This window comes from Streptomyces sp. NPDC048584, from assembly GCF_043199595.1.
GTDB lineage: Bacteria > Actinomycetota > Actinomycetes > Streptomycetales > Streptomycetaceae > Streptomyces > Streptomyces edwardsiae.
Map to the genome: position 1 here is coordinate 1 of NZ_JBICWF010000006.1, position 56,885 is coordinate 56,885.

The window sequence follows — 56,885 nt, forward strand, 5'->3', positions numbered from 1 at the left end:
CCACGAACAACCCCATGCCTGGTCACGGTGTGGTGCGGTTGATTGTTTCATAGTGTTTCGGTGGTCATAGCGTAGGGGAAACGCCCGGTTACATTTCGAACCCGGAAGCTAAGCCTTACAGCGCCGATGGTACTGCAGGGGGGACCCTGTGGGAGAGTAGGACGCCGCCGAACAATCTTTGGAAGGACCCCTGGTCCCAGCGTTCAGCTGGGACCAGGGGTCCTTTTTTATTTATGCTTGCAGTGCCGAAGACAGGAGTCACCGATGTCCACCAACTCTCCCGACGACCGACCGGAGCGCGACCAGCGCCGACGGGACAGTGGTGACCGTGGCGGTCGGAGCGGGGATCGCGGCGGTTTCCGCCGCGACAACGACCGCGGTGGCTTCCGTCGTGATGACCGCCGTGACGACCGGCGAGGCGATGACCGCGGTGAGCGTGGTGGCTTCCGCCGTGACGACAACCGCGGTGGCGGGTACGTGCGTCGGGACGACCGTGACCGTGGGCCACGTCGTGACGACCGTGGTGACCGCCCCTCGTTCCGCCGTGACGACCGTGGTGACCGTAGGGACGACCGTCCCTCCTTCCGTCGCGATGACCGCAGCGACCGTGGCGACCGTCCGGCCTTCCGCCGCGACGACCGCAAGGACGATCGACGGGACGACAACCGCGGTGGCGGGTACGTGCGTCGGGACGACCGTGACCGTGGGCCGCGTCGTGACGACCGTGGTGACCGCCCCTCGTTCCGCCGTGACGACCGTGGCGACCGCAGTGACCGTCCTTCCTTCCGCCGTGACGACCGCAGTGACCGCGGTGACCGTCCCGCCTTCCGTCGTGACGACCGCGGTGAGCGGAGGGACGACCGTAGGGACGACCGCCCGGCCTTCCGCCGTGACGACCGCAGTGACCGCGGTGACCGTCCTCCCTCCTTCCGTCGTGACGACCGCGGTGAGCGGAGGGACGACCGCAGGGACGACCGCCCGGCCTTCCGCCGTGACGACCGCAGCGACCGCGGTGACCGTCCCTCCTTCCGTCGTGACGACCGCGGCGACCGCAGGGACGACCGTGGTGACCGCGGTGGGTTCCGGCGTGACGACAATCGTGGTGAGCGTGGCGGTTTCGGCCGGCGTGACGACAGCCGCGGTGGCGACCGTGGTGGCTTCCGCGGCCGGGACGACCGTGGGCCCCGCCGGGACGACCGGGGCGGACGTCCCGGCGGTTTCCGCGGGCGCGACGACCGGCACGGTGGCGGGCGCTTCCGTGAGGAGCGGGACCGGGACCGTGAGCCGATCAAGCGGCTGCCGATCCCGGAGGACGTCACCGGCGAAGAGATCGACAAGGACGTACGGCAGGAACTGCAGAGCCTGCCCAAGACGCTCGCCGAGGACGTCGCCAAGAACCTGGTGATGGTCGCGCGGCTGATCGACGAGGACCCCGAGGGCGCCTACGGCTACTCCAGGGTGGCCCTGCGGCTGGCCTCGCGTGTCGCCGCCGTACGGGAGGCCGCCGGGTTCGCCGCGTACGCGAACCAGAAGTACGCCGAGGCGCTCGCCGAGTTCCGGGCCGCGCGGCGAATGACCGGGACCGTGGAGCTCTGGCCCCTCATGGCCGACTGCGAGCGTGGACTCGGCAGGCCGGAGAAGGCGCTGGACATGGCCGGCGCCCCCGAGGTGCAGAAGCTGGACAAGGCGGGGCAGGTCGAGATGCGGCTCGTCGCCGCCGGTGCCCGGCGCGACCTGGGCCAGCTGGACGCGGCGATCGTGACGCTGCAGAGCTCCGAGCTGGCCTCCCACTCCGTCCAGCCGTGGACCGCGCGCCTGCGCTACGCCTACGCCGACGCGCTGCACGCGGCCGGCCGCGGCGATGAAGCGAGGGAGTGGTTCGCCAAGGCCGTCGAGGCCGACCGGGACGGCAGCACGGACGCTTCCGACCGGCTGGCCGAGCTGGACGGAGTCGAGTTCATGGACGCCCTCGTCGAGGACGAGACCGATGAGGCCGTCGAGGCCGTCGAGGCCGTCGAGGCCGAAGACACCACGGCGCCCGAGGACGACAAGGACTGACGTCCGCAGCAAGGAACGGAATGAAGGGGCGGGTCTCTCCGGAGGCCCGCCCCTTCGTCACAGGTCCAGCGCGCGCAGCACCAGTCCCGACGCCGGCTTCGGGCCGAACGACGTCGACTTGCGCGGCATCGTGACCCCCTGTCGGGCCAGGTCGCGGACGACGTCCTCACGCACCGGATGCATCAGGACCGCCGTGCCGCCGTCGCGTTCCGCCTTCTCGACCGTGGCGGCGGTGTCGTGGATGTAAGCGATGTGGGCGGGGGAGTCGGGCACGCGCCACACCCGGTCGAGGAGGGTGGCGTGCAGGACCGTCGCGTCCAGGGTGCGCCACGCCGCCGGGCGGTCCGACGGGACCGTACGGGCGAGCAGGTCCGGGTCGGGGCGGTCGACGAGATGGAAGGCGCCGTCCCCGGCGAGCAGGAAGGCGTTGCCCGCCGAGGCCGCCCCGCCCAGGACGTCCATCGCCCCGGCGAGCGGCGCGTCGACGCGCCGGACGCGGAACAGGCCGCCGAGCGCGGCCACGGCGTCCGCGACCGGAAGGCTGTGCAGCAGCCGGTGGATGGCGCGCACGCGCAGCGGATAGCGGGCCGTGTCGACCAGCAGGACCAGGCCGTGGTCCCAGGGACTCGGGGAGGGGTGCTCCGCGCGGAGCCGACGGTACGTCGCCCAGCGGTGGTGGCCGTCGGCGATGAGGGCCTGATGACCGGCGAGTTCGCCCTGGACCGCGGCCAGGTCGGCGGGGTCGGTGACGGACCACAGGCGATGCTGGAAACCGTCCTCCGTGGTGGTCGCCAGCAGCGGCCGCCGCCCTGCCGTGCGTTCGATCAGGGCCGCGGTGGAGGCCACCCGACCGTCGCCCTCGTCACCGCGGTAGGTGAGCAGCAGCGGTTCGAGGTTCGCGGACGTGGCCCGCATCAGCTCCGCGCGGTCGGCGACGATGTGCGGCATGACGTCCTCGTGCGGCAGGACGAGTCGCTCGCCGGGGTCGGAGACACGCAGTGCGCCGATGATGCCGCGCTGCACCATGCCGTCGCCGTCGCGCTGTTCGTAGACGTACAGACAGGGTTCGGGGTCGGCGGTCAGAACTCCCTCGGCGCGCCAGCGGCGCAGGGTGTCGGCGGCCTGGGCGTTGCGCGCCTCGGGCGTGTCGGCCTCGGGCAGGATCAGCCGGACGATGTTGTGCGGGTCGGCGGACTGGAGGTGGTGCAGGCCGTCGGGGCGGACGACGACGTCGTACGGCGGGGATGTCACGGAGGCGAGGCCGCCGACCCGGTCGGGGTCGTAGCGAAGGCCGCGGAACGGGGTGAGTTCCAGGCCCCGGGGCGCCTTTGCCGTCGAGTGACCTGCAGTGTTCATCCCGGCATCGTACGGCTGTCGGTGGCATGGGGGATGATCGGGGGAAAGCCGTCGAACGAGGAGCGATGCGGAATGAGCCGGAGCGTCAGGACGAGGCCCGAGGGCAGTGGGCAGGCCCTGAGCGAGGCGTACGACACGGCGCTGCTCGACCTCGACGGTGTGGTGTACGCGGGCGGGAGCGCGATCGTCCACGCGGTCGAGTCGCTCGCCACGGCCTGCGCGGACGGGATGCGCCTCGCCTATGTGACCAACAACGCCCTGCGCACCCCGGACACCGTCGCGGCGCATCTGACCGAGCTGGGGATACCCACGGACGCCGGCGATGTCATCACCTCCGCGCAGGCGGTCGCGCGGCTCGTCGCCGGGCAGGTGCCGCAGGGCGCCCGGGTGCTGGTGATCGGCGGCGAGGGCCTGCGGGTGGCGCTGCGCGAACGCGGACTGGATCCGGTGGAGTCGGCGGACGACGACCCGGTCGCGGTCGTCCAGGGGTACGGCGGGCCCGACATGGCGTGGGGACGGTTCGCGGAGGCGTCGTACGCCGTGGCGCGCGGGCTGCCGTGGTTCGCGTCCAACACCGATCTGACGATTCCCAGCGGCCGGGGCATCGCCCCGGGCAACGGCGCGGCGGTGGAGGTCGTACGGATCGCCACCGGCGCCGAGCCGCAGGTCGCGGGCAAGCCGCTGCCGCCGATGCACCGGGAGACGATCCTGCGCACGGGCGCGGAGCGGCCGTTGGTGGTGGGGGACCGGCTGGACACGGACATCGAGGGCGCGTTCAACGGCGAGGTGGACTCGCTGCTGGTGCTCACCGGAGTGGCGGACGGCGCCCAGCTGCTGGCCGCGCCGCCGCGGCACCGGCCGACGTACGTGGACGCCGATCTGCGCGGGATGCTCACCGGCCAGCCGGAGGTCGCCCCAGCGGACGACGGGTTCCGCTGCGGTGGCTGGACGGCCCGGGCCGGTGCCGGGCAGCTGGAGCTGGACGGCGAGGGCGGTGCGCTGGACGGGCTGCGTGCGCTGTGCGCGGCGGCGTGGACGGCGGCCGGGGACGGTGTGTGCGCGCTGGACGGCGGGAAGGCGCTGGCCCGGCTGGGGCTGTGAACCCGGAAACGCCCCTCGCCACCCGAGGGCTCGGGATCGTGATCGATGAGGAGGGTAGGCTAACCTAACCGCGTGTTGGTCGAGAGTCCCCCAGAACAGCGCGCGGAGACCGCCGCCGCGCCCCCGAGCCGCCGGGCGGTACGCGCCCTCGGGCTGCTCGCCTCCCTCGTGCTCCTGGCGCTCGTCGCGCTGGCGAGCATCGCGATCGGGGCGAAGGAGCTGTCCCTGGAGCAGGTCTGGCACGGCCTGTTCGAGGACTCCGGCACCTACGGCGACGTCGTCGTGGCCGACAGACTGTCACGCACCGTCCTCGGTGTGCTCGCGGGCGCCGCGCTCGGACTTGCGGGATCGGTTCTGCAGGCACTGACCCGCAACCCGCTGGCCGATCCCGGACTGCTCGGCATCAACGCGGGCGCGTCCGCCGCCGTCGTCACCGCCATCACCTTCTTCGGCGTCACCTCACTGTCCGGCTATGTGTGGTTCGCCTTCTTCGGGGCGGCCGCCGTCGGTGCGCTGGTGTGGTTCCTCGGCGGCAGCCGCGGCGCGACACCGGTCCGGCTGGCGCTCGCCGGTACGGCCATCAGCGCGGCGCTGTTCGGCTACCTCCAGGCCATCATGATCCTCGACGACGCGGCGCTCGGCCGGATGCGCTTCTGGACGGTGGGCTCCCTGGCCTCCGGCAGCAACTCGACCATCGTCCAGGTCCTGCCGTTCATCGTCGCCGGTTCCCTGCTCGCGCTGGCGCTCGCCCGGCCGCTCAACGCCATGGCCATGGGCGACGACACCGCCAAGGCGCTCGGCGCCGACCTCAACCGCACCCGGGCGCTGTCCATGCTCGCCGCGACCGTGCTGTGCGGGGCCGCGACCGCCGCCTGCGGGCCGATCGTCTTCGTCGGCCTGATGGTGCCGCACGTCGTGCGCTCCTTCACCGGGCCCGACCAGCGCTGGATCCTGCCGTACGCGGCCGTCCTGTCGCCCGTGCTGCTGCTCGGCGCCGACGTCCTCGGACGGATCGTGGCCCGCCCCGCCGAACTCCAGGTGGGCATCGTCACCGCGATCATCGGCGGCCCCGTCTTCATCCTTCTCGTACGACGCCGGAGGACGGCCCAGCTGTGAAGACCAACCGCGCGGTGCGCAGTCCCGGCGGCCTCTCGGTCCGGTTCGACGTGCGTGCCCTCACCGTCGTCGTCGTACTGCTGCTCACCGCGCTCACCGCGAGCGTGGTGCTGATCGGTACCGGAGACTTCCCGATCCCGGCCGCCGACGTGCTGAGAACCCTCGTCGGCGAGGGCAACGCGGGCCAGGAGTTCATCGTCACCGAACTGCGGCTGCCCCGGGTCCTGGTCGGACTGCTCGTCGGCGCCTCCCTCGGACTCGGCGGCGCGCTGTTCCAGTCCATCTCCCGCAACCCGCTCGGCAGCCCCGACGTGCTCGGCCTCGGACAGGGGGCGACGGCCGGCGCCCTCACCGTGATCGTGCTGTTCTCCGGCACCGCCGGCCAGGTCGCCCTCGGCGCGCTGGCCGGCGGGCTGGTGACCGGGTTCGCCATCTACGCGCTCGCCTGGAAGCGGGGTGTGCACGGCTACCGGCTCGTCCTGGTCGGCATCGGTGTCTCCGCGATCGTCACGGCCGTCAACGGCTATCTGCTCACCAAGTCCGACATCGTCGACGCCGCCCGCGCGGTCGTCTGGATGACCGGCTCCCTCGACGGCCGGGACTGGGACCAGGTCTGGCCGCTGCTCGCCCTGTGCGCCGTCCTCGTACCGCTGGTGCTGGCCAATGGGCGCGGGCTCAGGATGCTGGAGATGGGCGACGACGTGTCGTACGCCCTCGGCGTGCGCGTGGAGCGCGTACGGCTGCTGCTGATGCTGTCGGCCGTGCTGCTCACCGCGGCCGCGACCGCCGCCGCCGGACCCGTCAGCTTCGTCGCGCTCACCGCGCCCCAGCTCGCCCGCCGGCTGACCCGCGCGCCCGGCCCCAACATGGCCGCGTCGCTGTGCATGGGCGCGGCCCTCCTGGTCACCGCCGACTGGGTGTCGCAGCGGGCGTTCGGCGCCGAGCAGCTGCCCGTCGGTGTGGTCACCGGTGTGCTCGGCGGCGTCTATCTGCTGTGGCTGCTGGTCACCGAACGCCGGGCGGGCCGGATATGAGCGGCACCGGCAGCACACTGAACCACCGAAGGAGCACCGTGAACCGACTGTCCGCCGAGAACGTCACCCTGGCCTACGACCAGCGGGTCATCGCCGAACAGCTGTCGGTGGAGATACCGGACAACTCCTTCACCGTGATCGTCGGCCCCAACGCCTGCGGCAAGTCGACCCTGCTGCGGGCACTGTCACGGATGCTCAAGCCGGACGCGGGACGCGTCCTGCTGGACGGGCAGGTCATCCAGTCGATGCCGGCCAAGAAGGTCGCCCGCACCCTTGGCCTGCTGCCCCAGTCGTCGATCGCGCCCGACGGCATCACCGTCGGCGACCTCGTCGGCCGCGGCCGCTACCCGCACCAGGGACTGCTGCGCCAGTGGTCCGCCGAGGACGAGCGCGTCGTCCAGGAGTCCATGGCCCGTACCGGCATCGCCGAACTCGCGGAACGCTATGTCGACGAGCTCTCCGGCGGTCAGCGCCAGCGCGTGTGGATCGCCATGGCGCTGGCCCAGCAGACCCCGCTGCTGCTGCTCGACGAACCGACCACCTTCCTCGACATCCAGCACCAGATCGACGTACTGGACCTCTGCGCGGACCTGCACGAGGAGCACGGGCGGACCCTCGTCGCCGTCCTCCACGACCTCAACCACGCCGCCCGTTACGCCACCCACCTCATCGCCCTGCGCGAGGGCAAGGTCATCGCCCAGGGCGCGCCGAAGGACATTGTCACCGCCGGGCTGGTCGAGGAGGTCTTCCGGCTGCGCTGCCAGGTCATCGACGACCCCGAGACCGGCACCCCGCTGGTGGTGCCGGCGGCCCGCGGGGCACGGGCGAAGGGCGCTGCGGAGAAGGCCGGAGCCATGAAGTGAGCGCTACAGCAGCTTTCTGAGATGGAACAGGTCCCGCAGGCCCGCCTCGAGCCGCACCCGGCCCGAACCCCACGCCTTCGCGAAGTGCAGTTCGCCGTCGACCAGGGCCAGCAGGGTTTCGCCCGTCATCGCGAGCCGTATCTGCGCCTTCTCGCGCGGCGGGCCGGGGAACGTGTCGCGCACCTCGATGCGGCCGCCGGTCATCCGGCCGGCGAACGTCACGTCCTGGTCGGTGATGTGACAGCTGACCGAGCGGTCCATGGCCGCGGCCGCGCGGACATCCCCCTCGGCGCCCCGCATGCTGTCCGAAAGCTTGTCGAGTGCGGCACGGCACTCCTCGATCGTGGCCATCGCGGACGACGGTACCGCAGCCGTTCGCGATAGCGTCGGGGCATGAACGACGCAGTGCCGGAGGCGGAGCCCGGACAGGCACCGCCCCAGGACGACGGCGGCCCCGCCGCCCCCGCGCCCCTGAACGTGCCGCGCACCCCCACCGGCCACCCCGCGATCGACGCCCAGGTGCGGCGGCTGGCCGATGCCGACCACCTCGCCACCGACGGCCATGTCGAGGTGTACGAAAATGTGCACCGGGGGTTGCGCGACGCGCTCACCGCGCTCGACACCCGCCCGGGATCCCCGTCGACCCACGGACACAGGAGCTGAACCGAACGTGGCAGGAGTCGCACGCCGCCGTCTCGACGCGGAGCTGGTCCGCCGTAAACTCGCGCGCTCGCGCGAGCACGCCGGCCAGCTGATCGCCGCCGGCCGGGTCAGCGTCGGAAAGACGGTCGCGACCAAGCCCGCCACCCAGGTGGAGACCGCCGCCGCGATCGTCGTCACCGAGGACGCCGGCGACCCGGACTACGTCTCGCGCGGCGGCCACAAACTGGCCGGTGCCCTCGACGCCTTCATGCCTCGAGGCCTCGTCGTCGAGGGGCGGAGGGCCCTGGACGCCGGCGCCTCCACCGGCGGTTTCACCGACGTACTGCTGCGCGCCGGGGCCGCACACGTGGTCGCCGTGGACGTCGGATACGGACAACTCGCCTGGTCTCTGCGCAACGATGAACGCGTCACCGTCAAGGACCGTACGAACGTACGCGAGTTGACGCTCGAGATCATCGATGGGGAGCCTGTGGATCTTGTCGTGGGGGATCTGTCCTTCATCCCGCTCGGACTGGTACTGCCCGCCCTGAAGCGGTGCGCGAAACCGGACGCCGACCTGGTGATGATGGTGAAACCGCAGTTCGAGGTGGGCAAGGAACGGCTGGGCAGCGGCGGAGTCGTCCGCAGCCCGCACCTGCGCGCCGAGGCCGTGCGGGGAGTGGCCGCGAAGGCCTGGGAGCTGGGACTCGGAGCGGAGGGCGTGACGGCCAGTCCGCTGCCCGGACCCTCCGGGAACGTCGAATACTTTCTGTGGCTGCGGGCCGGTGCTCCGGAACTGGATCCCGCGGATGCCGACCGTGCTGTGGCGGAGGGGCCGCGTTGACGCAGAACCGAGCTCGTACTGTTTTCCTGCTGGCCCACACCGGCCGGCCCGCTGCCATCCGCAGCGCCGAACTCGTGGTCAGAGGACTGCTGCGGGCCGGGCTGGGGGTGCGGGTCCTGGAGGACGAGGCCCGCGACCTGCCGCTCCCCGCGGACGTGGAGACCGTCAAGGAGGCCACCCCGCAGTGCCTGGACGACTGTGAACTGCTGATCGTGCTGGGCGGTGACGGCACGCTGCTGCGCGGCGCCGAGTTCGCCCGCGCCTCCGGGGTGCCCATGCTGGGCGTCAACCTCGGCAGCGTCGGATTCCTCGCCGAGGCCGAGCGCGACGACCTCGACAAGGTCGTCGACCGGGTGGTGAGCCGGGCGTACGAGGTCGAGGAACGGATGACCGTCGATGTCGTCGTGCACCGCAACGGCGACATCGTGCACACCGACTGGGCGCTGAACGAGGCGGCCGTGCAGAAGGTGTCCGCCGAGCGGATGCTGGAGGTCGTGCTCGAGATCGACGGGCGGCCGGTCACCGGGTTCGGCTGCGACGGCATCGTCTGCGCCACCCCGACCGGGTCGACGGCGTACGCGTTCTCCGCCGGCGGGCCCGTGGTGTGGCCCGAGGTCGAGGCGCTGCTGCTGGTGCCGATCTCGGCGCACGCGCTGTTCGCCAAGCCCCTGGTGACGTCGCCGGACTCGGTGCTGGCGGTGGAGATGCTGCCGCACGTCCCTCCGGGGGTGCTGTGGTGTGACGGGCGGCGGACCGTGGAGCTTCCGGTGGGGGCGCGGGTGGAGGTGCGGAGGGGGGCTGTGCCGGTGCGGTTGGCAAGGCTGCACCATGCTTCCTTCACCGACCGGTTGGTCGCGAAATTCGCTCTGCCCGTGTCCGGGTGGCGTGGGGCGCCGCATTAGCCATCTCGATGGGGTGGTTCCGGCGCGCCGGCGGCTGCGGGTCGGTTGTGGTTGTTCGCGCCCACGCGGCGGAGCCGCGTATCGACCCAGCCCGCGCCCCTCAGGTATCTCCACTCGCCCCGTCACAGGGGCGGGGCGGTCGCACTTCCCGGGCTGGACCTCGTAAGGTCTAGTTCGTGTTGGAGGAGATGCGGATACGGTCGCTCGGAGTGATCGACGATGCTGTCGTCGAGCTGTCGCCCGGCTTCACCGCCGTCACCGGTGAGACGGGTGCGGGCAAGACCATGGTGGTCACCAGCCTGGGCCTGCTGCTCGGTGGACGCGCGGATGCGGCCCTGGTGCGGATCGGCGCGCGCAGCGCGGTGGTCGAGGGACGGATCGCGGTGCCCGCGGGCGCCGCGGCCGTCGTACGGGCCGAGGAGGCCGGGGCCGAGCTGGACGACGGGACGCTGCTGGTCAGCCGGACCGTGTCGGCCGAGGGGCGCTCGCGCGCGCACCTGGGCGGGCGGAGTGTGCCCGTGGGGCTGCTCGCGGAGCTCGCCGACGACCTCGTGGCCGTGCACGGGCAGACCGACCAGCAGGGGCTGCTGAAGCTGTCCCGGCAGCGGCAGGCGCTCGACCGGTACGCCGGGTACGCGGTCGCCGTGCCGCTCGGCAAGTACGCCGAGGCGTACAAGCGGCTGCGGGCCGTGGTCACGGAGCTGGAGCAGATCACCACGCGCGCCCGTGAGCGGGCCCAGGAGGCCGACCTGCTGCGTTTCGGGCTCGAGGAGATCGCCGCCGTGGAGCCCCGCGCGGGCGAGGACGTGGAGCTGGCGGAGGAGGCGGAGCGGCTCGGGCACGCCGAGGCGCTGGCGTCCGCCGCCGCGGTCGCGCACGCCGCGCTCGCGGGCAACCCGGAGGACCCCGAGTCCGTCGACGCGAGCACACTCGTCGCGGGCGCCCAGCGGGCCCTGGAGGCCGTACGGGCGCACGATCCGGCGCTGGCCGCGCTGACCGACCGGATCGGGGAGGTCGGCATCCTGCTGCGTGACGTGGCCGGGGAGCTGGCGGGGTACGCCGACGACCTGGACGCCGATCCGCTGCGGCTGGCGGCGGTCGAGGAGCGCCGCGCCGCGCTCACCGCCCTGACCCGGAAGTACGGCGAGGACATCGCGTCCGTGCTGACATGGGCCGAGCAGGGCGCCGCCCGGCTGACCGAACTGGACGGCGACGACGAGCGGACCGGCGAGCTCACCGCCGAACGGGACGCGCTCCGCGCGGAACTGGGCGTCCTGGCGCAGGAGCTGACGGACGCGCGGACGGAGGCGGCCGACCGGTTCGCTTCGGCGGTCACCGCCGAACTGGCCTCGCTCGCGATGCCGCACGCGCGTGTGTCGTTCGACATCCGGCAGACCGAGGACCCGGAGGGCGTCGAGGTGGGCGGGCGCACGGTCGCCTACGGCCCGTCGGGCGTGGACGAGGTGGAGCTGCTGCTCGCCCCGCATCCCGGCGCGCCGCCCCGCCCCATCGCCAAGGGGGCGTCCGGCGGTGAGCTGTCCCGCGTGATGCTGGCCGTGGAGGTCGTGTTCGCCGGGACCGACCCCGTGCCGACGTACCTCTTCGACGAGGTCGACGCCGGGGTCGGCGGCAAGGCGGCGGTGGAGATCGGGCGGCGGCTCGCGAAGCTGGCGAAGACGGCGCAGGTCGTGGTCGTCACGCATCTGCCGCAGGTGGCCGCGTTCGCCGACCGGCAGCTGCTGGTGGAGAAGACCAGCGACGGATCGGTCACCCGCTCCGGCGTGAAGGTCCTGGAGGGCGAGGAGCGCATCCGGGAGCTCTCCCGCATGCTCGCCGGGCAGGAGGACTCGCAGACGGCCCGGGCGCACGCCGAGGAACTCCTGGCGACCGCCCGGGCAGACGGGTAGCGCGGGGCCGCCCGGGGGCTTCTGTCACTCGTGTGGGTGACATGGTGTCCTGGGCGGACCCGCGCGCGTGACCTCGGCGTTCCCGGAACGGCCGTACGGCCTGGCATCCTTGACGGAGTACAGGAAGGAACGGGCCCGATCCTCCGGTACGTTCTTCGTGACCGCACGAACCCAACCAGGAGCCCGGCCGCGTGACCCCCGTGAGCAGCCACTCACCGCTGCGCACCGTGCAGGTGCTGGGCGGTGGCAACGCCGCCAGCAGCGCCCATGTGCGCTCGCTGGCCGCGGGGCTCGTCGCGAGGGGCGTGCGGGTCACGGTGTGCGCCCCCGCCGAGGCCGATCACACCTACGACTTCAGTGGTGTCGGCGCCGACCATGTGCCGGTGCCGCGCAGCAGCGACCCGGGCTCGGTGGCCGCGCTGCGGGCCGCCTGCAGCGGCGCCGACCTGGTCCACGCGCACGGACTGCACGCCTCCTTCCGTACGGCGATGGCCCTGAGCGGACGACGTACACCCCTCGTGGTCACCTGGCACGACCGGGCACACGCCGACGGCCCGCGCGGCCACTTCCTGCGCGTGCTGGAGCGGCGGGTCGTCAGGGCGGCCACCGTGGTGCTCGGCACGACCTCCGCCCTCGTCGACCGGGCGCGCCGCACCGGAGCCCGGGACGCGCGGCTCGCCGCCGTCTCCCTCCCCGGCCCCCGCACCGCCCCGGTGACGGACGACCCCGATCTGCTGCGGCCCAAGATCCGGGCCGAACTCGGCGCCATCGGACGCCCGTTGCTCATCGCCGTCGGCTCCCTCGAACGCCACCGCGGCTACGACGTCCTGCTGGACGCCGCCCACGCGTGGCAGCGCCTCGACCCGCTGCCGCTGGTGGTGCTCGCCGGGGAGGGGCCGCTGCGCGACGAGCTCCGGCGCAGGATCGACCTCGAGGAGCTGCCGGTCCGGCTCCTCGGACCGCGCGAGGACATCGGCGAACTGCTGGCCGCCGCCGACATCGCGCTGCTGCCCGGCAGATGGGAGGCACGCTCGGCGCTCGCCCAGGAGGCCCTCCACGCACGTGTGCCGCTCGTCGCGACCGCCGCGGGCGGCATCCCCGAGCTCGTCGGCGACGCCGCCGAACTCGTCCCGTACGGCAACGCGCGGGCACTCGCCGACGCCGTCGTACGGCTGCTGGAGGATCCCGGCCGGCGGGAGTCGCTCAAGGAGCGGGGCGCGCGGCAGGCGGCCACCTGGCCCACCGAGGACGAGACGGTCACCCAAGTGCTCAGCGTCTACGACGAGCTGACACGGCCCCGGCCGATGATCTGACACCGGCCGGCGCGGTCACGGCACATGCCGCCGGGCGCGTAGCGCCAGGCTCAACGCCAGCACGGTGTGCGGGTCGTCGAGGTCCATGGCGAGCAACTCGCCGATGCGGGCCAGCCTGTTGTACAGCGTCTGCCGGTTCAGATGCAGTTCGCGGGCCGTCTCCGCCTTGCGTCCCGCGTGCGCCAGATAGGTCTCCAGGGTGGGCAGCAGCGGAGCTTTGGAACGGCCGTCGTGGTCCAGCACCGGGCCGATCGCGCGGTCCACGAAGGCCGCCAGATCCGGGTGGTCGCGCAGCCGCCACAGCAGCAGGTCGATGTCCAGCCGGCGGGCGTCGTACCAGGGCCGGTCCGGTAGCCCCTGTGCCGCCGTCGCCGTCTCCGCCGCGTGCCGCAGCCCGGTGGACGCCGCCGCCCAGTCACCGGCGGGACCGACCACCACGACGGGGGCCCGGCCTCCCGGACGCAGCATGCCCGCGCGTTCCACGCCCGCCCGCAGTGCCGCCGCCACCCGGTCCGCGACCGCCGGCCGTTCGGCCTCCGCGCGGAGCCCCAGCAGCAGCGGCACCCGGCCCTCCACCGGACGCACGCCCAGCAGGACGGGCACCCCCAGCGCGGCCAGTTCCTCGCCCACCGCGCGGGCCAGCACCGCCCATCCGCCGCCCTGCGGGGACAGCGCGTCACCGAGCCGCATCACCACCGGCAGCAGCGGACCGGACCCCGGTCCGAAGCCCAGCACGCGCGCCTGCGCGGGCGCGTCCGCGGCGCCGATCCGGCCCTCGGCCAGGTCCGTGAGGAAGTCCCCGCGCCCCCGCGCCGCGAGCTCCTCCTCCTGACGTGCCTGCATCAGCACCACCGCGAGCAGTCCCGCCGCGCGCTCGGCCGCCATACGGTGCACCGGCTCCGGCGGATTCCGCACCGGCAGCAGCACCAGCCGCGCCCGTACGCCACCGCTGCCCGGACCGCCGCCGGGCACGTCCACCAGCGCCGAACCGGCCGGCGGATCCTCCTGACGCCGGTCGCGCAGCCCCTCCCACACCTGGAGCGGGTCCGCGCCCTCGGGGCCGTCACCGGCCGCGTACAGCAGCCGGCCGTCGGTCGTCTCCAGGAACACCGGGTTGCCGGTGAAATCGGCGAGGATCTCCAGCACCCTGGGGACCCCGCCGCCGCCGAGCAGCGCCTCGGTGCACCGGCGGTGCACCTCCTCCGCGCGCCGCAGCAGCGCGTAGTGCCCGTTGACGATCTCGGTGTGGATCTCCTCGGTGACCGTCACGAACGGCACCTCGCGGTGCAGCTGGACCAGCGGCAGGCCGGCCGTGCGGGCCGCGTCGACGAGGGCGGCGGGCAGCCGGGTGAACCGTGCGCCCAGCTCCACCACCAGGGCGGCGATGCCGCGCTCGGCCAGTGTGCGTACGAACGCGCGCTGGTCGGCCGGGCGGGTACCGAGGCCGTACCCGGTGGTGAGCAGGAGCTCGCCGCCCTTGAGCAGCGAGGCGATGTTGGGCACCTCACCGGCGTGCACCCAGCGCACCGTGCGGTTCAGCCGGTCCGCGCCGGCGAGGACCTCGGGAAGGCCGCCGCGCAGGCCCGGGAGCTCCAGGGCACGCTGCACGGTGATACCCGTGGGAGGGGGTGCGCCGGTGTTCATACAGCGGACGGTACCTCGGGGTGGGGCGGGGGTGATCACGCTGCCTCCCCAGGCCCTCTGGGCACCGGGGAGGCACGACTGCCCGCGGATGTCGCGTCAGCCCCCGTAGGCGCCGCTCGCTGTCAGGCGTAGGGCCGTGTCGATGAGCGGGACGTGGCTGAAGGCCTGGGGGAAGTTGCCCACCTGGCGCTGCAGGCGCGGGTCCCACTCCTCCGCCAGCAGACCGAGGTCGTTGCGCAGGGAGAGCAGCTTCTCGAAGAGCCTGCGCGCCTCGTCCACCCGGCCGATCATCGCGAGATCGTCCGCCATCCAGAACGAGCAGGCCAGGAACGCGCCCTCGTCGCCCGGCAGACCGTCGACGCCCTCGTGCCGCCCCTCCGTCGGGTAGCGCAGGATGAACCCGTCCGACGTGGACAGCTCGCGCTGGATCGCCTCGATGGTGCCGATCACCCGCTTGTCGTCCGGCGGCAGGAAGCCCATCTGCGGGATCAGCAGCAGGGAGGCGTCCAGCTCCTTCGAGCCGTAGGACTGGGTGAACGTGTTGCGCTCCTTGTCGTAGCCCTTCTCGCACACGTCCCGGTGGATGTCGTCGCGCAGCTGCTTCCACCGCTCCACCGGGCCGTCGGCGTCGCCGGACTCGATCAGCTTGATGGTGCGGTCGACGGCCACCCATGCCATCACCTTGGAGTGCACGAAGTGCCGGCGCGGGCCGCGCACCTCCCAGATGCCCTCGTCCGGCTCCTGCCAGTGCTGCTCCAGGTACTGGATCAGCTTCAGCTGGAGCAGCGAGGCGTAGTCGTTCCGGGCCAGGCCCGTCATATGGGCCAGGTGCAGGGCCTCGGTGACCTCGCCGTACACATCCAGCTGGAGCTGGTGCGCCGCGCCGTTGCCCACCCGGACCGGGGCCGAGTTCTCGTAGCCCGGCAGCCAGTCCAGCTCGGCCTCGCCGAGCTCGCGCTCACCGGCGATGCCGTACATGATCTGCAGGTTCTCGGGGTCGCCCGCCACCGCGCGGAGCAGCCACTCGCGCCAGGCGCGGGCCTCCTCGCGGTAGCCGGTGCGCAGCAGCGAGGACAGGGTGATGGCCGCGTCCCGCAGCCAGGTGTAGCGGTAGTCCCAGTTGCGGACGCCGCCGATGTCCTCGGGCAGGGAGGTGGTGGGCGCGGCGACGATGCCGCCGGTCGGGGCGTACGTCAGCGCCTTCAGCGTGATCAGCGAGCGGACCACGGCTTCGCGGTAGGGGCCGTGGTACGTGCAGTGCTCCACCCACTCGCGCCAGAAGTCCTCGGTCGCCTCCAGCGACTGCTCGGGCTCCGGCAGCGCGGGCGGCTGCTTGTGCGAGGGCTCCCAGGAGATGGTGAACGCGATCCGGTCGCCCGGCGCGACGGTGAAGTCCGCGTAGGTCGTCAGGTCCTCGCCGTAGGTCTGCGCGGGGGTGTCGAACCACACGGAGTCCGGGCCCGCGACGGCGACCGTGCGGCCCTCATGGCGGTGCACCCACGGGACGATACGGCCGTAGGAGAAGCGCATGCGCAGCGACGAGCGCATCGGCACCCGGCCGGAGACGCCCTCCACGATGCGGATCAGCTGCGGGGCGCCGTCACGCGGGGGCATGAAGTCCGTCACCCGGACCGTGCCGCGCGGGGTGTCCCACTCCGACTCCAGGATCAGCGAGTCGCCGCGGTAGGCACGCCGGGTCGCCGCGGGCGGCTCGGTGTCCTTCGCGTGCGCGGGACCCAGCCGCCAGAAGCCGTGCTCCTCGGTGCCCAGCAGGCCGGCGAAGATGGCATGGGAGTCGAAACGGGGCAGGCACAACCAGTCCACGGTGCCGTCCCGGCAGACCAGCGCGGCGGTCTGCATGTCTCCGATGAGTGCGTAGTCTTCGATGCGCCCGGCCACGTGCAACTCCAGTCGAACGGCCACGTCACCCCTCAAGGGGGTTGTCGCTAGTGCGGTCAAGGGGTTTGAAATGCGTCGTTGAGCTGTGAAGCAAAGCAGTCGCTCAGCCTTGCATGCAAAGCACTGGCTCAGCCTTGAATACAAAACGCCAATCTATGCTCAACGAACTGACGAGCTCACGTTGTTCCGGAAGTCACGGGCTGGGGTGGTGCCGTTCGGCCGGCCGGGCTCGGCAGCAAGCGTCCGAGCAGGATACGACGCACGAAGTTGATCTGTGTGCCGCTCCCGCCATCCCGGTTGAGCCGAACGGGTGACCAAGGGGTGACGGTCCCGTGCCCGGTGCTCGCCCGTGGCGGCGCGTGCGCGGAGCGTGGCCGGACGCCACAGCGCCGCGGCGCTGTTACGCTGGTAGCCCGTGGACCGGTGGGCGAGAAAACCCCGGAACCGCACCCACAAGCCGCGACCACGGGAGCCCCCTCTTGGCCATGCCGCCGAAATCTACGACGACCAAGCACATCTTCGTCACCGGGGGTGTCGCCTCCTCGCTCGGCAAGGGGCTCACCGCCTCCAGCCTGGGCATGCTGCTCAAGGCCCGGGGTCTGCGTGTCGTGATGCAGAAGCTCGACCCCTACCTCAACGTCGACCCGGGGACGATGAACCCCTTCCAGCACGGTGAGGTGTTCGTCACCAACGACGGCGCCGAGACCGACCTGGACATCGGTCACTACGAGCGCTTCCTCGACCGTGACCTCGACGGCTCCGCCAACGTCACCACGGGTCAGGTGTACTCGACGGTGATCGCCAAGGAGCGGCGCGGCGAGTACCTGGGCGACACCGTCCAGGTCATCCCGCACATCACCAACGAGATCAAGCACCGTATCCGCCGTATGGCGACCGACGAGGTCGACGTGGTGATCACGGAGGTCGGCGGCACGGTCGGCGACATCGAGTCGCTGCCGTTCCTCGAGACCGTCCGCCAGGTCCGGCACGAGGTCGGCCGGGACAACGTGTTCGTGGTGCACATCTCGCTCCTGCCGTACATCGGCCCCTCGGGCGAGCTGAAGACCAAGCCCACCCAGCACTCCGTCGCCGCCCTGCGCAACATCGGTATCCAGCCGGACGCGATCGTGCTGCGCTGCGACCGCGAGGTCCCCACCGCGATCAAGCGGAAGATCTCCCTGATGTGCGACGTCGACGAGGCCGCCGTCGTCGCCTGTCCCGACGCCCGCTCGATCTACGACATCCCGAAGACCGTGCACGGCGAGGGCCTGGACGCCTATGTGGTCCGCAAGCTGGACCTGCCGTTCCGGGACGTGGACTGGACGACCTGGGACGACCTGCTCGACCGCGTCCACAACCCCGACCACGAGATCACCCTCGCCCTGGTCGGCAAGTACATCGACCTGCCCGACGCCTATCTCTCGGTCATTGAGGCGCTGCGCGCCGGCGGTTTCGCCAACAAGGCCCGAGTGAAGATCAAGTGGGTCACCTCCGACGACTGCAAGACCCCGGCCGACGCCCAGGCGCAGCTCGGCGACGTCGACGGGATCTGCATCCCGGGCGGCTTCGGCGACCGCGGGGTGCTCGGCAAGGTCGGCGCGATCAAGTACGCCCGGGAGAACCGCATCCCGCTCCTCGGCCTGTGCCTGGGGCTGCAGTGCATCGTGGTCGAGGCCGCGCGCAGCCTCGCCGGCATCTCGGACGCGAACTCCACCGAGTTCGACCCGGGTACCGCGCACCCGGTGATCTCCACCATGGCCGAGCAGCTGGACATCGTCGCCGGTGAGGGCGACATGGGCGGCACGATGCGGCTCGGCATGTACCCGGCCAAGCTGGCCGAGGGCTCCATCGTGCGCGAGGTGTACGACGGCAAGGAGTACGTGGAGGAGCGGCACCGGCACCGCTACGAGGTGAACAACGCCTACCGGGCGGAGCTGGAGAAGAAGGCGGGCATCGTCTTCTCCGGCACCTCGCCGGACGGCAAGCTCGTCGAGTACGTCGAGTACCCGCGCGAGGTCCACCCGTACCTGGTCGCGACCCAGGCGCACCCGGAGCTGCGCTCGCGTCCGACCCGTCCGCACCCGCTCTTCGCCGGCCTGGTGAAGGCATCGGTCGAGCGGAAGATCTCGAAGTAACACACCCGGTTGTACGGTTGCCGGGGTGCGAACCTTCAAAAGGTGCGCACCCCGGCCATTTTTCTGTACACGTTCACGCACGGCACGCGCACCTTGGCGGTACGCCGGGAAGGACAGCCATGACGATCAAGGACACCCCGGAGGAGTGGGAGATCCGCGGGACCGAGACCCCGTTCACCGGCAACAAGACCTCCGTGCGCACCGACGACGTGGTGATGCCGGGCGGGACCGTGGTCCGCCGCGACTACCAGGTGCACCCCGGCTCCGTGGCCGTCCTGGCGCTCGACGACGCCGACCGGGTGCTGGTGCTGCGTCAGTACCGCCACCCCGTGCGCCAGAAGCTGTGGGAGATCCCGGCCGGCCTGCTCGACGTCCCCGGCGAGAACCCGCTGCACGCCGCCCAGCGTGAGCTGTACGAGGAGGCGCACGTCAAGGCGGAGGACTGGCGGGTGCTGACCGACGTGTACACCACGCCCGGCGGCTGCGACGAGGCCGTACGGATCTTCCTCGCCCGGGGGCTGTCCGAGGCCGAGGGCGACCGCTTCGAGGTGGAGGACGAGGAGGCGGACATGGAGCTGGGCCGGGTCTCCGTCGAGGAGCTGGCGCGCGGTGTGCTGGCCGGTGAGCTGCACAACAACTGTCTGGTGGTGGGTGTGCTCTCGCTGGTCGCCGCGCGGTCGGGTGACGGCTTGGACGCGCTGCGTCCGGCGCTTTCGCCGTGGCCGGCGCGGCCCTTCGAGGCGTGAGGCCGGCGGGGGTGTCCTTGGTCGCCCCCGCCGCCCCTTCCCTCCCCCACTCTCGGCTTCGCTCGAGCGGGAGGTGCCCCCATCGTCCCCCGGGGGCGCTGCCCTCGGACCCCCGCTCCGCAAACTCCCCCAGAGGGGCTGATAGGGCGGGCTGACGGTCCTACGATCCGTTGATCCGATCGGGGGGAGTCCCGTCCCGGTGCCGCGCTCCTCACGGAACGTCGCAGAGCGTGAACTAGGCTCGGGAAAACGCCCGGTCCGGAGTCCCGGCGGGCTCTGTGCGCGCGGTGGGACGGGAGTGAGGCCCGTGACGGATCAGGCGGTGGACCCGGGCGGTGTACGGCTCCTTCGGGACGCCCCCGACGAGGGTCGATTCCTGGGCCGTAAGAGGGAGTTGAAGGAGTTGCGCGCCGATATCGAGCGCGCGGGACTGGACACCCTCTCCGGCCGCAAGGCGCCCCGCGCGCGGGTGCTCCTCATCGCCGGCCGGCCCGGCTCCGGCCGGACCTCCCTCGCCGGCGCACTCGTGCACCAGGTCGCCGGCCACTACCCCGACGGGGTGCTGCGCGTACGGCTGAGCGAACCCGACGGCACACGCGTACCCGTCGGGCGTGCCGCGCGGGAGCTGCTCGACGCGCTGGAGACGCCGGCCCCGGCCGGGGCCGGCGAGGACGAACTCTGCGAGGCGCTGCGCACCGCGCTGACCGGCCGCCGGGTCCTGCTCCTGCTGGACGACGCGGCCGACGCCGAGCAGGTCGACGCGCTGCTGCCGGACAACCCGGACTGCCTGGCCGTCGCCGTCTCCTCCGGGCCGCTGACCGGCATCGCCGACGTCCGCCCCTGCACCCTCGGCGGACTCGACACCAAGTCCGCGGTGGAGGTGCTGTCCCGGTTCGCCGGATCGGTGCGCGTCACCGTCGACCCCCGGGCCGCCGAGCGGCTCGCCGAGCAGTGTCAGGGCCAGCCCGCCGCCCTGGTGCTCGCCGGAGGCTGGCTCGCCGCCCGGCCCCAGGCCGCCGTCGCTGACCTCGCCAAGCAGCTCCACACGGACCCCGGCCGGGGCACCGTCGTCAGCAGGGTCCTGAGGCTCGTGCACGCCTCGCTGCCCGCGTCCGCCGCCCGCACCCTGCGGCTCCTGAGCCTCGCCCCGGCCGGTCTGGTCGACCCGCACACCGCCGCCGCCCTCGCCGGCTGCTCGGTGGAGTCCGCCCGCGCCACCCTGGACGGCTTCGTCGCCCACGGGCTGCTGCACCCGGCCGGCTCGGCGCCGTCGCAGTACGAGGTGCCCTGCTGCCTGCACCCCCTGCTCGCCGCCCTCGCCGAGGAGCACGAGCGGCCCGCCGAGCTGCAGCTGGCCCGCGCCCGGATGCTCGAGCGGACCGTACGGCTGCTCCAGTCGTGCCGGGCCATCACCGAGACCGACAGCGCCAAGGCACGCGAGAAACTCCTCGAGATGCCGCGCTCCCTGCGCTTCCCCAGCCCCCGCGCCGCCGCCGACTGGCTGCGCCTGCGCCGGCCCGCCCTGCTGGCCTCCGCGCGGCTCGCCGTCGCCGACGGGGAGCTGGACACCCTTGCCCGGCGCCTGATGTCCCAGCTGGTGCGGGCCATGGTCGCGCACTTCGGCACCCAGGCCGCCGCGAGCGACCTGTACGACGTCCACGGCCTGGTCCTCGACGTCGCCGAGCGCCGGAACCTGCCCCGCGAGCGGGCGGCGGCCCTGCTGAACCTCGGCGACCTCGACGCCCGTACCGGCCGCACCGGCGACGCCCTGGCCCGCTACCGGGCCGCGCTGGACGCCGGACGCGAGGCGAACGACCCGTACGCCACCGGCCGCGCGATGGAATCCGTGGGCGGCGCCCATCTGGAGCTCGGGGACTACGACCGGGCCGCCGACTGGTTCGGCCGCGCCCTGGCCGAGCGGCTGGCCCGGGGCGAAAGCGAGGAGGCCGCCCGGCTCTACGGCCGTATCGGTGCCGCACACACCTACGCGGGCCGCTACGGCGAGGCGCTGCGCGACTGGCGCGCGGCCGTCGCCGGACACCGCAGATACGGGGACGTCGCCGCACACGCGCGGGCGCTCAGCGAACTGGCCCGGGTGCAGGAGTACGCGGGCCGGCCCGACGAGTCGCTGCGCACCTGCCGGGAGGCCGTGGAGTGGGCGCGCCGGGCCGAGGACACCCGGCTGCAGGCCGCGCTGCACCTGCGGCTCGCCGACTCCTTCGAGCGCGGTGGCGACCCCGCGTCGGCCGCGCTGCACCGCGACACGGCGGAGCGGATGCTGGCCGAGGAGGACCAGGACGAGGAATCCGCACGGGAACCTGGTGCTAACACCTGCGAAATCCGCAGCACATCCGCTGAAGATTGATGCAATGGAAGGCTAGACAGAAAGAACACCTTCATTAGACTGGCTCTGCCGCACCATCTCCTGCGGTCTCTCCCGGTGTGCCCGTGCGTGCCCGGGTATGTGCAGTGATATCCCCATACCCTCTGAGCCAAGGACCGTGATCGTCGTGAAGGTCGGCATCCCCCGCGAAGTCAAGAACAACGAGTTCCGGGTGGCCATCACCCCCGCCGGAGTGCACGAGCTGGTGCGCCACGGCCACCAGGTCGTCATCGAGCGCGGCGCCGGCGTCGGCTCCTCGATCCCGGACGGCGAGTACATCGCCGCCGGCGGACAGATCCTGGACACCGCCGACGAGGTCTGGGCCGCCGCCGATCTGCTGCTAAAGGTCAAGGAGCCCGTCGCGGAGGAGTACCACCGCCTGCGCAAGGACCAGACCCTCTTCACCTACCTGCACCTGGCCGCGTCCAAGGAGTGCACCGACGCCCTCCTGGAGTCCGGCACCACCGCGATCGCCTACGAGACGGTCGAGCTGCCCAGCCGCGCGCTGCCGCTGCTCGCGCCGATGTCCGAGGTCGCGGGCCGGCTGTCCACCCAGGTCGGCGCCTACCACCTGCTGCGCGCCAACGGCGGCCGCGGTGTGCTGCCGGGCGGTGTCCCCGGTGTGCTGGCCGGCAAGGCCGTCGTCATCGGCGGCGGCGTCTCCGGCTGGAACGCCGCGCAGATCGCCATCGGTATGGGCTTCCACGTGACGCTGCTCGACAAGGACGTCAACAAGCTCCGCGAGGCGGACCGGATCTTCGGCACGAAGATCCAGACCGTCGTCTCCAACACCTTCGAGCTGGAGAAGGCCTGCCTGGAGGCCGACCTCGTGATCGGCGCGGTCCTCGTCCCCGGCGCCAAGGCCCCGAAGCTGGTCAGCAACGAGCTGGTCTCGCGGATGAAGGGCGGAAGTGTCCTTGTCGACATCGCGATCGACCAGGGCGGCTGCTTCGAGGACTCCCACCCGACCACGCACGCCGAGCCGACCTTCAAGGTCCACGAGTCGGTCTTCTACTGCGTCGCCAACATGCCCGGCGCGGTGCCCAACACCTCCACCTACGCGCTGACCAACGCCACGCTGCCGTACATCGTGGAACTCGCCGACCGAGGGTGGGCGGAGGCGCTGCGCCGCGACCCCGCGCTCGCCAAGGGCCTCAACACGCACGAGGGCAAGGTGGTTTACCGGCAGGTCGCCGAGGCACACGGACTGGAGCACGTCGAGCTGTCCACACTGCTCGGCTGAGCCGCCAGGACGGTAAGTCGACCAAGTCGCCCGTCGCCAAAGGCGATACGTCAACACGGGCCGTCAACCCCACGCATCCGGCCGGACCTTGCCGCAAGGTCCGGCCGGATGTGTGTATGGTCACTTCCTGATTGCCGGACAACTCGCCCAGAACGTAACCCTTCCACCGATTCGCGCACCCGTGGAGCCTGCCGTGCGACGGCCGTACGCCCTTGACAGAGGGATGTTTCATTGCCGACACATCGGGCCGGGTCCGGCGGATTGTGTTGCTGCGGACGGCCGACACGCCATAGAGTCGCCGAACGTCGGCATGGTGCCACGCTGACCTGTCTAGAAGTTTCCTGGTCACCAAGGAGGTAAGACGACTTGTGAATGAGTCGACATTTACTCCCGGGGGTGGTCAGCCAGGAATGCCCGCACCGGGCCAGGGGTCCGCGGGATTCGCTGCTGTCGGCTCCGTCGCGGTGCGCACCTTCGCAGCCCACCGGGGTCACCAGACAGCAGGGGTGACTCACCCAGCACACCAGAGCATGGATGGCCATCACGTGAACGCCATGGCCGGCGACGGAAGTGGCGCGCCCCACAACCATTTCGCCGACTACGACGAACTGCCCGAGGGGCATTTCTACGACCCCGACGCCGAGTACGAGCCCGATCCCGAGTACGCGGCCACGCTCGCGCCCGACGCGGCACGGCAGCGCCGTGAGCGCATCGGCCCGACCGGGCGCCCGCTGCCGTACTTCCCGATCCCGGGCCCGCTGACCGATCACGGCCCCGCGAAGATCATCGCGATGTGCAACCAGAAGGGCGGCGTCGGCAAGACCACGTCGACCATCAACCTGGGTGCCGCGCTCGCGGAGTACGGACGCCGGGTGCTGCTCGTCGACTTCGACCCGCAGGGCGCGCTGTCGGTCGGTCTCGGCGTCAACCCGATGGAACTCGACCTCACCGTCTACAACCTGCTCATGGAGCGGGGCATGGCGGCCGACGAGGTGCTGCTGAAGACCGCGGTCCCCAACATGGACCTGCTGCCCAGCAACATCGACCTGTCGGCGGCCGAGGTGCAGCTGGTGAGCGAGGTCGCGCGCGAGTCCACGCTGCAGCGTGCGCTGAAGCCGCTGATGGACGACTACGACTACATCGTGATCGACTGCCAGCCCTCGCTCGGCCTGCTCACGGTCAACGCGCTGACCGCCGCGCACAAGGTGATCGTGCCGCTGGAGTGCGAGTTCTTCGCCCTGCGCGGTGTGGCGCTGCTGACCGAGACGATCGAGAAGGTCCAGGAGCGGCTCAACCCCGACCTGGAGCTCGACGGGATCCTCGCCACGATGTACGACTCGCGCACGGTGCACAGCCGTGAGGTGCTCGCGCGTGTCGTCGAGGCGTTCGACGACCACGTCTACCACACGGTCATCGGGCGTACGGTCCGCTTCCCGGAGACCACGGTCGCCGGTGAGCCGATCACCACGTACGCGTCCAACTCCGTCGGTGCCGCCGCCTACCGCCAGCTCGCCAGGGAGGTGCTCGCCCGGTGTCACGCCGAGTGAGTCTGCCGGGGGCCGACGAACTCTTCCGTACGACAGGGGGGATGGCGCTCCAGGCGTCGACCCCCCGGCGCCAGGCCAACGGCGACGCCCGTGTCCCCGCACCCGCGGGGGAGGGCGACGCGGCGGCCGCCGCCGAGGACGCGCCGCAGTCGGTGCCCGCACAGGGCGGCGACGGCGGGGGCGCGGAGCACGTCGCGGCGGACGCGGACCCGGACGGGGCCGGGGAGTCCCGCAGCCGCGACGCCGCGGGCTCCGGGCGGCGTCCGCCGGCGGCGCAGGACGGTGCGGCGGCTCAGCGCGGGAAGCGGGGACGGGCGGCGTCGCGCCGGCCGAGCGGCCGGGAGCGGCACGACGAGAAGATCACCGTGTACGTGTCCGCCGAGGAGCTGATGGACCTCGAGCACGCGCGCCTGGTGCTGCGCGGCGAGCACGGGCTGGCGGTGGACCGCGGCCGGATCGTCCGCGAGGCCGTCGCGGTGGTCCTCGCCGACCTGGAGAGCCGGGGCGACGCCAGCATCCTCGTACGACGTCTGAGGGGCCGGTAGCGGTAGCCTGCGGAGGCCATGACCTCGAACGACGCACCCGCTCCCGGCGCCCGGCCGCCCCGCCGCCGCACGCTGGGCCGGGGCGCGGGAGCGCCGCCCCCCGGCACGCCCGAGGAGGGCGTGGGCCCCGCACCGGGAGCGCCGCCGGAGAGCGGTGCCGCTGAGCCGGTTGTGCCGGACGCGTCCGGGCACGCCCCACCCGAGGACACACCGGCCACCGAACCTCCCGCGCGGGTCTCCTCGCCGGTCGGGGCGGTCGGGGCGGTCGGGACGGCCGGGGCGGAGGGGGCCGAGGACGGCGACGGGCGGTTCAAGGTTCGGCTGGCCAACTTCGAGGGGCCGTTCGATCTGCTGTTGCAGCTGATCTCGAAGCACAAGCTGGACGTCACCGAGGTCGCGCTGTCGCGGGTGACCGATGAGTTCATGGCGTACATCCGGGCCCTGGGGCCGGACTGGGACCTGGACGAGACGACCGAGTTCCTGGTCGTGGCCGCCACCCTGCTCGACCTCAAGGCTGCCAGGCTGCTGCCCGCCGCCGAGGTGGAGGACGAGGCCGACCTCGCCCTCCTGGAGGCCCGCGACCTGCTCTTCGCACGGCTGCTGCAGTACCGCGCGTACAAACAGATCGCCGACATCCTCGGCCGGCGCCTCGACCACGAGGGCCGCCGCTACCCCCGTACCGTCGGACTCGAACCGCACCACGCCGAGCTGCTGCCCGAGGTCGTCATCAGCATCGGCGCCGAGGGCTTCGCCAGGCTCGCCGCCAAGGCCATGCAGCCCAGACCCGAGCCGCAGGTGTACGTCGACCACATCCACGCACCGCTGGTCAGTGTGCGGGAACAGGCCGGGATCGTGGTCGCACGCCTCAGGGAACTCGGCGAGGCGAGCTTCCGGGCCCTCGTCGAGGACACGGACGACACACTGACCGTCGTGGCCCGGTTCCTCGCCCTGCTGGAGCTGTACCGCGAGAAGGCCGTCGCCCTGGACCAGGAGACCGCGCTCGGCGACCTCACCGTGCGCTGGACCGGCGGGGAGGGAGACTCCACGCCGGCGGTCACCGACGAGTTCGACCGGCCGCCCGAGCAGCCCGAGGAGGAGAGGAAACCGTGAGCGAGGAGACGACCGGAACTCCCGCCGGGCCCCGCGGCGTCGCCGACCTCGACCTCAGGCCCGCCCTGGAGGCGGTCCTGATGGTCGTGGACGAGCCCGCGACCGAGGAGCACCTGGCGAAGATCCTGGAACGCCCGAGGCGCCAGGTCGCGGACGCGCTGCGGGCGCTCGCCGACGAGTACACCGTCCAGGGCCGCGGCTTCGAGCTGCGCCTCGTCGCGGGCGGCTGGCGCTTCTACACCCGCCCCGAGTACGCCGCCGCCGTCGAGGGCTTCGTCCTGGACGGCCAGCAGGCCCGGCTCACCCAGGCCGCCCTGGAGACCCTCGCGGTCGTCGCGTACCGGCAGCCGGTCAGCCGCGGCAGGGTCTCCGCGGTGCGCGGAGTCAACTGCGACGGTGTGATGCGCACCCTCCTGCAGCGCGGTCTGATCGGGGAGGCGGGCACGGAACCCGAAACAGGTGCGATCCTGTACACGACGACGAACTACTTCCTGGAGCGGATGGGCCTGCGCGGTCTGGACGAGCTCCCGGAGCTCGCGCCCTTCCTCCCGGAGGCGGAGGCGATCGAGGCCGAGACGCTGGAAGCGGTCCCGTCGTTCGATCCGGACGCCCCGGATTCCGAGGACGAAGACGACAAGACGGAAATTTGATGCGAAGCAGCAGCGGCAGGAACAGCAGCGGAAACAACGGCGGGAGCCGTGGTGGCAACAGCGGCGGCCGCGGCGGGAGCGGCGGTGGCCCCCGCGGCACCGGTGGCAACCGCGACAACCAGCAGGGCGGCCGTCCGAAGAGGCCGCGCCCCGAGGAACGACGCTACGACGTGGGCCCCACGGGCACGCAGGAAGGCCCGAAGTCCGGCCGGGGCGGCTCCGCGCGCGGGGGCGCCAAGGGCGGCCCCAAGCAGTCCCAGCAGGGCGGGCGCGGCCGTACGGCCCCGGCCAGGTCCCGTGAGTACGAGACCAGGACCGAGGAGCGCAACCGCGACCGGTACGCGGACAAGAAGGACGTCAAGCTCCCGAAGACCTTCCCCGGCGCCGAGCAGGAGGGCGAGCGGCTGCAGAAGGTGCTGGCCCGCGCGGGCTACGGCTCCCGGCGCGCCTGCGAGGAGCTGATCGAGCAGGCGCGGGTCGAGGTCAACGGCGAGATCGTCCTCGAGCAGGGCAAGCGGGTCGACCCGGAGAAGGACGAGGTCAAGGTCGACGGTCTGACCGTCGCCACGCAGTCGTACCAGTTCTTCTCGCTGAACAAGCCCGCCGGTGTCGTCTCCACCATGGAGGACCCGGAGGGCCGGCAGTGCCTCGGTGACTACGTCACCAACCGTGAGACCCGTCTCTTCCATGTCGGCCGGCTCGACACCGAGACGGAGGGCGTCATCCTGCTCACCAACCACGGCGAGCTGGCGCACCGGCTGACCCACCCCCGGTACGGCGTGAAGAAGACGTACCTGGCGGCCATTGTGGGCCCGATCCCGCGTGATCTGGGCAAGCGGCTCAAGGACGGCATCCAGCTGGAGGACGGTTACGCGCGTGCGGACCACTTCCGGGTCGTGGAGCAGACCGGCAAGAACTACCTCGTCGAGGTGACCCTGCACGAGGGCCGCAAGCACATCGTGCGCCGCATGCTCGCCGAGGCCGGGTTCCCGGTCGAGAAGCTGGTGCGTACCGCCTTCGGGCCGATCACCCTGGGCGACCAGAAGTCGGGCTGGCTGCGCCGGCTGTCGAACACCGAGGTCGGGATGCTGATGCAGGAGGTCGACCTGTAAAGAGCCTCCCGGGGCTTGTGCGCCTGACCCGCACCCCCTTTAATAGTCACAGCGACTATTAAAGGGGGTGCGGGTCATGGACGGCTACGACAAGTACGCCTTCGAACCATTCGCCGTCACCGTCGACCTCGCCGTGTTCACCCTCCGCGCGGGCGCGCTGCACGTCCTGCTCGTCGAGCGCGGGCAGGAGCCCTACGCCGGACGGTGGGCGCTGCCCGGCGGCTTCGTCCGGCCGGACGAGTCCGCCGAGAGCGCCGCGCGGCGCGAACTGGGCGAGGAGACCGGGCTGACGGACGTGTCCGGGCTGCATCTGGAGCAGCTGCGGACCTACAGCGAACCCGACCGCGACCCCCGTATGCGGGTCGTGTCGGTCGCGTTCGCCGCGCTGCTGCCCGACGCCCCCGAGGCGCACGGCGGCGGCGACGCGGCGCAGGCCCGCTGGACGCCGTACGACCGCGCGCGGGAGCTCGCCTTCGACCACGGCCGGATCCTGGCCGACGCGCGGGAACGTGTCGGCGCCAAGCTCGAGTACACCTGCCTCGCCACCGCCTTCTGTCCGCCCGAGTTCACCCTCGGCGAGCTGCAACAGGTCTACGAGAGCGTGTGGGGCACCGCCCTGGACCGCCCCAACTTCCGGCGCAAGGTGCTCGCCACCCCCGGCTTCGTCGAAGCCGTACCGGGCGCCACGCGCCTCACCGGCGGCCGGGGCAAACCCGCCTCGCTCCACCGCGCGGGCACCGCCACCGCTCTCCACCCGCCCCTGCTCCGGCCCCCTCCGGAAGGACGCCCCGCATGACCACGACCACCGTCACCAAACGCGCCGCCACGGGAGCGCTCACCGGACTCGCCCTGGGGGACGCGCTCGGGTTCCCGACCGAGTTCAACGACGTGCCGTCGATCCTCGCCAAGTTCGGCCCCTGGCGGGGGATGGACCTGCCCAGGCCCGCGATCGTCACCGACGACACCCAGATGACCCTCGCGCTCGGCAGAGGGCTGCGCACGGCCATGGACCGGGGGCCGCTCGCCCCGAAGCGGCTGGAGCGGCCGGTGCGCGAGGAATTCGTGGAGTGGTGGCGTTCGCCCGAGAACAACCGCGCGCCGGGCAACACCTGCCTCAAGGCCTGCCACCTGCTGTCCCGTGAGGACCGGCGCTGGCAGGACGCCAGCCAGATCAACTCCAAGGGTTGCGGCGCCAACATGCGCGTCGCCCCCATAGGACTGGCCCCCGGCCTCACCGACGAACAGCGCGCGGGCGCCGCCCAGTTGCAGTCCGCCCTCACCCACGGGCACCCCACCGCGCTCGCCGCCTCCGACCTCACCGCGCACGCCGTACGGCTGCTCGCCGAGGGCGCCGAACCGACCGGCCTGATCGGACTGCTGCGCTCCTACGCCTACGACAACCGCAGCCGCTACCACGAGTTCTGGCTCGGCGACCTGTGGACCCGCGCCCAGGACCCCACCCCGGAGCACTTCATCGCGCGCGGCTGGGACGAGTGCCTGGGCATCCTGGAACGGCTGCAGGACGCCGTACGCACCGTCTCGCCCGAGACCGACCCCTGCCAGGCCACCGGCGAGGGCTGGATCGCCGAGGAGGCCCTGGCGACCGGCCTGCTCTGCTTCCTCCTCTTCGTCGACGAACCCCTCACCGCCCTGCGCCGCGCCGCCTGCACCGCCGGCGACTCCGACTCCATCGCCTGCCTCGCCGGCGCCTTCGCGGGCGCCCACCTCGGCGCGGACGCCTGGCCTGCCGACTGGGCGGACCGCATCGAGTACCGGGGTGAACTGACGACGCTGGGAACGCTCTGGGACGCTTGAGCGATGACCGACGTCCTGGACCTCGACCTGCGCCCGGTGATCGCCGAACAGCCCGATCCGGTGCTGTTCGCCACCGTCTCCGGCGCGCACCTGTACGGTTTCCCGTCCCGCGACTCCGACGTGGACCTGCGGGGCGTGCACCTGCTGCCGGCCGCCGCCCTCGTCGGACTGCGCGAGCCGGACGAGACACGGTCCAGGATGTGGGTCCGGGACGGCGTCGAGATGGACCTGGTCACGCACGACCTGCGCAAGTTCGTCCGCCTGATGCTGCGCCGCAACGGCTACGTCCTGGAGCAACTGCTGTCCCCGCTGGTCGTGCACACCACCGACACCCACCGCGAACTGACCGCGCTCGCCCCCGGCGCCCTCACCAGCCATCACGCCCACCACTACCGGGGGTTCGCACGGACCCAGTGGCGGCTGTTCGAGAGGACCGGCGAACTCAAGCCGCTGCTCTACACCTTCCGGGTGCTGCTCACCGGCATCCACCTGATGCGCTCGGGCGAGGTACAGCCGCATCTGCCCACCCTCGCCGCGCAGGTCGACGAGGCCCCGGACCAGCTGCCGGAGCTGATCGCCGCCAAGGCGGAGCGTGAGCACGGGGACGCCGGTGTCGACCACGCGCGCGTGCGGGCCGACGTGGAGCGGCTGCACGGCGTGCTGGACGAGGCGCAGACGGCGTCAGGCCTGCCCGACGCCCCCGTCGTGTACGACGCCCTGCACGATCTCGTCGTACGGGCCCGGCTCGAGGGCTGAGGCGCGGCGGGTGCGGACGAGGAAGTCCTCCACGCGGCGGCGGTCCGGTTCCGCCGGGAGCGGGCTGCGGTGGGCGGCCTCCTCGGCCTCGCGCCCCAGGCGGGTCATCCGGGCCTCGAACTCGGGCCACGGGACCTCGCCCCGCTTCACCGCCAGCAGCGGCTCGCGGTTCTCGCCCACGTCGATCGTGAGCGTGCCCGTACGGAGCACATCGCGGGCGCTCGTCAGCAGGCGGAGCAGATGCATGGCGTGCTTCCAGCGCGGGGCGCCGTGGGCGCGGACGTCGGCGTCCAGCTTGCGGCGCTGGCCGTGGGCGTACCGGACGAAGGTCTCGTGGACCCGGCGGGACAGGAACGCCCCGCGCAGGGACAGCAGTTCACGGCCGGTGGCGTCGGCGTACTCCACCAGCGGGGAGTGCAGGCACTCCAGGATGTTGGGGTTGGCGCGCAGGGCCAGCTCGCAGAAGCGCTCCAGCTCCCAGCCGAACTGCTCCTCCGCCGGGCCCTCGACGTGCGTCGGCGGCTTCTCGAAGCGCCAGAACAGGGCGGTGGGTGCCAGGAAGACGCCCCGGCGGTCGGTGTCGCTGCCCTCCGTGGCCAGACCGAAGGCGCGCGAGCCCATGACACAGGCGTAGATCGTATGGTCGCGGACCAGGGTCTCGGGGCGCATGCCGGGGAGCGTACGCGGCGGATCACGCCCGGCGGACCGAATTACCCTCCACCGTGATCCGCTCCTCGGGCAGCGGCCGGGTCGCCGGGCCGTGGGCCACCGAACCGTCGGTGATCCGGAACCGGCTGCCGTGGCAGGGGCAGTCGATGGTGCCGTCCGTGACGTCGGACACAAGGCAGTTCCGGTGGGTGCAGATCGCCGAGAAGGCCCTGAACTCGCCCTCCTTGGGCTGGGTGACCACGACCTTCTCCTCCCTGAGGATCGTGCCCCCGCCCACCGGGACGTCGGCCGTCGAGGTCAGTTCCTGTCCGGCGGTGCCCGCCGCGGTGTCGCCCCCGCCGTCTCCGCCGTCTCCGCCTCCCGAGCCGCAGCCCGCGGCCGGAGCCGCCGCGGCACCCGAGGCGAGCAGAACCGTGCGGCGCGTGGCACGAAGGGTCATGGCGTCACTCCAGAAGGTCGCGGTGCGTGCATCCTGACACCGAATCCACCCAGGGAGAAGCAACTCGCGACGAAGCGCCATGAAACGCACATGTCGCCCGTCTCAGGGGGCGGGCGCCGGACGCCGCCCCCGCCCCGCGCTGACTAGGCTGGACGCCCGAACCACCAGCACGCACAGCAAGGAGCATCGTCGTGGCGGTACGCGCGGTCCGGGGGGCCGTCCAGTTGGAGCGGGACGAGGCCGGTCACATGGAGGAGCAGGTCGGCGCGCTGCTCACCGCGGTCCTGGAACGCAACGAACTGCGCACCGACGACCTGATCAGCCTCTGGTTCACCGCCACGCCCGATCTGCACAGCGACTTCCCGGCGGCCGCCGCCCGCAAGCTCGGCATCGTCGACGTCCCCCTCCTCTGCGCCCAGGAACTGGACATCGAGGGCGCCATGCCCCGCGTCGTCCGGGTCCTCGCGCACATCGAGTCCGACCGGCCCCGCACCGGCATCGCGCATGTCTACCTCGGCGCCGCGGCCGCCCTGCGCAAGGACATCGCCCAGTGAGAACCGCACTCGTCATCGGCACCGGACTCATCGGCACGTCCGCCGCCCTCGCCCTCACCCGGCGAGGTGTCGTCGTCCACCTCACCGACCACGACCACGAGCAGGCCCGCACCGCCGCCGCCCTCGGCGCCGGCACGGACGAGACCCCCGACGGGCCGGTCGACCTGGCCATCGTCGCCGCCCCGCCCGCCCATGTGGCCGACGTGCTCGCCGACGCGATGCGGCGCGGCCTGGCCCGCGGCTACATCGACGTGGCCAGCGTCAAGGGCGGACCGCGCCGCGAGCTCCAGGAACACGGGATCGACCTGACCCCGTACATCGGCACCCACCCCATGTCCGGCCGTGAGCGGTCGGGACCGCTGGCCGCCACCGCCGACCTCTTCGAGGGCCGCCCCTGGGTACTCACCCCGACCCGGGACACCGACACCGAGGTGCTGAACCTCGCCCTGGAGCTGGTCTCCCACTGCCGCGCCGTGCCGGTCGTCATGGACGCCGACGCCCACGACCGGGCCGTCGCCCTCGTCTCCCACATGCCCCACCTGGTGTCCAGCATGGTCGCCGCGCGCCTGGAGCACGCCGAGGAGGCCGCCGTACGGCTGTGCGGGCAGGGCATCCGGGACGTCACCCGGATCGCCGCCTCCGACCCCCGGATGTGGATCGACATCCTCTCCGCGAACCCCGGCCCGGTCGCCGACCTGCTCACGGACGTCGCCGCCGACCTGGAGGAGACCGTGCGTGCCCTGCGCGCGCTGCAGTCCTCCGACGAGGGCAAGCGCCGCGACGGCAGTACGGGCATCGAGACCGTGCTGCGCCGGGGCAACGCCGGCCAGGTCCGCGTCCCCGGCAAGCACGGCTCCGCGCCGCGCGTCTACGAGACGGTGACGGTGCTCATCGACGACCAGCCCGGCCAGCTGGCCCGCGTCTTCGCGGACGCCGAGCGTGCCGGGGTCAACATCGAGGACGTCCGCATCGAGCACGCCACCGGGCAGCAGGCCGGTCTGATCCAGCTCATGGTGGAGCCCAGGGCGGCACCGGTCCTCACCGCCGGGCTGCGGGAGCGGGGCTGGGCGATCCGTCAGTGACGGCCCGCCCTCCGGCAGGGGCGTCGTCGTCCGCATGTCGGAGGGGTTCCGGGGGGCCGGTAATCTGGTGCGGGGCGTGTCCGCGTCCCGCACACACCACTCCACCGCACCAGGAAGGTGTTCCCCCGTGGAAAACGGCGCCGCCCAGCCCGTGATTGTCGCCATCGACGGCCCCTCCGGCACGGGCAAGTCGAGCACGTCGAAAGCCGTGGCGGCGCAGCTCGGTCTGAGCTACCTGGACACCGGCGCCCAGTACCGGGCGATCACCTGGTGGATGGTGACCAACAACATCGACATAGACGACGCGTCCGCGATCGCCGCCGTCGCCGGGAAGCCCGAGATCGTCTCCGGTACGGACCCCCGGGACCCGACGATCACGGTCGACGGTGTCGACGTGGCCGGCCCGATCCGCGGACAGGACGTCACCTCCAAGGTCAGCGCCGTCTCCGCGGTGCCCGAGGTGCGGTCCCGCATCACGGAGCTGCAGCGGTCCATCGCCGGCGCCGCCGTCACCGGCATCGTCGTCGAGGGGCGTGACATCGGCACCACCGTGCTCCCCGACGCCGACCTGAAGATCTTCCTCACCGCCAGCGCGGAGGCCCGTGCCGCCCGCCGCAGCGGCGAGCTCAAGGGCGCCGACCTGAACACCACCCGCGAGGCCCTGATCAAGCGGGACGCGGCCGACGCCGGCCGCAAGACGTCCCCGCTGGCCAAGGCCGGCGACGCCGTCGAGGTGGACACCACCGAGCTGACCCTTCAGCAGGTCATCGAGTGTGTCGTCACCCTCGTCGAGGAGAAGCGGGCCGGAAAGTGACCGACGTCCCATCGGTGCGGAGCGCCGAGGTCGGCCGGCGCATCGGCGTCGGCCTGATGTACGGGCTGTTCAAGCCGCGCGTACTGGGCGCCTGGCGGGTGCCCGCCACCGGCCCGCTGATCTTCGCCGTGAACCACTCCCACAACGTCGACGGTCCGATGGTCATGGGCGTGGCGCCCCGGCCGACGCACTTCCTGATCAAGAAGGAGGCGTTCGTCGGCCCGCTCGACCCGTTCCTGACCGGCATCGGCCAGCTCAAGGTCGACCGGGACACCACCGACCGTACGGCGATCTCCCGGGCCCTGGGCGTGCTGCGGCAGGGCGGCGTCCTCGGCATCTTCCCGGAGGGCACCCGCGGCGAGGGCGACTTCGCCTCGCTGCGCGCGGGTCTCGCCTACTTCGCCGTCCGCGGCGGCGCGCCGATCGTGCCCGTGGCCGTCCTGGGAAGTTCCGAGCGGCCCGGACGGTTGATAAAGGCGCTGCCCCCGCTGCGCTCCCGCGTGGACGTCGTCTTCGGCGACCCCTTCGACGCGGGCGACGGCAGCGGCAGACGTACGCGCAAGGCGCTGGACGAGGCGACCGAACGCATCCAGAAGCAGCTCACCGCGCACCTGGAAAACGCCAGGCGCCTCACCGGGCGCTGAGCGACACTCGAGTAGTGGACCGCTCCCGTAAAGGGGCGGCCCACCGATCACCACGATGAACGCAGAGGTACGGACTTCATGAACGACCACATCCAGCCCGACGGCTCGGACGCGTACGAGGGCGCGCCGGAGCACGACCACGGGGCGCTGGGCGATGCCGAGTTCGCGGAGTTCATGGAGCTCGCCGCGGAGGAGGGCTTCGACCTCGAGGACGTCGAGGGCGCGATCGAGGCCGCGGGCCACGGCCCGCTGCCCGTGCTCGCCGTCGTCGGCCGCCCCAACGTCGGCAAGTCGACCCTGGTGAACCGCATCATCGGCCGCCGTGAGGCGGTCGTCGAGGACAAGCCGGGCGTCACCCGCGACCGGGTCACCTACGAGGCCGAGTGGGCGGGCCGCCGCTTCAAGGTCGTCGACACCGGCGGCTGGGAGCAGGACGTCCTCGGCATCGACGCCTCCGTGGCCGCGCAGGCCGAGTACGCGATCGAGGCCGCCGACGCGGTCGTCTTCGTCGTCGACGCCAAGGTCGGCGCCACCGACACCGACGAGGCCGTCGTCCGGCTGCTGCGCAAGGCGGGCAAGCCCGTCGTGCTGTGCGCCAACAAGGTGGACGGCCCGAGCGGCGAGGCCGACGCCTCGTACCTGTGGTCCCTGGGCCTGGGAGAGCCCCACCCGGTCTCCGCGCTGCACGGCCGAGGCACCGGCGACATGCTGGACCAGGTCCTGGAGGCCCTGCCCGAGGCGCCGGCCCAGACCTTCGGCACCGCCGTCGGCGGCCCGCGGCGCATCGCCCTGATCGGCCGGCCCAACGTCGGCAAGTCCTCGCTGCTGAACAAGGTCGCGGGCGAGGAGCGCGTCGTCGTCAACGAACTCGCCGGCACCACCCGCGACCCGGTCGACGAGCTGATCGAACTGGGCGGCGTCACCTGGAAGTTCGTCGACACGGCGGGCATCCGCAAGCGCGTCCACCTCCAGCAGGGCGCCGACTACTACGCCTCGCTGCGCACCGCCGCCGCCGTCGAGAAGGCGGAGGTGGCCGTCGTCCTCATCGACGCCGCCGACTCCATCTCCGTGCAGGACCAGCGGATCGTCACCATGGCCGTGGAGGCGGGCCGCGCGCTCGTCCTCGCCTACAACAAGTGGGACACCCTCGACGAGGAGCGCCGCTACTACCTGGAGCGGGAGATCGAGACCGAGCTCGGCCAGGTGACCTGGGCGCCGCGGGTGAACGTGTCGGCGCGCACCGGCCGCCACATGGAGAAGCTGGTCCCCGCCATCGAGACGGCCCTGGAGGGCTGGGAGACCCGGGTCCCGACGGGCAGGCTGAACGCCTTCCTCGGCGAGCTGGTCGCCGCCCACCCGCACCCCGTGCGGGGCGGCAAGCAGCCGCGCATCCTGTTCGGCACCCAGGCGGGCACCAAGCCGCCCCGGTTCGTGCTGTTCGCGTCCGGCTTCATCGAGGCGGGCTACCGGCGGTTCATCGAGCGCCGGCTGCGGGAGGAGTTCGGCTTCGAGGGGACGCCGATCCACATCTCCGTGCGGGTGCGGGAGAAGCGCGGCCGGAAGAAGTAGGCACGGCGAAGGGGCGGTCCCACCGGGACCGCCCCTTCGCCGTGCGCCGGGTCAGGCGCCCCTGCGCGGCGCCGGCGGCAGCCCGGCCGGCACATGCTGCATGCCGGCGGCGGAACGGCCGACGGTACCGACCCGCTGCCACTGCGGCGCCGCGCCCGGGCGGCCGCCCGCCCCCGCGCCGTAGGTGCCGCTCATCAGGGACGCGCCGAACGTTCCCGGGCTGTGCCCGCCGTACGGCCTCGTACCGTGCGGGATGTCCCCGAAGGCGGTGAAGCCCAGCTCCTCCTCGCCGCTGCGGTCACCCGGCAGCGAACGGAAGGACTTGACGTACTCGGTGTAGAGGGCGTCGTAGATCGGCGTGGCCGAGAGGCCGCTCCGGGAGTCCTGCGCCGGGCGCACGGGTGCGGGGACCGAGGCGAGGGACTGGCGGCGGGGAACGTCGTATGCGTGCACGTATGTCCAAACGACCCCGTGCCGTAAGGGATGCGGCCCTTTCGCGGCTTTCGGGGCCGATGCTCCGGCGGGTTGGTCAGAGGCCGGCCAGGGGCAGTGCCGAGGCGACGAGCTTGCCGTTCGCCGCCGCCTTGTCCAGCGCGTCGCGCAGCAGGTCCTCGCGCGGCTGACGGCCGATCGAGCCGACCGGGGCCGCGAACATCAGCACCTGCTGGTGCTTGTTGGCGGCCGACCGCCAGCCGTCGGTGACCTGCAGCGGCTGGTGCGCCTGCCACCACGCCACCGGACGCCCGCCGCCGCCCGGGTTCGGCTGCAGTACGGCGTGCAGCTGACCCGCGGCGAGCAGCACCGACCAGCCGTGCAGCACCGGCGGTACGGCCGACAGCTCGGTCAGGGGCATGAAGCCCTGCTCGATGAGGAGCGGCAGGAAGTCGTCCCCGGCCCCGAGGGTGCCGGGGCGGGCGACCGGCGCGGTCGGTTCGACGACCAGCGCCGGATGCAGCTCCCCGGCGATCAGGACCAGTCCGCTGGTCACGCCGAGCACGGCCTGTTCGGGGGTGACGTCCGCGGGCGCCGGCTGCGCGGAGTCGCCGCCGATGGCCCGTACGGCCCCCTGGAGCTGTTCCTCGGTCACCTGGACGACCTGGGAGGGCAGGCAGGTGGAGTGGGCGAACGCGAGTACGGCGGTCTCGTCCCCGACGAACAGGACGGTGCTGGTGCGCTCCTGCTCCGGGTCGCCGGGGGTACGGCAGGAGGTGCAGTCGTAACTGCCCGGGGCGGACTCTCCGGCGAGGAGGCGGTCTGCTTCTTCGTCGCCGATCTCGGCGCGTACCTCGTCGCTGACGTCGAGCATGCGCGGCACGGGTGGCTCCCTCGGGATGGGGTGCGTGGCGAGGCCGGGTGGCTCCCGGCCCGTGGTCCGGGGTGGGTCCCCGGCTCATGAAGAAGACAACGGGCGATCTGTGGCGGTAGTCACGCCCCAGGGCGAACGGAATCGAACCATCCAGCGCACACGGTCACGTTCGGCGCGGAATCGGCCACTCATCGTCAAGTCGCCACTGGTGAGCGGCGGTTGAAGGGGTGAGGTGGCTCACAGATCGCTCCGGCCGCTGGTCGACAAATCCTGAAATCAGGGAATGAAGTGGGTGGCCGAAAGTAGCCGCTACCCAGGGTAAGTGACAACTGGCCTGGCACGACAGGGCGTTGGTTGATCCCGGCCCCCCCCGGGCTCCCTGGATCCCTCGGCCGTGTGCAACGAGCGGCCAGGACCCCGGCGCCGTCCGGGCACTCCGACCGGAGCGCGTCCCGCGGCGACTGGACCGTCCGCACGGGAGACACCCTGAGCGGGACCGCCGCACGGTACGGGACCGGCCGGCAGCGGCTGTACGAGGCCAACAGGTCCGTCATCGGCGGGAATCCGGACATGATCGTGCCCGGGTAGCGCCTCGACGTCTGAGCCCTCCCATACGCGGGACCCCGTCCGGCCGGCCGTCCGGACGGGGCCCTACCGCCGCCCGGACTGGCCGAGTTCGCTCGCCTCACCTGCGAACACCACCGTGCCCCGGCGCAGTTCGTACACGAGGGCGCGAAGGCCGTGCAGGGCGGGCGGCAGCCGCTGCTCGGCGACGACCACGCACGCGTCGAGCGCGGCCAGCAGCGCGTAGGTACGGGCCGCGACCGCCGGTGACATGCCCCGGGCGGGCTCGTCGACGAGCACCACGCGCGCGCCGGACCGCAGGGCCCGGCACAGGGCCAGCATCCGCTGCTCGCCCCCGGAGAGCGTGCCGGCCCGGCGGTCCAGCAGCGGCAGCAGCCGCGGATAGGCGTCGAGGGCCTCCGCGGGGTCGGGGGCGGTCAGGGCGAGGTTCTCCCGCACCGTGAGGGAACCGAACACGGCCCGACGCTCCGGCACCAGGCACAGCCCGAGCCGGGCCCGCTCGTCCGCCGCTACGCCGGTGATGTCCCGTCCGTCCCACACCACGGCCCCGCCGGACAGCGGCACGTCACCGGCGAGCGCGCGCAGGGCCGTCGTACGGCCGGAGCCGTTGCGGCCCAGCAGCACGGTGAGGCCGGGGCCGGGTGCGGCGAGGGTGACGCCGTGCAGGGCCTCCAGGGGGCCGTAGCGCACCCGCGCTTCGCGCAGGGAGATGGTGGTGGTCACGGGCCTGCCGCCCTTCCGGGGATGTCCAGGACGCTTCCGGGCGGTCCGGAGGCGACGATCCTGCCCTCGGTCATCAGGTGCACGACGTCGGCGAGGCCGGCGACCAGATCGAGATCGTGCTCGACGACGAGGAGTGCCATGCCGTCGGCGGCCAGCGCCTTCAGGATCCGGGCCAGCGCGGTCACCTCCGCGGTGTCGAGACCGGCGGCGGGCTCGTCGAGCAGCAGCACGCGCGGGGCGGCGGCGAGGGCCCGCGCGAGTTCCACCCGGCGCAGCGTCCCGGTGGGCAGTCCGGCGGCGGGCCGTGCCCGTACGGGCCCGTCGAGGCCGAGCAGCCGCAGGGTCCGCTCGACCGCGCGGGGGTCGCGCGGCCGGCCCTGCTCGGCACCGACGCGGACGTTCTCGGCGACGGTCAGCGTCGGGAAGACGGCCGACAGCTGGAACGTCCGCGCGATCCCGAGCCGGGTGCGGGCCTGCGAGGACAGCGGGGTGATGTCCCGCCCGCCGAGCGAAACGGTCCCCCGCGCGGGGCGCACGGTCCCGGCCAGACAGTGGAACAAGGTGCTCTTCCCGGCCCCGTTCGGGCCCACGACGGCACTCACCCGCCCGGCCACCACCTCCAGGTCCACCCCGTCCAGCGCGACGAACCCGCCGTACCGCACGGCCAGCCCTTGGGCGGCAAGCCCGGAACCCCCTGCGCAGGGGGAGTCCGGGGGCAGGGCCGTGTGGTGACCCGCGGGTTCGGCCGGTCGGGTGCGCGGGCCCCGGCCCGTCGCCGTCGCGCCCGCCAGGTGCCGTGGTCCCGGAGGGTGCGCATGGGTGTGCACAGGTGGGGCCGACGGGGCCGGTGCCGGACGGAGACGGTTGCGCAGGGCCTCGTAGGGGCCGTTCGGGAAGCGGCCCGCCAGGATCGCCAGGACGCCGATCACCGCCGCCGCCACGCCCCCGCGCGTACCCGCGTCCAGGCCGACCAGGAGGGCCGCGGCGAGCAGCGCGCCCAGGGTGCCGTCCGCGCCGAGGACCACGACCGCCGCGAACCACAGCAGGCTCCGCACGGGGTCGTACGCGGCCGGGTCGAAGGCGCGCAGGCCCATGCCCAGCATGCCGCCGCCGAGCGCGGCCAGCCCGGCACCGCAGACGAAGGCGAGGAGCTTCAGCGACGGCACCCGCACGCCCGCCGCCCGCGCCCCGGACTCGTGGTCCCGCGTCGCCGCCAGGGCGCGGCCCGTGCGGCCCCGTCGCAGGGCCCCGGTCGCGAGCAGTGCGCATCCCAGGAGGAGCAGCTCCAGGACGTAGTACGCGCGGTCGCCGTCGAACCCCGCCGGGCGGTCCAGGGACAGTCCGGACGTGGCGTACGGCTGGTCGAAGACGAAGCGGCTCACCCCGACACCCACCGCGAACGTCGCCAGCGCCAGGGCCGGTCCACGCCGGCCGATCGCCGGCCACCCGGTCAGCACGCCCAGCGGGGCGACCAGGACGACCGCCACCGCCAGCCCGGCCAGCTCCGGCAGCCGGGGCAGGCCGGGGAAACGGCCGGCCGCCAGCAGCGCCGTGAACAGGGCGCCCAGACCCGCGTACGCCGCCTGCCCGAGCGAGATCTGCCCGCCCCGGCCGGTGACGACCACCAGCGACAGCAGCACCACCCCCAGCGCCGGCACCTGCACCGCCGTACGCAGATCGCTCCCGGCGAGGCCCAGCGGCAGCAGGAACAGCACCCCCGCCACGACCCATGCGCCCGGCGGGGCCGGCACCCGCGCGGTGGCCGTGCGCGGCAGCGCGTCACGCGTCCCGACGCCCGGCAGCACCAGGGCGGCGAACAGCAGCGCCACGACGAACAGATTGGCGCCCACCGCCTGGAGCAACGGCTCGCCCCACCCGGACGGGTGCAGCCGCGTCAGCTGACTCTGCGCCACCCCGATGCCGAGCGCCACGGCCACCGCCACCATCGGAGCGCGCATCCGCGCGGCGACCGCGACCGCCATGACCTCCATCACGAGCAGCGGCAGCCCGTACGGGTCGAGCCGCACGTACGGAGCCAGCAGGACCCCCGTCAGACCGGCGGTGAACGAGCCGAACGCCCAGCCCGCCGCCGCCACCCGGTCCGCGTCGACACCGGCGAGCACGGCCAGCCGGCGGTCGTCCACGACGGCCCGCAGCTCCCGCCCGAACCGCGTCCGGCGGACCACCGTCCCCACCCCCGCGGCCAGCACCGCCACCACCGCCAGCTGCCCCCACGGCTCCGCCGACAGCAGCACCGGCGCGTCGTCCCGTGCCCCCTGCCCCCACAGCAGCGCCGCCCCGCCCACCAGCAGCACGAACACCCCGATGGACGCCACCAGGGTCCGCGTGGGATCACCGCCCCGCACCGACAGCGGCCGGAACACGCACCGCTCCAGCACCACCCCGATCCCCGGCGCCACCACCAGCAGCGTCAGCGCGGCGGCCCACCACAGCGGCAGGCCCCCGTCGACCACCAGAGCGCGCAGCACATACGCGCACACCATGGCGACCGCCCCGTGCGCGAAGTTCAGCACCCCGGTCGCCCGGTACGTCACGATCAGCCCGATCCCGGTGAGCGCCGCGGCGGCGCCCACCGACAGTCCGGCCAGCGTGAGGTCGTACGTCAGCGAGGACATCGGCGAGGGGTCAGCCGGCCCTGTCGGCCGGTTCGCAGATCGGGCAGGGCCTCAGCTCGCCGCTCGCGACGAGCCTCCCGTCCACCGGGACCGCATCGGCCTTCCCCGCGACCAGCGGGCAGTCCGCGCGGTGCCACAGCGTGCCGCCCGGTACCATCAGCGTCCGCGCGGCGACCGCGAGCGGCCCGCCGGCCGGCCGCCCCGGCTCGTCCGCGCCGGTGTCCACCAGGAGGCTGTGCGGCTCCTCCACGCCCTCCCCGCGCGCGGCGGCGAGCGGCTCCCGGCCGTGGGCGAACAGCACCGCCCCGGCGATGATCAGCGCGGCGCCGGGGATGCTGCACGAAGCCAGGTAGGGCAGCTGCCGTTCGGCGTATCGCTCGCCCGAGACGCCGTACCAGCCGACGACGCACAGCACCGCCCCGGCGGCGAGCGCGGCCCAGCCCGCCCACCGCGCGGGGTGCGCGATCCGCAGTCGGTATGTCCGCATGGCTTGCACTATGCCCCTTGTGCCCCGACCCTGAAAGCACCGGACGCACCCGGTCCGGACCGACACCCGATTGGTGAGCCAGATGGTTCTCGGCAGTGGCATCGGGCGGGGGAGCACAAGGACGGACCGGCACCGCCCCCGGGCGGCGGGGCGGGGCACGGCACTGGCCGCCGCCCTGTTCCTGGTGCTGGCGCCCGGCCTCGCGGCATGCGGCGACGGCGGCGGCTACGGCGGGGGCGACGGCGGGAACACCACGCCCACGGCGGAGCACACGACGAACGAACCGGGCAGCGCGCCCGCGGACCGGGCGGCGGCCGAGAAGGAGATCCGGCAGAACTGGGAGAAGTTCTTCGACCCCGCAACGCCCGTGGACGAGAAGAAGAAGCTCCTGCAGAACGGTGAGCTGCTGGGCCCGGTGCTCGAGGTGTTCAGCGGTGACAACCGCGCCGGACAGGTGAAGGCAGAGGTCACCGAGATCGCGTTCACCTCACCGACCGAGGCGGACGTGACGTTCACCCTGACGCTCAGGGGGGCCACCGCCCTCCCGGACGCCTCCGGCGTCGCCGTCGACGACGACGGCACCTGGAAGGTGTCCGTCAAGTCCCTGTGCGCGCTCGTCCAGCTGAGCGGCGATGAGTCGCCCCCGGACATCCCGGGCTGCTGAGGCCCTCGCCGCGGCGGCGCTCCTCGCCCTGACCGCCGCCTGCGGCAGCCGTCTGCCGGAGAGCGACTTCGGGCACGACGACCGCGCCTCCGCGCCCGCGCGCGAGCCGATCCGGGTCGGCATCGTCGCGAGCGCCACCAGCCCGGTCGGCGGCGGCGCCCTCACCGGCCCGCGCGACGGCGCGAAGGCCTGGTTCGACCGGCTCAACACGCGCGGCGGCATCGACGGCCGGCGCGTCGAGGTGCACACATGCGACGACGGCGGCAGCGGCGTCGGCAACAACGAGTGCGTGCACAGGCTGATCGACGAGGAGAAGGTCGTCGCCCTGGTCGCCACCACCGCCCTGGACTACGCGGGCGCCTCCCGCGTCTCCCGCGCGGGCGTCCCCGACGTCGGCGGCCAGCCCATCGGCGCCGCCTACGACACATATCCGCACCTGTACGGCATCCACGGCAGCGACGCGCCCCGGAACGGCACCCCCGGCTGGGACGGCAGGCTGTACGGCGGCACCGAGGTCTACCGCTACTTCAAGCGCGAGCACGGCGCCCGAACCGCCGCCGTCGTCTCCTACAACCAGTCCGCGTCCGCCGCCTACGCCCGGCTGGTGCAACGCGGTCTGAGGGCCGAGGGCTACAAGGTGGTCACCGAGCAGGTCGACTTCGCCCTGCCCAACTTCCGCGCGGTCGCCGCCGACCTGAAGCAGCAGGGCGCCGACCTGGTCTTCGACGCCATCGACGCGAACGGCAACGCCCGCCTGTGCCGGGCCATGGACGACGCCGGCGTCCGGGTCACCGCCAAGGTCACCAACGTGCAGAACTGGACCTCCGCCGTAGCCGGGGACTACAAGGAGGCACCGCACTGCCGCAACGCCCTCTGGGCGACCGGCTCCAGCCGCGACTACGAGGACACGGCCCATCCGGCCGTACGCGCGTTCCGGGACGCCACGAAGGATCTGGAGACGCACTCCCAGTGGCAGCTGGAGGGCTGGGCGGCGGCGCGCTGGTTCACCGACGCGGCCACCTCCTGCGCCCGTACGGGCATCACCCGCGCGTGCGTCGACGGCTACGTCGGCCGCGCCCGGGACTACACCGCGGGCGGACTCCTGCTGCCCGTCTCGTTCGAGCGGTCGCCCGAGCCGCCGTCGACGAGCCGGACCTGTCTGTCCGTGGCCCGCTGGCGGGACGGCGAGGGCTGGGTGGCGCAGGGCGACATGAACCGCACCTGCTTCGAGGTGCCGCAGCTCGCCTACGAGCCCTGACCGGAATTGGCCTGCTCGCTCTTCGGTTCGGGCTGGGCGGTCAGCGCCGCGTACTCCGGATGGTTCATGTCGAACGCCGGCGACTCCGAACGGACCCGGGGCAGCGTCGTGAAGTTGTGCCGGGGCGGGGGACACGAGGTCGCCCACTCCAGGGAGCGGCCGAACCCCCACGGGTCGTCGACCTCGACCTTCTCGCCGTACTTGGCGGTCTTCCAGACGTTGTAGAGGAACGGCAGCGTGGACATGCCGAGCAGGAAGGCGCCGATGGTCGAGACGGTGTTCAGCGCGGTGAAGCCGTCCGCCGCCAGATAGTCGGCGTAGCGGCGTGGCATGCCCTCGGCGCCCAGCCAGTGCTGCACCAGGAACGTGGTGTGGAAGCCGACGAACAGCGTCCAGAACTGGATCTTGCCGAGCCGTTCGTCCAACATCTTCCCGGTGAACTTGGGCCACCAGAAGTAGAAGCCGCCGAAGGTCGCGAAGACGACGGTGCCGAAGACGACGTAGTGGAAGTGCGCGACGACGAAGTACGAGTCCGTCACATGGAAGTCCAGCGGCGGCGACGCCAGCAGCACCCCGGTGAGCCCGCCGAACAGGAACGACACCAGGAACCCGGTCGCCCACAGCATGGGTGTCTCGAAGGACAGCGACCCCTTGATCATGGTGCCGGTCCAGTTGAAGAACTTCACGCCCGTGGGTACCGCGATCAGGAAGCTCATGAAGGAGAAGAACGGCAGCAGCACCGCCCCGGTGGCGAACATGTGGTGCGCCCACACCACCACCGACAGGCCGGTGATGGCCATGGTGGCGCCCACCAGCGTCAGATAGCCGAACAGCGGCTTGCGGCTGAAGACCGGGATGATCTCGGTGACGATGCCGAAGAACGGCAGCGCGATGATGTACACCTCGGGATGGCCGAAGAACCAGAACAGGTGCTGCCACAGGACCGCCCCGCCGACGGCGGCCTCGAAGACCTGGGAGCCGAACCGCCGGTCCGCCTCCAGCACCAGCAGCGCCGCCGCCAGCACCGGGAACGCCAGCAGGATCAGGATCGACGTGAACAGCGTGTTCCAGGTGAACAGCGGCATCCGGAACATCGTCATCCCGGGCGCGCGCATCCCGACGATGGTGGTGATGAAGTTGACCGCGCCGAGGATGGTGCCGAACCCGGCGAGCGCGAGCCCCATGATCCACAGGTCGGGACCGAGGCCCGGCGAGTGCTCCATGCTGTTCAGCGGCGCGTAGGCGAACCAGCCGAAGGCGGCCGGGCCCCCGGTGACCACCAGCGAACCGAGCACGATCAGCCCGCCGAAGAGGAACAGCCAGTACGAGAGCATGTTCAGCCGGGGGAAGGCCACGTCGGGCGCCCCGATCTGCAGGGGCATCAGCTCGTTGGCGAAACCGGCGAAGGTGGGCGTCGCGAACAGCAGCAGCATGATCGTGCCGTGCAGGGTGAACAGCTGGTTGAACTGCTGGTTGTCGACGATCTGCAGTCCGGGCCGGGCCAGTTCCGCCCGCATCAGCAGGGCCATCACGCCGGCGATCAGGAAGAACACGAACGACGTGATCAGATAGAGATGGCCGATCTTCTTGTGGTCCGTGGTGGTCAGCCAGTCGATCACCAGTCGTCCGCGCCGCTGCCGCCGCGCCGGTCGCGCCGCCGCCTGGACGGTCTGCGTCCCCATCGCTCGCCCCTTCGCTCCTCGCGCGCCGGGCCCGCTCGGGCCCGCGCCGCCTGTCCCTCCGGGCCCACGCCATGATGCTCGCCCCTGCCCGCTTACGACAGGGGACGTGGCGGATCGTGTGGCGGAAAAGCGCATGTTCTGTGCGCACCGGCTTGTGCGGTCATGTGTGTCGGCGGAAAACGAATGAGGCCCCGGGAGTACTTCTCACGGCATTTTCCGCGGACGCCGAACACGCCAGTGGTGTGACACGCGGGAATTACGTTCGAATACCTGCGGAAGGGGCACGGAACCATCCGTCCGGGTGAAGGTCACCGTCACGAACGTCTGTCGTGATCCTGTGACAGAAGTGTGACCGCCACAGGATCCGGCCGGGTGTTCCCGGAGCGGGCTTCCCCGCTCACGGGGCAGGGCATAGCGTGGCCGTATGGCACCCATTCCGACACCCTCGGCGGAACCCCAGGACAGCCCGGACGCCTATGTCGGCCTTGCCGCGGACCGGGCCGAGCACCTCGCGCGCGAGCGCGGCTGGTCGACGGTGCGGGCGCTCGCGCCGGGGACGATCATCACCATGGAGTACCGCATGGGCCGGCTCAACTTCGAGGTGCGGGACGGCCGGGTGGCGCGGGCCTGGAAGGGCTGACGCCCGCCGTCAGGGGCGGGTCGCCGACGTCGTACCGCGCGGGTGGCGCTCGGGGTGCGGCGGGCGGCGGCTGCCCGCCGGTGTGACCGGGGAGCGCTCCCCGCGGGTCGTATGCGGTCCGGGCGCCAGGTAGGCGGGCGACCGGGTGGACGGGCGGCCCGTGGCGAGCGGCTCGGGAGCCGGGTCGGCGCGGTCCGTGAGCGGCCTGAGCATGACGGGCCGCGCGAGAGCGCCGGGCTCGGCCGCGCCCGCCCGGCGTACCCGCCAGCGGGCCCGGAGGCCGAAGATCCGCGCCTCCGTGCGGGCGATCAGCGGCTCGAACCAGGGCAGCGCCAGCAGGATCAGCAGGCCCGCGACCCAGCCCAGGACCACATCGCTCAGCCAGTGCGTCCCGATGTACACGGTGGACAGACCCACGCCGAGCGAGGTGACCGCGGACAGGGCGGACAGCCAGCGGCGCGCTCTCGGGGTGGAGGCCAGATAGGCCAGGATTCCCCAGGTCACCACGGCGTTCGCGGTGTGGCCGCTGGGAAATATATCGCCGCCGAGCCACATCTCGTTCGAGCCGATCTCGGTGGCGTAGTGCGGGCCGAGGCGGCCCATGCCGTACTTCGCGGCACCGACGGTGACGTTGAGCAGCAGCAGGGAGACGCCGAGGGCGAGCAGGGGACGCAGCGTGTGCTGCCGCCAGGAGCGCCAGCCCAGCCAGGCCGCCACCATCACGGCGGTCGGGCCGCGCTGGCCGAGCACCACGTAGTAGTCGACGAAGGCGTGGATCTCGGACCACTGCTGATAGGGGCGGAAGAACATCACCTGCCAGTCCAGCCGGACCAGCCAGGAGGTGATCAGCACGGCCCACACGATCGCCAGATAGAAGGCCAGGGAGGCGCCGAACAGCACCACCCGGTGCCGGCTCATTCGCGGCACGCCGATGTGAGCCGGTCGTTCCGGCTCACGATCCAGCCTCGCGAACACCCGGTCCAGACGGGTGGGCTTCCGTTCGGTACGCACCCAATCGACGTTACAGCGAGTGAGCGCGGAACCCTGTCGAATCAGCCTCTTTGTGATGACGATGTGATGTGGCATTCCTCTCAGGAGGACCTTTAATACCGGCGAATCCGTAAACCCCGGATGCCCCGGACTTCAATTCCTTTGATCATTCAGGGCGAGGGTTTTATCGCGCTTTTAAATTCGTTCACCGGGGGCTCGTACGGAATTTCCCCGGCGCTCATCGGCCGTCCGGGGGCGGGTCAGGGCGGACCGGAGCCGTTCAGCCAGAAGGCCCCGTACACCGCCGAGGCCGCCGCGACCGCCCCCACGACCAGCGCCGACCTGCGCGTACGCAGCCGGGCCAGGGCCAGGGCGAGGGGCAGCAGCAGGGGGAAGGCGGGCAGCAGCAGCCGCGGCTTCGAGCCGAAGTAGCTCGACGCGCACAGGGCGAGCGCGGTGACGACACCGGCGTACACGAGCAGGGGGAGCGGCTGCCGCTGCCGTACGCAGACGACGTACAGCCGGAGCAGGAGGCCGACGCCGATCAGCAGGCCGAGGCCCGCGAGGGCGGACGGGAAGGACGTGAACTTGGCGGCGACGAAACGGGCGAAGGCGTAGCCGCCGTCGAAGCCGTTGCGCCATCCGGCCTGTACATCGAGATATCCCAGCGGTCCGTCTCCGGTGCGGTGGCCGACCCACAGAACGTAACCGGCGGCTCCGAGGGGCGCGAGGAGCATGCCGAGGATCCGGCGCAGGCGCACACCCGGAAGGTGCGGCGCGCTCCGGGCGCCCTCCGGTGCGGGGGCGCGCCGGTCCGGCGCGGGCGCGCCGGAGCGTCCGCCCGGCCGTGCGCCGTCCGCGAGCGCCTTGCTGCGGTGCCGCGCGAAAGGGGTGCGGTCCCGCGCGGGGGTGGTGTCCCTCCGCGCGGACGTGCGGTCGCGGAGGAACGCGGCGATGCCCGCCGCCCAGACCGCCGCGACCACCGCCAGCCCCACCGGGCGGGTCAGGCCCGCCAGGCCGGCGAGGACTCCCGCCGTCACCCAGCGCCCCGTCAGCACGGCGTACAGCGACCACGCGGCGAGCGCGGTGAACAGGGACTCGCTGTACGCCATCGACTGCACGATCCCGACCGGCAGCACCGCCCACAGCAGCACCGCGCACACCCCGGCCCGGCGCCCGTACACGTGGTCGGCCACCGCGAAGATCCCCCAGGCCGCCGCGAGCGAGGCGACCGCGCTCACCACGAAGCCGCCGTCGGCGTACGACAGCGGGGACACCGCAGCCACCAGCCGCTCCAGCCATGGCAGCAGCGGGAAGAACGCCAGGTTGGAGTGCACGTCGCCCTGGGGGAGCCGCACCTCGTAGCCGTACCCGAGTTCGGCGACCCTCGTGTACCAGAGCGCGTCCCAGCGCGCGGTCAGCAGGGTGTACGCGTCCTTGCCGCGCGCCCCGCTCCACACGGCCAGCACCACCAGGCCCAGGGCACGCACGGCGGTGTACCCGAGGAGCGCCGGGGCGGCGCGGCGCAGGGCGCCGGAGCGGGCCGGGGCGACGTGTACGTCGAGATCGTTCACCCGCCCGATTATCGACCCGGCGGGGAACCGGTCCGCCCGGCACAGGCGTGTGACCACGGCGGGAGGAGTGGTGTACGCCACATGGATCCGTCCGGGCAGTGAGAGGCCCGCCACTCGACCCCGGCTTCCACTCGCGTACTCTGACGTGTCACTCGCCGATCGCTGCGCGGGCCGGGGATCACCGCTCCTCCCCGGCCGAGTCACGGGGGAGTCCCCGACCCTGTGAGCCCGCCGATCGCGAGGGAACATCTGGGAGGTACGTACATGTCCGGGACGACCACGGCCGCCGCCGCGCTGCGCCGTCGGGCGGCCGGGGCCGGTGCCAACCGCTGGGTGGTGCTCGTCGTCCTGTGCGCCAGCCTGCTCCTGGTCGCCGTCGACGCCACCGTGCTGCACGTGGCGGTTCCCGCGGTCACCGAGGACCTCAGGCCCGGCGCGATGGAACTGCTCTGGATCGTCGACGCCTATCCGTTGGTCTGCGCCTCGCTGCTGATCCTCTTCGGCACCCTCGGGGACCGGATCGGCCGCAGACGCGTCCTGCTGCTCGGCTACGCCCTGTTCGGCGTCGCCTCCGGCATGGCGGCCCTCGCGGACAGCGCGCAGGTGCTGATCGTCGCGCGGGCGCTGCTCGGCGTCGGTGGCGCGATGATCATGCCGGCGACGCTGTCGATCCTGCGCCAGGTCTTCCCCGACCGGCGCGAGCGGGCGCTCGCCATCGGTATCTGGAGCGCGGTCGCCGCCGTCGGCGCGGCGGTCGGCCCGCTGCTCGGCGGGTTCCTGCTGGAGCACTTCTGGTGGGGTTCGGTGTTCCTGGTCAACATCCCGCTGATGCTGGTCAGCCTCCCGGTCGGGCGCCTTCTGCTGCCCGAGTCGAAGGGCGCCGGCGACGGGCCGTGGGACGTGGTCGGCGCGCTGATGGCCGCGGCCGGACTGTTCGCGATGGTCCTCGGAGTGAAGCGGCTCGGCGGCGGCGCGTCCGCCGCCGGAGTGTGGACCCTGCTGACGCTGCTCCTGGGCGCCGGTCTGCTGGCCGCGTTCGTACGGCGGCAACGGCGGCGCGCGCATCCGCTGGTCGACCTGCGGATGTTCGCCCGGCCGGCGTTCAGTACGTCGGTGGGGTGCATCGTGCTGGCGATGCTCGCGCTGGTCGGGCTGGAACTGATCGCGGCCCAGTACCTCCAGCTGGTGCTGGGGCTCTCTCCGCTGGAGACCGGGCTGCGGCTGCTGCCGCTGACGATCGCCGCGATGGCGGCCGGGCTGGCGGGGGCGCGGATGCTGCGCCGGTTCGGGCCGCGCCGCATGGTCTGCGCCGGCTTCTGTCTGACCGCGGCGGCGGTGGTGGCCCTGACCGGGATGGGCGGGCAGGACGACTGGCCCCTGCTGCTGACCGGGTTCGTGCTGCTCGGGCTGGGGCTGGAGACCACGCTGTTCGGGGCCTACGAGTCGATGCTCAGCGAGGCGCCGGCGGCGTCGGCGGGCGGGGCGGCGGCGATCGGCGAGACCTCGTACCAGTTGGGCGCCGGTATCGGGATCGCGCTGCTCGGCAGTGTGATGAACGCGGCGTATGCGCCCGGCCTCGCGGAGGTTCCCGGGGTACCGGGGGAGGCGTCCTCGGCGGCGTCGCACTCGCTGGGGGAGGCGTACGAGGTGGCCGACGGGCTCGGCGGGCCGGTGGGCAGCGCGTTGCGGGAGGCGGCGCGGGAGGCGTTTGTGCACGGGCTGCATGTGACGTTGCTGGTCAGCGCGGGGCTGCTGTTGCTCGGGGCGTTGATGGCGTTGCGGTTGCCGCGGGCGATGCAGTGCGAGGCTGCCGCGGTGGAGGTGCCCGCGCCTCGGGGACCGGTGGAGTCACGCGTGTCGGTGTGACCGAATGCGTTCTCCCACCCGCCCACGTCCGTCCACCGCCCACTGCGAGGTGAACGTCACCCGTGTGTGGGGGCGGACCTCGTCGGCGGCTGCGGGCGGTGTGCCTTTCGCCGGGGGCGGCTTCGTGCGGGCCCGCCCGTTCCGGCTGGCCGCGGCGCCGGCCGGGACGAGGGTGTCGGCCGTGGGTGTCCCCCCGTCCCTGACGAGGGGCGGCAGGGTGGACGTGCCGGGGGCCGCCGCGTAACGTCGGTGCGATGTTGGGACTAGCGGTGCTAGTTTTCGTTTTCGGAGGGTGAATCCATGTCCGCGTCCGCGAAACCGCCCCCCTTCGACCCCGCCGATCCGCTCGGCCTCGACGAGCTGCTGGAGCCGGAGGACCTGGCCGTGCGGGACACCGTGCGGGCCTGGGCCGCCGACCGGGTGCTGCCGGAGGTCGCCGGCTGGTACGAGAAGGGCGAGCTGCCCGGTATCCGGGAGCTGGCCCGGGAGCTCGGCGGGATCGGCGCGCTCGGCATGTCCCTCGACGGCTACGGCTGCGCGGGCGCGAGCGCCGTCCAGTACGGGCTCGCCTGTCTGGAGCTGGAGGCGGCCGACTCCGGGATCCGGTCCCTGGTCTCCGTACAGGGCTCGCTCGCCATGTACGCCATCCACCGCTTCGGCAGCGAGGAGCAGAAGCGGGAATGGCTGCCCCGGATGGCCTCCGGCGAGGTCATCGGCTGCTTCGGGCTGACCGAGCCCGACGTCGGCTCCGATCCCGCAGCCATGCGCACCCACGCCAAGAAGGACGGCACCGACTGGGTGCTCAGCGGACGCAAGATGTGGATCACCAACGGTTCCGTGGCCGGAGTCGCCGTGGTGTGGGCGCGGACCGACGAGGGGATCCGCGGCTTCGCCGTACCCACCGACACCCCCGGCTTCTCCGCGCCCGAGATCAAGCACAAGTGGTCGCTGCGCGCCTCCGTCACCAGCGAGCTGATCCTCGACGGCGTACGACTGCCCGCCGACGCCGTACTGCCCGGGGTGACCGGTCTCAAGGGCCCGCTCAGCTGTCTCTCGCACGCCCGGTACGGGATCGTCTGGGGCGCGATGGGCGCCGCGCGGAGCTGCTTCGAGGCCGCCGTCGACTACGCCATGTCACGGGAGCAGTTCGGGCGGCCCATCGGCGGGTTCCAGCTGACCCAGGCCAAACTCGCCGACATGGCGGTCGAACTGCACAAGGGGATTCTGCTCGCCCACCATCTGGGGCGGCGCATGGACGCCGGCCGCCTGCGTCCCGAGCAGGTCAGCTTCGGCAAGCTCAACAACGTCCGCGAGGCCCTCGACATCTGCCGTACGGCCCGTACGATCCTCGGCGCCAACGGGATCTCGCTGGAGTACCCGGTCATGCGGCACGCGACGAACCTCGAATCGGTGCTGACGTACGAGGGCACCGTCGAGATGCACCAGCTCGTGCTGGGCAAGGCGCTCACCGGGCTCGACGCCTTCCGGTGAGTGCCCGAGGGGGCAGGGCCGGCGAACGGCCCTGCCTCAGCTCTGGTTGAAGAAGCCGTCCGAACGGTGCGCGGCCGGCTCACCGCTGACGACCTCGGTGTCGGCCGGGCTGAGCAGGAACACCCGGTTCGACACCCGCTCGATGGAGCCGCGCAGACCGAAGATCAGACCCGCGGCGAAGTCGACGACGCGCTTGGCGTCACCGGCGTCCATGGCCGTGAGGTTCATGATGACGGGAACGCCCTCGCGGAACAGCTCGCCGATGGCACGTGCGTCCCGGAAGCTGTCCGGGGTGACCGTGCCGATCCGGCGCCCCCGCTCCTCGGCGACGTCCGCGGCGACCTTGACCCGCGGATCGGTGACCCAGGCCTCGCCGGGCTCGGCCCCGTCGGAGTAGTCGTCGTCGTAATAACGCTCGTCTTCGTTGTCGTCGACGAGGCCGAGCCAGGCACTCGCCTTGCGTACCGATCCCATGGACGCCTCCTCTCACAGCGGTCTTGTCTGCTTTCCGCATCCCTATCGTCGTCCATGATGCGGACGTCGCGCCAAGTGGATAGACGCCGCGCGGGGGGTTTGTGACGGTACTGGTGCACAGCTGATCCGTCGAGACTCCGTGTCCCCCAAGGGTCTTGGTGTAAACGGATGCTGACTGTGAGTGAAATATGATTCTTCCCGGCGTACGGGTGAGGAAGGGTACGTACGGGTGAACGCCGGGCCCGATACGATGCCGCCGCTGAACGTCGTACAACTGCACGGGGGATGTCGTGTTCGGAATGGTCAGGCCGTGCCGGCACCGGCTCGGGGAGAAGCTCACCGCCCAGTGGATGGCCCATCTGTGCGGTCTGTGTCTCGCCCTGCGCGGGGATCACGGGCAGCTCGCGCGGATCGTCACCAACTACGACGGGCTGCTGATATCCGTCCTGACGGAGGCTCAGGCGGACCGCCCGGAGGCGGGGCGGCGCACCGCGGGGCCGTGTCCGCTGCGCGGGATGCGCACCGCGTCCGTCGCGCACGGTGAGGGCGCGCGGCTCGCGGCGGCCGTCTCCCTCGTCCTCGCCTCCGCCAAGGTGCGCGACCATGTCGCCGACGGTGACGGGATGCTGGCGCGGGGGCCGGTCGCGCTCGCCGCGCGGCGGGTGGCGGCGGGCTGGGACCGGGCGGGGGCGCGGACCGGTTCGGCCGTCGGCTTCGACACCGCCGTCCTCGTCGACGCCGTGGACCGGCAGACGGGCATCGAGACCCTCGCCGGGCCCGGCACCCCGGTCCTCACCGTCACCGAGCCCACCGAGACGGCGACGGCGGCGGCCTTCGCGCACACCGCGGTGCTCGCCGGGCGGCCGGGCAACGCCGTACCGCTCGCGGAGGCCGGGCGTCTCTTCGGGCGCCTCGCGCATCTGCTGGACGCCGTGGAGGACCGGGAGGCCGACGCCGCTTCGGGCGCCTGGAACCCGCTCACCGCCACCGGGACCCCGCTGGAGGAGGCCCGCCGGCTCGCCGACGACGCGGTGCACGGCATCCGGCTCGCCCTGCGCGAGGCCGAGTTCACCGACGGTGGTCTCGCGCACCGGCTGCTCGTCCATGAACTGCCCAACTCCGTCCATCGCGCCTTCGGTACGGTCTCCTGTGCCCACGGAGCGGGCCCCTACGCCCCTCCCGGCGGCCCCGGCGCCCCGCTCCCGCCCGGACCGCCGCGCCGTGACCCGCGCGGGCTGCTGGCCGGCTGCGCCGTGTGGCTGGGACTCGCCTGCACCTGTCAGCTGTGCTGCGGCACCTACGACGACCCCTGGAGCCGGGAGCAGAAGCAGGGGCCCTGCACCAACTGCGACTGCAGCGGGTGCGGCGACTGCTGCAGCTGCTGTGACTGCTGCAACTGCTGCGGTGAGGACGGATGCTGCGGGGACGGCTGCGACTGCGGCTGCGACTGCTGACGGACGAGTCATCCGGAGGGGCGAGTTCCGGCCACGGCGCACCTGTTCGACCGGCCGTGATACGGGTGTGACCACGGGTAACGCGACCCCGCGCGGGGATCAAATCTCCTAGACGGTTCAAAGGTCGACGGCCAAAAGGCACCCTTGCGCCGAACGGTCGGTCGGCCGAATACTCGCCCACAGCGCTTGTCAGGGGCACGGCATATTCGGAATCCGGGCATCCGGGCCCCCTGACTGCGCCTCACCGGGCCCACAACCCCACGAGGGCCCCCTACTTCCTTTGTGGAGGAACGAGAAGTGAGGATCAAGCGCACCACCCCCAGCAGCGGCATCTCGAGACGGACTCGGCTGATCGCCGTATCCACCGGCCTCGTGGCCGCCGCCGCGATCGCGGTCCCCAGCGCGAACGCGTCCGACACCCCCACCACCTTCAGCTCCGCCGAACTCAAGGGCGTCAGCGGCTCGGTGCTGAAGGCCGACGTCCCGGGCACCGCCTGGGCCGTCGACAGTGAGACCAACCGGGTGCTCCTGACGGTCGACAGCACCGTCTCCCAGGCCGAGATCAACAAGATCAAGCAGCAGGCCGGGGCCGACGCCGACGCGATCACCGTCAAGCGCACGCCGGGTACGTTCAGCAAGCTCATCCAGGGCGGCGACGCCATCTACGCGAGCAGCTGGCGCTGCTCCCTCGGCTTCAACGTCCGCAGCAGCAGCGGTGCCGAGTACTTCCTGACCGCCGGTCACTGCACCGACGGCGCCGGCGCCTGGCGCGCCAGCTCCGGAGGCACCGTCATCGGACAGACGGCGGGCTCCAGCTTCCCGGGCAACGACTACGGCATCGTGCAGTACACGGGGTCCGTCGCCCGGCCCGGCACCGCCAACGGCGTGGACATCACCCGAGCGGCCACCCCGTCCGTGGGCACCACCGTCATCCGCGACGGTTCCACCACCGGCACCCACAGCGGCCGCGTCACCGCCCTGAACGCCACCGTCAACTACGGCGGCGGCGACATCGTCTCCGGCCTCATCCAGACCACGGTCTGTGCCGAGCCCGGCGACTCCGGCGGCTCGCTCTACGGCAGCAACGGCACCGCGTACGGTCTGACCTCCGGCGGCAGCGGCAACTGCTCCTCCGGCGGCACGACCTTCTTCCAGCCGGTGACCGAGGCCCTGAGCGCCTACGGGGTCAGCGTCTACTAGGACCCGGCCCGCACCACCACCGGTCCCACGGGTGACACCCGCGGCCCGAAGGACGACGAGCCCCCGCACGCAACCGGCGTGCGGGGGCTCGTTTTCGTGCGGCACGGAGCCGTGGGCGCGTCGGCGAACGGGCCCGGCGGCCGGCTCCGCAACCGGTGCGGAAGCAACGCCCCACGAGTGCACCGGCCATGCATCCGGGCCACGGAGGGTCGAATTCAAGCCATGCTCGGATCCCGTCGGCCGTACCGCCGGTTACCCGCTCGTAGCGTTTGCAGTGCGAACCGTCCCCCGTGTCCATGAACTGTCAGGACATAGGGGGCGCGCGGCGGTTGTCGTACGCGCGTCCTGAAGTCGACCTTGTGTGCTCCCTGGGGGGTTCGGAAGAGTGGGCGCCGTTCGACCGGCACGGGCGTGGCTTCTTCTGTGTTCCGCCCCCGTCGCCGTACACCTTCCGGTCCGACGGGGTCCCCACAACCTCCCGGACCGTCCCCCCACAGGAGGACGTGAGTTGAAGCACCGACGCATACCCGGGCGACGCGCGGTCATGGCGGGTGCGGGCATCGCCGCACTGGCCGCCGGCGCGGTCACCTTCCAGACTGCGAACGCCAGCGAGCCCCCGGCGGACGCCGCGCCCCGGACCCTCTCGATCGGAGCGGCCGGAAAGCTCGCCTCGACCCTCGCCCAGGACCTGGGCGCCGACGCGGCGGGAACGTACTACGACGCGAAGAGCAAGGCCCTCGTGGTGAACGTGCTCGACGAGTCGGCCGCCGAGGCCGTCGAGTCGGCCGGCGCCAAGGCGAGAGTTGTGGCGAACTCCCTCGCCGAGCTCAAGAGCGCGCACACCGCCCTGAAGCAGGACGCCACCATCCCGGGCACCTCCTGGGTGACCGACCCGACCACCAACAAGGTCGTCGTCACCGCGGACCGCACCGTCTCCGGGGCGGAGTGGGCCAAGCTGACGAAGGTCGTCGACGGGCTGGGTGCCAAGGCCGAACTCCAGCGCACCAAGGGCGAGTACAAGCCCTTCGTGGCCGGCGGCGACGCCATCACCGGCAACGGCGGGCGCTGTTCGCTCGGCTTCAACGTGACCAAGGGCGGCGAGCCGCACTTCCTCACCGCGGGCCACTGCACCGAGGGGATCTCCACCTGGTCCGACTCCTCCGGCAACGTGATCGGCGAGAACGCGGACTCCAGCTTCCCCGGTGACGACTACGGCCTGGTCAAGTACACCGCCGACGTGGCCCACCCGAGCGAGGTGAACCTCTACGACGGATCCGCCCAGGCGATCTCCGGCGCCGCCGAGGCCACCGTCGGCATGCAGGTCACCCGCAGCGGCTCCACGACCCAGGTGCACTCCGGCACG

52 protein-coding genes and 1 rRNA gene (1 of these 53 running past the window's edge) are annotated in these 56,885 nt (G+C 72.4%); 37 read left to right on the top strand and 16 right to left on the bottom strand.

The features are described 5' to 3' along the window. Positions 1 to 56 precede the first annotated feature (56 nt). Positions 57 to 173: ribosomal RNA gene (rrf, locus tag ACGFR9_RS14895) — 5S ribosomal RNA — on the top strand. Between the two features lie 85 nt (positions 174 to 258). Here rrf and ACGFR9_RS14900 read toward each other — a convergent pair. Next, positions 259 to 1,242, bottom strand: coding sequence for a hypothetical protein (locus ACGFR9_RS14900; protein ID WP_393208585.1), 984 nt, complete (start codon positions 1,240 to 1,242; stop codon positions 259 to 261). 54 nt (positions 1,243 to 1,296) lie between these two features. Here ACGFR9_RS14900 and ACGFR9_RS14905 point away from each other — a divergent pair, with 54 nt between their 5' ends. Continuing rightward, positions 1,297 to 2,058 carry a tetratricopeptide repeat protein gene (locus tag ACGFR9_RS14905; RefSeq protein ID WP_393208521.1) on the top strand — a complete coding sequence of 254 codons (762 nt, stop codon included), beginning with the start codon at positions 1,297 to 1,299 and terminating at the stop codon, positions 2,056 to 2,058. Between the two features lie 57 nt (positions 2,059 to 2,115). Here ACGFR9_RS14905 and ACGFR9_RS14910 read toward each other — a convergent pair whose 3' ends face one another. After that, the gene (locus ACGFR9_RS14910) at positions 2,116 to 3,414 is read right to left on the bottom strand and encodes a DUF1015 domain-containing protein (RefSeq protein WP_393207565.1); all 1,299 of its coding nucleotides are present in this window, start codon (positions 3,412 to 3,414) and stop codon (positions 2,116 to 2,118) included. A gap of 72 nt (positions 3,415 to 3,486) precedes the next feature. Here ACGFR9_RS14910 and ACGFR9_RS14915 point away from each other — a divergent pair, with 72 nt between their 5' ends. From ACGFR9_RS14915 to ACGFR9_RS14930, 4 genes are all read left to right on the top strand, one after another. After that, positions 3,487 to 4,515 carry an HAD hydrolase-like protein gene (locus tag ACGFR9_RS14915; RefSeq protein ID WP_393207568.1) on the top strand — a complete coding sequence of 343 codons (1,029 nt, stop codon included), beginning with the start codon at positions 3,487 to 3,489 and terminating at the stop codon, positions 4,513 to 4,515. 72 nt (positions 4,516 to 4,587) lie between these two features. Further along, on the top strand, positions 4,588 to 5,631 hold the full coding sequence (locus ACGFR9_RS14920; RefSeq protein WP_393207571.1) for a FecCD family ABC transporter permease: 1,044 nt from the start codon (positions 4,588 to 4,590) through the stop codon (positions 5,629 to 5,631). Continuing rightward, positions 5,628 to 6,665 (top strand): FecCD family ABC transporter permease, encoded by a 1,038-nt coding sequence (locus ACGFR9_RS14925; RefSeq protein ID WP_393207574.1) that lies wholly within the window; start codon positions 5,628 to 5,630, stop codon positions 6,663 to 6,665. Before ACGFR9_RS14920 ends, ACGFR9_RS14925 begins: the two co-directional genes overlap by 4 nt. Continuing rightward, a complete protein-coding gene (locus ACGFR9_RS14930; RefSeq protein WP_393207577.1) occupies positions 6,662 to 7,528 on the top strand; it encodes an ABC transporter ATP-binding protein in 867 nt (288 codons plus the stop codon). The genes ACGFR9_RS14925 and ACGFR9_RS14930 overlap by 4 nt, the downstream gene beginning before the upstream one ends. Positions 7,529 to 7,531: 3 nt before the next feature. Here ACGFR9_RS14930 and ACGFR9_RS14935 read toward each other — a convergent pair whose 3' ends face one another. Further along, positions 7,532 to 7,879, bottom strand: a complete 348-nt coding sequence (locus tag ACGFR9_RS14935) for a sterol-binding protein (protein WP_393207580.1) — start codon at positions 7,877 to 7,879, stop codon at positions 7,532 to 7,534. Between the two features lie 42 nt (positions 7,880 to 7,921). Here ACGFR9_RS14935 and ACGFR9_RS14940 point away from each other — a divergent pair, with 42 nt between their 5' ends. From ACGFR9_RS14940 to ACGFR9_RS14960, 5 genes are all read left to right on the top strand, one after another. Continuing rightward, on the top strand, positions 7,922 to 8,191 hold the full coding sequence (locus tag ACGFR9_RS14940) for a hypothetical protein (RefSeq protein ID WP_393207583.1): 270 nt from the start codon (positions 7,922 to 7,924) through the stop codon (positions 8,189 to 8,191). 7 nt (positions 8,192 to 8,198) lie between these two features. Beyond that, the gene (locus tag ACGFR9_RS14945; protein WP_393207585.1) at positions 8,199 to 9,014 is read left to right on the top strand and encodes a TlyA family RNA methyltransferase; all 816 of its coding nucleotides are present in this window, start codon (positions 8,199 to 8,201) and stop codon (positions 9,012 to 9,014) included. Continuing rightward, positions 9,011 to 9,916: an NAD kinase gene (locus tag ACGFR9_RS14950; protein WP_393207588.1), complete on the top strand. Its 906-nt coding sequence runs from the start codon at positions 9,011 to 9,013 to the stop codon at positions 9,914 to 9,916. The genes ACGFR9_RS14945 and ACGFR9_RS14950 overlap by 4 nt, the downstream gene beginning before the upstream one ends. Positions 9,917 to 10,104: 188 nt before the next feature. Continuing rightward, positions 10,105 to 11,823, top strand: coding sequence for a DNA repair protein RecN (recN, locus tag ACGFR9_RS14955; RefSeq protein WP_393208524.1), 1,719 nt, complete (start codon positions 10,105 to 10,107; stop codon positions 11,821 to 11,823). Between the two features lie 191 nt (positions 11,824 to 12,014). Then, positions 12,015 to 13,136, top strand: coding sequence for a glycosyltransferase family 4 protein (locus ACGFR9_RS14960; RefSeq protein ID WP_393207591.1), 1,122 nt, complete (start codon positions 12,015 to 12,017; stop codon positions 13,134 to 13,136). Between the two features lie 15 nt (positions 13,137 to 13,151). On the opposite strand, the gene ACGFR9_RS14965 is transcribed toward ACGFR9_RS14960, so the two are convergent. Continuing rightward, the gene (locus tag ACGFR9_RS14965) at positions 13,152 to 14,780 is read right to left on the bottom strand and encodes a PucR family transcriptional regulator (protein WP_393207594.1); all 1,629 of its coding nucleotides are present in this window, start codon (positions 14,778 to 14,780) and stop codon (positions 13,152 to 13,154) included. Between the two features lie 96 nt (positions 14,781 to 14,876). Further along, positions 14,877 to 16,679 (bottom strand): glycoside hydrolase family 15 protein, encoded by a 1,803-nt coding sequence (locus ACGFR9_RS14970; RefSeq protein WP_393208527.1) that lies wholly within the window; start codon positions 16,677 to 16,679, stop codon positions 14,877 to 14,879. A 485-nt stretch (positions 16,680 to 17,164) separates the two neighbouring features. Here ACGFR9_RS14970 and ACGFR9_RS14975 point away from each other — a divergent pair, with 485 nt between their 5' ends. From ACGFR9_RS14975 to ACGFR9_RS15030, 12 genes are all read left to right on the top strand, one after another. Then, entirely contained in the window at positions 17,165 to 18,814 is a 1,650-nt protein-coding gene (locus tag ACGFR9_RS14975) for a CTP synthase (RefSeq protein ID WP_393207597.1), read from the top strand. Positions 18,815 to 18,933: 119 nt separating this feature from the next. Further along, positions 18,934 to 19,560 (top strand): NUDIX hydrolase, encoded by a 627-nt coding sequence (locus tag ACGFR9_RS14980; protein ID WP_030227353.1) that lies wholly within the window; start codon positions 18,934 to 18,936, stop codon positions 19,558 to 19,560. A gap of 307 nt (positions 19,561 to 19,867) precedes the next feature. Continuing rightward, positions 19,868 to 21,925, top strand: a complete 2,058-nt coding sequence (locus ACGFR9_RS14985; RefSeq protein ID WP_393207600.1) for a tetratricopeptide repeat protein — start codon at positions 19,868 to 19,870, stop codon at positions 21,923 to 21,925. A gap of 145 nt (positions 21,926 to 22,070) precedes the next feature. Further along, positions 22,071 to 23,186: an alanine dehydrogenase gene (ald, locus tag ACGFR9_RS14990; RefSeq protein WP_393208530.1), complete on the top strand. Its 1,116-nt coding sequence runs from the start codon at positions 22,071 to 22,073 to the stop codon at positions 23,184 to 23,186. Positions 23,187 to 23,596: 410 nt separating this feature from the next. Then, positions 23,597 to 24,733: a ParA family protein gene (locus tag ACGFR9_RS14995; RefSeq protein WP_393207603.1), complete on the top strand. Its 1,137-nt coding sequence runs from the start codon at positions 23,597 to 23,599 to the stop codon at positions 24,731 to 24,733. Further along, positions 24,718 to 25,278 carry a hypothetical protein gene (locus ACGFR9_RS15000; RefSeq protein WP_393207606.1) on the top strand — a complete coding sequence of 187 codons (561 nt, stop codon included), beginning with the start codon at positions 24,718 to 24,720 and terminating at the stop codon, positions 25,276 to 25,278. The genes ACGFR9_RS14995 and ACGFR9_RS15000 overlap by 16 nt, the downstream gene beginning before the upstream one ends. Positions 25,279 to 25,296: 18 nt before the next feature. Next, entirely contained in the window at positions 25,297 to 26,388 is a 1,092-nt protein-coding gene (locus ACGFR9_RS15005) for a segregation/condensation protein A (protein ID WP_393207609.1), read from the top strand. Next, positions 26,385 to 27,038 carry an SMC-Scp complex subunit ScpB gene (gene scpB, locus ACGFR9_RS15010; RefSeq protein WP_393207612.1) on the top strand — a complete coding sequence of 218 codons (654 nt, stop codon included), beginning with the start codon at positions 26,385 to 26,387 and terminating at the stop codon, positions 27,036 to 27,038. The genes ACGFR9_RS15005 and scpB overlap by 4 nt, the downstream gene beginning before the upstream one ends. Continuing rightward, a complete protein-coding gene (locus tag ACGFR9_RS15015) occupies positions 27,038 to 28,150 on the top strand; it encodes a pseudouridine synthase (RefSeq protein WP_393207615.1) in 1,113 nt (370 codons plus the stop codon). Before scpB ends, ACGFR9_RS15015 begins: the two co-directional genes overlap by 1 nt. A gap of 76 nt (positions 28,151 to 28,226) precedes the next feature. Then, positions 28,227 to 28,946 carry an NUDIX domain-containing protein gene (locus ACGFR9_RS15020; RefSeq protein ID WP_393207618.1) on the top strand — a complete coding sequence of 240 codons (720 nt, stop codon included), beginning with the start codon at positions 28,227 to 28,229 and terminating at the stop codon, positions 28,944 to 28,946. Further along, on the top strand, positions 28,943 to 29,965 hold the full coding sequence (locus tag ACGFR9_RS15025) for an ADP-ribosylglycohydrolase family protein (RefSeq protein WP_393207621.1): 1,023 nt from the start codon (positions 28,943 to 28,945) through the stop codon (positions 29,963 to 29,965). Before ACGFR9_RS15020 ends, ACGFR9_RS15025 begins: the two co-directional genes overlap by 4 nt. Before the next feature lie 3 nt (positions 29,966 to 29,968). Continuing rightward, positions 29,969 to 30,721: a DNA polymerase beta superfamily protein gene (locus tag ACGFR9_RS15030; RefSeq protein ID WP_393207624.1), complete on the top strand. Its 753-nt coding sequence runs from the start codon at positions 29,969 to 29,971 to the stop codon at positions 30,719 to 30,721. Here the strand turns inward: ACGFR9_RS15030 and ACGFR9_RS15035 are convergent. Together ACGFR9_RS15035 and ACGFR9_RS15040 are read right to left on the bottom strand one after the other, a co-directional pair. Further along, positions 30,647 to 31,390 carry a DNA polymerase beta superfamily protein gene (locus tag ACGFR9_RS15035; RefSeq protein WP_393207627.1) on the bottom strand — a complete coding sequence of 248 codons (744 nt, stop codon included), beginning with the start codon at positions 31,388 to 31,390 and terminating at the stop codon, positions 30,647 to 30,649. The genes ACGFR9_RS15030 and ACGFR9_RS15035 overlap by 75 nt on opposite strands. Before the next feature lie 22 nt (positions 31,391 to 31,412). Beyond that, a complete protein-coding gene (locus tag ACGFR9_RS15040; protein ID WP_393207630.1) occupies positions 31,413 to 31,829 on the bottom strand; it encodes a Rieske (2Fe-2S) protein in 417 nt (138 codons plus the stop codon). A 191-nt stretch (positions 31,830 to 32,020) separates the two neighbouring features. On the opposite strand from ACGFR9_RS15040, the gene aroH reads away from it, so the two are divergent. The 5 genes from aroH to der all read left to right on the top strand — a co-directional run bounded on the left by aroH (position 32,021) and on the right by der (position 36,492). After that, positions 32,021 to 32,383: a chorismate mutase gene (gene aroH, locus ACGFR9_RS15045; protein ID WP_030227388.1), complete on the top strand. Its 363-nt coding sequence runs from the start codon at positions 32,021 to 32,023 to the stop codon at positions 32,381 to 32,383. After that, positions 32,380 to 33,465: a prephenate dehydrogenase gene (locus ACGFR9_RS15050; protein ID WP_393207633.1), complete on the top strand. Its 1,086-nt coding sequence runs from the start codon at positions 32,380 to 32,382 to the stop codon at positions 33,463 to 33,465. The genes aroH and ACGFR9_RS15050 overlap by 4 nt, the downstream gene beginning before the upstream one ends. Positions 33,466 to 33,592: 127 nt before the next feature. Next, positions 33,593 to 34,279 carry a (d)CMP kinase gene (cmk, locus tag ACGFR9_RS15055; RefSeq protein WP_393207636.1) on the top strand — a complete coding sequence of 229 codons (687 nt, stop codon included), beginning with the start codon at positions 33,593 to 33,595 and terminating at the stop codon, positions 34,277 to 34,279. Beyond that, positions 34,276 to 34,923, top strand: coding sequence for a lysophospholipid acyltransferase family protein (locus ACGFR9_RS15060; RefSeq protein WP_393207639.1), 648 nt, complete (start codon positions 34,276 to 34,278; stop codon positions 34,921 to 34,923). Before cmk ends, ACGFR9_RS15060 begins: the two co-directional genes overlap by 4 nt. Before the next feature lie 78 nt (positions 34,924 to 35,001). Further along, positions 35,002 to 36,492, top strand: a complete 1,491-nt coding sequence (gene der / locus ACGFR9_RS15065) for a ribosome biogenesis GTPase Der (protein ID WP_311645617.1) — start codon at positions 35,002 to 35,004, stop codon at positions 36,490 to 36,492. Positions 36,493 to 36,543: 51 nt separating this feature from the next. Here the strand turns inward: der and ACGFR9_RS15070 are convergent, their stop codons facing one another. After that, positions 36,544 to 36,945 (bottom strand): hypothetical protein, encoded by a 402-nt coding sequence (locus tag ACGFR9_RS15070; RefSeq protein ID WP_393207642.1) that lies wholly within the window; start codon positions 36,943 to 36,945, stop codon positions 36,544 to 36,546. A gap of 76 nt (positions 36,946 to 37,021) precedes the next feature. Next, entirely contained in the window at positions 37,022 to 37,807 is a 786-nt protein-coding gene (locus tag ACGFR9_RS15075) for a hypothetical protein (protein WP_030227404.1), read from the bottom strand. A 387-nt stretch (positions 37,808 to 38,194) separates the two neighbouring features. Between ACGFR9_RS15075 and ACGFR9_RS15080 the strand changes: the two genes are divergently transcribed. After that, positions 38,195 to 38,386: a LysM peptidoglycan-binding domain-containing protein gene (locus ACGFR9_RS15080; protein WP_393207645.1), complete on the top strand. Its 192-nt coding sequence runs from the start codon at positions 38,195 to 38,197 to the stop codon at positions 38,384 to 38,386. Between the two features lie 63 nt (positions 38,387 to 38,449). On the opposite strand, the gene ACGFR9_RS15085 is transcribed toward ACGFR9_RS15080, so the two are convergent. From ACGFR9_RS15085 to ACGFR9_RS15095, 3 genes are read right to left on the bottom strand one after another with little or no spacing between them, the layout of a single operon-like run. Next, positions 38,450 to 39,106 carry an ABC transporter ATP-binding protein gene (locus tag ACGFR9_RS15085; protein ID WP_393207647.1) on the bottom strand — a complete coding sequence of 219 codons (657 nt, stop codon included), beginning with the start codon at positions 39,104 to 39,106 and terminating at the stop codon, positions 38,450 to 38,452. Continuing rightward, entirely contained in the window at positions 39,103 to 41,742 is a 2,640-nt protein-coding gene (locus tag ACGFR9_RS15090) for an ATP-binding cassette domain-containing protein (RefSeq protein WP_393207650.1), read from the bottom strand. The genes ACGFR9_RS15085 and ACGFR9_RS15090 overlap by 4 nt, the downstream gene beginning before the upstream one ends. A 10-nt stretch (positions 41,743 to 41,752) precedes the next feature. Then, on the bottom strand, positions 41,753 to 42,229 hold the full coding sequence (locus ACGFR9_RS15095) for a hypothetical protein (protein WP_393207653.1): 477 nt from the start codon (positions 42,227 to 42,229) through the stop codon (positions 41,753 to 41,755). 82 nt (positions 42,230 to 42,311) lie between these two features. Between ACGFR9_RS15095 and ACGFR9_RS15100 the strand changes: the two genes are divergently transcribed. Further along, entirely contained in the window at positions 42,312 to 42,893 is a 582-nt protein-coding gene (locus ACGFR9_RS15100; RefSeq protein ID WP_393208533.1) for a hypothetical protein, read from the top strand. After that, entirely contained in the window at positions 42,862 to 44,151 is a 1,290-nt protein-coding gene (locus ACGFR9_RS15105) for an ABC transporter substrate-binding protein (protein ID WP_393207656.1), read from the top strand. The genes ACGFR9_RS15100 and ACGFR9_RS15105 overlap by 32 nt, the downstream gene beginning before the upstream one ends. Here ACGFR9_RS15105 and ctaD read toward each other — a convergent pair. Further along, positions 44,139 to 45,833, bottom strand: a complete 1,695-nt coding sequence (ctaD, locus tag ACGFR9_RS15110; RefSeq protein ID WP_393207659.1) for a cytochrome c oxidase subunit I — start codon at positions 45,831 to 45,833, stop codon at positions 44,139 to 44,141. The genes ACGFR9_RS15105 and ctaD overlap by 13 nt on opposite strands. 424 nt (positions 45,834 to 46,257) lie before the next feature. Between ctaD and ACGFR9_RS15115 the strand changes: the two genes are divergently transcribed. Further along, complete coding sequence (locus tag ACGFR9_RS15115; protein ID WP_393207662.1) at positions 46,258 to 46,473, top strand: I78 family peptidase inhibitor; 216 nt, start codon at positions 46,258 to 46,260, stop codon at positions 46,471 to 46,473. A gap of 9 nt (positions 46,474 to 46,482) precedes the next feature. On the opposite strand, the gene ACGFR9_RS15120 is transcribed toward ACGFR9_RS15115, so the two are convergent. Continuing rightward, on the bottom strand, positions 46,483 to 47,484 hold the full coding sequence (locus tag ACGFR9_RS15120) for a phosphatase PAP2 family protein (RefSeq protein WP_393207665.1): 1,002 nt from the start codon (positions 47,482 to 47,484) through the stop codon (positions 46,483 to 46,485). 239 nt (positions 47,485 to 47,723) lie between these two features. Further along, entirely contained in the window at positions 47,724 to 49,037 is a 1,314-nt protein-coding gene (locus ACGFR9_RS15125) for a glycosyltransferase family 39 protein (protein WP_393207668.1), read from the bottom strand. A gap of 264 nt (positions 49,038 to 49,301) precedes the next feature. On the opposite strand from ACGFR9_RS15125, the gene ACGFR9_RS15130 reads away from it, so the two are divergent. Together ACGFR9_RS15130 and ACGFR9_RS15135 are read left to right on the top strand one after the other, a co-directional pair. Beyond that, positions 49,302 to 50,903 carry an MFS transporter gene (locus ACGFR9_RS15130; protein WP_393207671.1) on the top strand — a complete coding sequence of 534 codons (1,602 nt, stop codon included), beginning with the start codon at positions 49,302 to 49,304 and terminating at the stop codon, positions 50,901 to 50,903. Positions 50,904 to 51,203: 300 nt separating this feature from the next. Next, a complete protein-coding gene (locus ACGFR9_RS15135; RefSeq protein ID WP_393207674.1) occupies positions 51,204 to 52,394 on the top strand; it encodes an acyl-CoA dehydrogenase family protein in 1,191 nt (396 codons plus the stop codon). Positions 52,395 to 52,430: 36 nt separating this feature from the next. On the opposite strand, the gene ACGFR9_RS15140 is transcribed toward ACGFR9_RS15135, so the two are convergent. After that, complete coding sequence (locus tag ACGFR9_RS15140; protein WP_030227434.1) at positions 52,431 to 52,868, bottom strand: cell division protein SepF; 438 nt, start codon at positions 52,866 to 52,868, stop codon at positions 52,431 to 52,433. A gap of 290 nt (positions 52,869 to 53,158) precedes the next feature. Here ACGFR9_RS15140 and ACGFR9_RS15145 point away from each other — a divergent pair, with 290 nt between their 5' ends. The 3 genes from ACGFR9_RS15145 to ACGFR9_RS15155 all read left to right on the top strand — a co-directional run. Then, complete coding sequence (locus tag ACGFR9_RS15145) at positions 53,159 to 54,322, top strand: DUF5685 family protein (protein WP_393207677.1); 1,164 nt, start codon at positions 53,159 to 53,161, stop codon at positions 54,320 to 54,322. 297 nt (positions 54,323 to 54,619) lie between these two features. Further along, entirely contained in the window at positions 54,620 to 55,522 is a 903-nt protein-coding gene (locus tag ACGFR9_RS15150) for a S1 family peptidase (protein ID WP_311645594.1), read from the top strand. A 544-nt stretch (positions 55,523 to 56,066) separates the two neighbouring features. After that, positions 56,067 to 56,885, top strand: the 5' portion of a protein-coding gene (locus tag ACGFR9_RS15155) for a S1 family peptidase (protein WP_393208536.1). The gene runs 228 nt beyond the window's last position; only the first 819 of its 1,047 coding nucleotides appear in the window; the start codon lies at positions 56,067 to 56,069; its stop codon lies beyond the right edge, outside the window.

What these genes read in the sequence shown, in the direction of transcription:
- ACGFR9_RS14910 (WP_393207565.1), bottom strand. Translation starts at nt 3,414, where the DNA reads ATGAACACTGCAGGTCACTCGACGGCAAAGGCGCCCCGGGGCCTGGAA.
- ACGFR9_RS14915 (WP_393207568.1), top strand. Translation starts at nt 3,487, where the DNA reads ATGAGCCGGAGCGTCAGGACGAGGCCCGAGGGCAGTGGGCAGGCCCTG.
- ACGFR9_RS14930 (WP_393207577.1), top strand. Translation starts at nt 6,662, where the DNA reads ATGAGCGGCACCGGCAGCACACTGAACCACCGAAGGAGCACCGTGAAC.
- ACGFR9_RS14935 (WP_393207580.1), bottom strand. Translation starts at nt 7,879, where the DNA reads ATGGCCACGATCGAGGAGTGCCGTGCCGCACTCGACAAGCTTTCGGAC.
- ACGFR9_RS14940 (WP_393207583.1), top strand. Translation starts at nt 7,922, where the DNA reads ATGAACGACGCAGTGCCGGAGGCGGAGCCCGGACAGGCACCGCCCCAG.
- recN (WP_393208524.1), top strand. Translation starts at nt 10,105, where the DNA reads ATGCGGATACGGTCGCTCGGAGTGATCGACGATGCTGTCGTCGAGCTG.
- ACGFR9_RS14965 (WP_393207594.1), bottom strand. Translation starts at nt 14,780, where the DNA reads ATGAACACCGGCGCACCCCCTCCCACGGGTATCACCGTGCAGCGTGCC.
- ACGFR9_RS14975 (WP_393207597.1), top strand. Translation starts at nt 17,165, where the DNA reads ATGCCGCCGAAATCTACGACGACCAAGCACATCTTCGTCACCGGGGGT.
- ACGFR9_RS14980 (WP_030227353.1), top strand. Translation starts at nt 18,934, where the DNA reads ATGACGATCAAGGACACCCCGGAGGAGTGGGAGATCCGCGGGACCGAG.
- ACGFR9_RS14995 (WP_393207603.1), top strand. Translation starts at nt 23,597, where the DNA reads ATGCCCGCACCGGGCCAGGGGTCCGCGGGATTCGCTGCTGTCGGCTCC.
- ACGFR9_RS15005 (WP_393207609.1), top strand. Translation starts at nt 25,297, where the DNA reads ATGACCTCGAACGACGCACCCGCTCCCGGCGCCCGGCCGCCCCGCCGC.
- ACGFR9_RS15015 (WP_393207615.1), top strand. Translation starts at nt 27,038, where the DNA reads ATGCGAAGCAGCAGCGGCAGGAACAGCAGCGGAAACAACGGCGGGAGC.
- ACGFR9_RS15020 (WP_393207618.1), top strand. Translation starts at nt 28,227, where the DNA reads ATGGACGGCTACGACAAGTACGCCTTCGAACCATTCGCCGTCACCGTC.
- ACGFR9_RS15025 (WP_393207621.1), top strand. Translation starts at nt 28,943, where the DNA reads ATGACCACGACCACCGTCACCAAACGCGCCGCCACGGGAGCGCTCACC.
- ACGFR9_RS15030 (WP_393207624.1), top strand. Translation starts at nt 29,969, where the DNA reads ATGACCGACGTCCTGGACCTCGACCTGCGCCCGGTGATCGCCGAACAG.
- ACGFR9_RS15035 (WP_393207627.1), bottom strand. Translation starts at nt 31,390, where the DNA reads ATGCGCCCCGAGACCCTGGTCCGCGACCATACGATCTACGCCTGTGTC.
- ACGFR9_RS15040 (WP_393207630.1), bottom strand. Translation starts at nt 31,829, where the DNA reads ATGACCCTTCGTGCCACGCGCCGCACGGTTCTGCTCGCCTCGGGTGCC.
- der (WP_311645617.1), top strand. Translation starts at nt 35,002, where the DNA reads ATGAACGACCACATCCAGCCCGACGGCTCGGACGCGTACGAGGGCGCG.
- ACGFR9_RS15090 (WP_393207650.1), bottom strand. Translation starts at nt 41,742, where the DNA reads ATGTCCTCGCTGACGTACGACCTCACGCTGGCCGGACTGTCGGTGGGC.
- ACGFR9_RS15095 (WP_393207653.1), bottom strand. Translation starts at nt 42,229, where the DNA reads ATGCGGACATACCGACTGCGGATCGCGCACCCCGCGCGGTGGGCGGGC.
- ACGFR9_RS15100 (WP_393208533.1), top strand. Translation starts at nt 42,312, where the DNA reads ATGGTTCTCGGCAGTGGCATCGGGCGGGGGAGCACAAGGACGGACCGG.
- ACGFR9_RS15105 (WP_393207656.1), top strand. Translation starts at nt 42,862, where the DNA reads ATGAGTCGCCCCCGGACATCCCGGGCTGCTGAGGCCCTCGCCGCGGCG.
- ctaD (WP_393207659.1), bottom strand. Translation starts at nt 45,833, where the DNA reads ATGGGGACGCAGACCGTCCAGGCGGCGGCGCGACCGGCGCGGCGGCAG.
- ACGFR9_RS15115 (WP_393207662.1), top strand. Translation starts at nt 46,258, where the DNA reads ATGGCACCCATTCCGACACCCTCGGCGGAACCCCAGGACAGCCCGGAC.
- ACGFR9_RS15130 (WP_393207671.1), top strand. Translation starts at nt 49,302, where the DNA reads ATGTCCGGGACGACCACGGCCGCCGCCGCGCTGCGCCGTCGGGCGGCC.
- ACGFR9_RS15135 (WP_393207674.1), top strand. Translation starts at nt 51,204, where the DNA reads ATGTCCGCGTCCGCGAAACCGCCCCCCTTCGACCCCGCCGATCCGCTC.
- ACGFR9_RS15140 (WP_030227434.1), bottom strand. Translation starts at nt 52,868, where the DNA reads ATGGGATCGGTACGCAAGGCGAGTGCCTGGCTCGGCCTCGTCGACGAC.